Source organism: Methanosarcina sp. 1.H.T.1A.1 (assembly GCF_000979295.1).
Lineage (GTDB): Archaea > Halobacteriota > Methanosarcinia > Methanosarcinales > Methanosarcinaceae > Methanosarcina.
In genome coordinates this window covers 1-48997 of the sequence record NZ_JJQY01000029.1, presented here as the reverse complement: position 1 = coordinate 48997, position 48997 = coordinate 1, and the positions used below count along the sequence as shown (strand labels likewise).

Genomic DNA, 48997 nt, shown 5'->3' with positions numbered 1-48997 from the left:
TCCTTATCTGATCCGTTGTCTTTTTCCTTATCTGATCCGTTGTCCTTTTCCTTATCTGATCCGTTGTCCTTTTCCTTATCTGATCCGTTGTCCTTTTCTTTATCTGATCCGTTGTCCTTTTCCTTATCTGATCCGTTGTCCTTTTCTTTATCTGATCCGTTGTCTTTTTCCTTATCTGAGTCCCCTACTGAATCGTCTCCGCTCTCAACTTGCTTTTTATCTTTTTCTCCATTATCGCCGTAATTCTGTTGCTCAGCAGCAGCCATGCACACGGTGCATGATAGTAAGAGCATAAAAACAAGAAGCCCCGAAAATATTTTCCTCATTTATATCTCTCCCATTTCTTATTTGAGTTTAATTTTTCTTCACTATCTATTTCTTATGCAAACGTGGACAGTATCCACTATCGCGCTTCTTACTAAGCCCTTATACACACTTATTCACCCCACATGCTCTACTCCACATGCATGTGTTGATAGTGTTCGAATATGGTATCCACTCCGTATACTATGTTTATCTGTATACCCCGACGTGGATCGTATCCGTATGTCTGTAAGTGGCCTTTTTACAGGTATTCAAATTCAGTGTACCTTTTTAATGTCGGTAGTTCTTCTGTATACACACCGGCATCCTTATATTCAGGGTGGATAGGCCCTCTGGAACTTTTATTTTTTTATATTTTTTAAAGCAAGAGCTATCTACCAGAATATTTTAAAAATTTTTTAAGGTCACACCTATTGAACTATTGATTATTTAATGACCAAATAGTCCATTATTTACCTCACTCCGTAACATTCCACCCCACTTATGAAATGTTTACGCACATACGTCTTTTTTATTACTATTAATCCTTTTCTCTTTTTTGTGTTTTTTCCCTAACTTTATTCATCTATTTTGGGTGTATGGGGCCCTCGTAAATTCTATTTTTCAAATATATTTAATTTTCATTATTAAATTTCAAAATATACTACAGGGAGTTTTTTTCTTTCCTTTGGAAGTGGGTGGTCTTCCCACGCCATTTTCTTTGAAAGCTTCCCTCTTTATAACAATTATTATATTCTATGCCATATTCATATATATCTTAAAAAAAAAATAATATTAATTTTTAATAAAAATATAATTTGTGATATCCGCAAATTCATCGGAGTTTGGAGAATATGGAGAGAATTTGCCCTGACTTATCAGGTATTTTTTCGTTCTTCTCTTCTTCCCTTCAGGGGCTTTCTTCTGTTATTCAAAATAAATTCGGCTCTTCGTTGTTTTGTGTGGATATCCTCATAAAAACCAACGAGGTCTTGTAGTGAAAATAATCTTATCCATAGGGAATGACGAAGAGCCATAACATTCTTCCATGATACCCGCGTCGTTTCAGAGCAGGGCCATGAATTAAGGTTGATGGAAATATAGCAAATAAAAATTGATGGGTAAAGATTGACGCATTAAGGATAAAGATAAAAATGATCTATAAACAGAGTAAATTTCCATGGTTTTGGAGATTTTGGGGGGAATTACCACCATAGAACTTCGGATTTTTGGCTGAATGAAAATATAAAGTCCTGTTCTCTTTTTCACCAGTTATGAATATAAGCTTTCATATACAGTCAATTGTAGTAAATATACTGTGAGTTGCATGTATACTGAGAATTTGATGACACTCTCTTTCGTTCCTCTGGAAAATATACCCCACTTATGGGAACAAAACGATGTTCTTATCTTTCTTATTGATCTGGATAATTATGACACATTGAGTATGGAATGTCTCAACAGCACCGAAAGAGAATATCTTGAAAAACTTCATACAATATATTTCAAAAAAAGATATATTGTCTCCAGAATGGTTTTGAAACATGTTCTATTCCATCTCCTTAACAAAAGTTCTGTCCTGGATATCTCTACATATAAAGACGAGTGCGGAGAAGTCCATATACTCAACCATAAAGAGTTGCACATCTGCATATCCTACTCTGAAAATGTTTTAACTCTTGCAATATCAAAGGTTGAGGTTGGTATTGATATCGAAATTAAAAGATCACTAACACTAAAAAATACTTTAAAATACTTTCAAACAACATCTTCATGCACCGTAAAATCTGCAAGTGACGCCGACATTTTGAGGACATGGACTATGAAAGAGGCTTATTGTAAGTTTTCTAATAAAAATATATTTTCCATTCTCAGTAAAGAGCCGAACTTCAATAATATCTGTTATTTAAGCTATTTATTAGATAATAAATACATCTTTTCTGTCATTACTGATTCGGATCCACATACTATTAATATAAGTCGCCTTGAGAAAATTAACTATGGTTGAAGCAAGAATGTTTGATAAAATCAGGTAAAAAGGCATAATAGATCAAGGAATAACCCTTTTTAACTTCTTTGAATAATTTTATTATTTTTTTTAAAGCTGTATGAATCGAGTGCTATAACCTGATACATCTAAGCTCATTTGAATTTCTTTTTTTCCAATGATTTATTTAGCACTCTATTGTTTCAAATTATTTATATAGTTGTATTACATAATTACCTGTGGGGCTTTCAACTACTATAGACAAAGTGTGTATTACGTGCGATTAATGATCTTATTTGAGTACAGGGGTAAGATTGTATGGAACAGATAAAGAATGGCATACTTGATTATTTGAAGGATAATTCTTTCATGGAGCGGGGAACTGTTCTTAGAGACAGTGACTCTCTCACCCAGAACGGCATCATAGATTCTATCGGTTTACTCGAATTGATAGATTATATCTGTGAAACATATTCTATCGAAATTCCTGAAGATATGCTAACTCCGGAGAATTTCGATTCTCTACAGGGAATCACTGACCTGATAACCAGACTGGCGAAGTGAATGGTTATGAGAATTGATGCTTATATCACTGAACACGCCAGAAAAACTCCTCACCAGACTGCCCTTGAAGAGGGTAAATATTCTATTTCTTACAGCTGTCTTGATGAGGATATAAGCATAATTGCCTCATCTCTGAATGACTTTGAGCACTGCAGATTTGCAATACTGGCTGAGTCCGGCATTCACTACATAAAGGTACTTATGGCAGTATACCGGTCAGGCAACATAGCAATACCCCTGCCAATCGAATTGCCTGGGTTAAGCCTTGAACGAATTCTTGATGCTGCATGCATTAATAACATAATTGCAACGAAAAAACAGTACTTAAGATTTGGAGATGGATTTTTTGAGCGTTTTGGAACTGTGATCGTTGTTTCAGATGATACTGCAGTGGAGACCCTCAGCAAAAGAACGATCCTCGAGAGAAACAATCCCGAACTGAGGCTGGTACTCTATACATCAGGCACAACAGGCACTCCTAAAGGAGTTATGTTAAGCGATAAAAACCTGGTATCAAATTCCAGATCAATAATCGAGGTTCTTAACATAACCCCAAAAGATAAAGCAGCCCTGGTAATCTCTCCACACCACGCCTTTGGGAATTCAATAATCAATTCCCACCTGATGGCTGGAGGATCAATCCACACCGGAACAATGAATTTCATAGACCCGGTTTTTAACCTCATTGAATCCGGAGTATCCATATTCTATGGAGTGCCCAGTACCTATCGCATTCTTCTTAGATACCCGGAAAGGTTCAAAAAAGCCTTTGCGAATGTCAGGACCGCCGCATCTGCCGGCGGAGCCATGGACAGTGTTATAGTGCGGAGTATCAGGGAGTTAAGTCCGGGTACGCAGATTCTGCCGATGTACGGCCAGACCGAAGCCACAGCAAGGCTTGCCTACCTGCCATCAGAAGATGTGGACAAATTTATAGATACGATAGGAAAGGCAATTCCAGGAGTTACCCTGGATGTCTTCAACTCTGAAAACAGGCCAGTGGGACCTGATATCACAGGCGAGCTTGTTGTCAGGGGAGATAATATCCTGCTGGGTTATCTGAATGATGAGGCGGCAACTGAAAAGAAGATCATCAATGGATGGATGCATACAGGGGACCTGGCGCAGAAACTTCCGGGAGGATACCTCAGGCTGCTTGGTCGCAAGGATGACCTCATCAAAATAGGTGACCACCGGATTAACCCGAGAGAAATCGAGAAAGAGATAGAGATGAACAATGAGGTTTCCAGCGTTTTTGTTGTGCCTGTTTCCCATGAGCTTATGGGCAACGCAATCAGCCTCATGGTCATACCCAATCAGAAAACTAAAGTCGACGAAATTTTTGCTTTTTGCAGGAAGAACCTGCCGGGATACCTGTACCCCAGGGAGATCCTCTTCATTGACCATCTTCCGCTGAGCGAGAACGGGAAAATCTCCAACAGGTCCATTATAGAGGAGTACCAGCATGTCAAAGCTAGCATGTAAAAAGTGTGTTCTGAATTCGGATATTCCGGGCATAGAAATTAACGAAGAAAGCGGGCTCTGCCATTTTTGTGAGACTTATGTCCCTCTTTCTTCGCAGGAAAAGGAGCAGTACCTTAACAGGATTGAAGAACTCTTCAAAGAATACAGCGGCAGGGGCAATTATGATGTGATATTTGCACTTTCAGGTGGAAAAGACTCTTCATACACACTTTACAAACTCAAAAAAGACTATCCTTTCCTGAAAGTACTTGCTGTCCAGTTTGATAATGGGTTCACTTCAGATTATGCCGTAGTAAATGCAAAGAAAATGTGTGAGATTACAGGATGTGACTATTTTAAGCTGACAATGGAAACAGAGGTCCTGTACGAGCTCTTCCGAAAGGCAGCCGAATCCTATGATGCGTTCCCTAAGTTTGCCAAATACAGGGCAAGCGACATATGCAATATCTGCATCAGCGTCATCAAACAGAAATTGCTGGAACAGGCCATAGTTCAGAAAGCTCCTTTTATTGTATTTGCCTTTACAGCAGGACAGTCACCAAATCCTATAATAAATCTGTCAGCTAATTTTATACAATGGTCAAGGAATCTTTTTGAAAAGCAGCTTCAAAAAATAGGTGTTGATGACAGGGATGAGCAGTTCCTCATTAAAAATGAGGTCATTAAAAATATAGGTGAAGTTGCTCCATCCATTCTGCATCCGCTCTGTCTGTGGGAATATAGTGAGGACAAAGTGATTGAAACAGTAATGGGGCTCGGGTGGAAAGCTCCCGACCTTAATGACAGTAATTCAACTAACTGTACGCTGAATTCTTTTGCATGCCATAATCACCTCGAAAAGTACGGCTTCCATCCATATGCCTTTGACATAGCAGGGCTTGTCCGAAGTGGGGAAATGTCAAGGGAAGAAGGGCTGGAAAAACTTCACCAGGAACTATCGCAGCCGCTGATAGAGGAAGCTGCAGAGAAACTTGAAATAAAGATAAATCACTCATAAAAGAGCCGGCTGAAAGTTTAATCCGATATTCTTTCAGCAAAGAGTTATTCTTTATATGCCCAGTTATTTTAATAAATGATCCGGGGATTCAATATATTATTACATACAGTTTAAAAGTATAACTAACTACCATAACAAATAATCGATCAGGGGAGTAATACTATGCAGATAACCGGGAGTAGCGTAGCGCAGACTACAGAGGGTAATATCGCGCAGTTATCAAAAAATAATACCGGGCGGTTAACGGACAGCAGTAATACGCAGATTATGGATGAATTGAACAGAGATGCTGATAAGCTTGCTGAAATACTCAGGGGTTTTATTAGAGGTCAGATCACGGCTTTTAAGAAAAAAGGAGTGGTTTTGGGGGTTTCAGGGGGTATTGATTCAGCTGTAGCCCTTACGCTTTGCGTACAGGAGTTCGGCAAGGAAAACGTATACGGCCTTCTCCTCCCTGAAAAAGAATCTGCTCCTTCAAGCAAAACCCTGGGAGCAGAAATCTGTGAAAGCCTGGGAGTTTCATATGAGGAGGTCCCGATTTCTCCAATCATTGAGTCTCTTGGCATCTATAACAAAAAGGAACAGATTATAAAAAGGACCTGTCCGGAATACGACCCCGAAATACATAACACCTCACTTGTGCTGCCTGATTTCCTTAATCAGGGATTGTTGAATGTTCCTCATATCAGGCTGATAAAAGACGGGGAAACGGTTGCCAGGCACAGGTTGAAAGCAAACGATTATCTGGAATTGATAGGACTGCAGAATGTTAAGCAGCGGTCCAGAATGATAGTCCAGTATATGTATGCCGAAAAGATGAATTACGCTGTTTGCGGCACAACCAACAAGACCGAACTTGTCCTTGGCCAGTTTGTAAAATATGGAGATGGAGGTGTAGATCTCGAACCTTTTGCAGACTGCTATAAGACTCAGATCTATGCTCTGGCAAAACACCTCAGGGTAAATGAGGAAATTATAAAGCGCCCGCCAAGTGCCGACACATGGAGCCATTATACGACTGATGAGGAGTTCTACTGGCGTATGCCCATACACATCCTGGATCAGCTCCTGTATGCTCAGGAACATAAGCTGCCTTTAGAGTTCACTGAAAAGAACACTGGTCTGCCCAGAGATACTATAGAAAAAGCCTGGAGGCACGTTGACAGAGTAAGAGATAGCACAGAGTATACACGGGCTGCTCCTCCAATCTGTTATCCGGGCATATAAGTCACATGGAGCAAATGCTTCATTAAATGTGGTGCCTGCCAGAAAAGCCATTTGAGGATTTTTCCTCTTAATGGTCAACAAAATCAACATTCGAAGTCAACGTTAACTCAATCAGCAATTCTGAAGGATAAGCGTCAACTACCTCTGAGCTAAAGACTCAGGGGTTTCCTGCTGAGGTTTTATGAACACCAGAGTTTCCATTGTACGCTGTTCCGACTATTCGGGTGTAAAAGGTGCAATTAAGGAGGCACTCAACCTGATAGGCGGGCTTGAGAGCGTTATATCTCCGGGTAATCGCGTGCTTCTTAAACCCAATGTACTTGCGATCCGGCCTCCGGAGGATGCCGTCACCACTCATCCTGCAATAGTCTCTGCAATGTGTGAACTGGTCTTGGAAGCAGGAGGTATTCCTGTTATAGGGGACGGGTCAGGGATTGCGAAACCGGGTTCTACCACGACAACGGAGGCTTTTCGTGCATCGGGAATTGAAGGTGCCGCATCCGCTGTCGGCGCAGAGCTTATCAATTTTGAGACCTCAGGTTACACCGAGGTCTCTGTTCCCAACGCCAGGCATTTCCCACGCCTGTACGTCGCAAAAGCAGTCCTTGAGGCTGATGTGGTAATCTCACTTCCAAAACTCAAGACGCATGAACTGACACTCTATACGGGGGCTGTCAAAAACTTCTTTGGGGCAGTGCCTCAGAAAATAAGAAAGCAGGCACATGCCCTGGAAGATCGTGACCGTTTTGGACATGCTGTTGTCGATATCTACTCTATCGCCAAGCCTCATCTTGCAGTTATGGACGGCGTTTTCGGAATGGAAGGGAATGGACCTTCGAATGGCACACCTGTACTTGCAGGCGTGGTCATGGCAAGTTATGACTGTGTATCCCTGGATATCGTAGCCTCTGAGCTTATAGGAATCGATCCTTTAAAAGTTCCTACAAACAAAGCTGCGCTCTCAAGAGGGTTCGGCACCAGGCATCCGGAAGTTGCAGGAGTGCCTCTGCAGGAGGTAAGTCTCAGGTTTAAAAGGTCGGAAGGTGGAATTACTGCTTACATGCCGTCTTTTCTTATTGGAATTCTTCGAAAGCAATTAACTGTAAAGCCTTTTATCAACACGTCAAATTGTGCGCTTTGCAAAGCCTGCGTTATGAATTGTTCAGCGCATGCAATTGAGGAAGTGGGCAGAACACTAAAAATTAACCAGCAAAAATGTATCCAGTGCTACTGCTGTCGCGAACTGTGTCCGAATGATGCAGTAGAAATAAAAAAGTCTTTACTCCTTAAAATTGTAACCCGAAGTAAAACCTGATAAGATCATCATATGATAAGATCATCACATGATAAGGTCATCACATGATAAGGTCATCACATGATAAGGTCATCACATGATAAGATAATCATAATATAACTTCTTTCAAAATTGTATGCTCTAAAATTTCAATTAATATGGTTCAAACTTCAATTAATGTAGTTCAAGACTGACTATAGGAAATATATTTATCGGTGGAAGATTAATGGAAAGTAAGTGCCAGGTGTTTTTCACCGCAAAATGGGGGGCATCACCATGACTACCGTGATATCTAACAGAGATAAAGTAACTTTTAATGAAGTAGCTGATCATTACCATAGCAATAAACTCGTCTTTGGAATGAAGTACTTTAAGAACTGGGTTCTGGAACGTGTTGCTTCGTGGTTTCCGATTCCTTCATGGAGAGCGAAATTTCATAAAATGCGAGGCGTGAATCTCGGAAAAAACGTATATGTCGGCTATGATGTGGTCTTTGACAGGCTTCACCCTGAAATGATCACAGTGGGAGATTACTCTGAAATAGGAGACCGTTGCATCCTCTCAGCTCATTCCAGAGGTAGCCTGACCACAAGACAGGCATATCCGAGGACTATAGATCCCATAAAAATCGGAAGTGGAGTTTCTGTAAATCCTGGATGTATAATCACCCAGGGAGTCGAGATAGGAGATAACTCGATAATTGGTATTGGATCTGTGGTTACCCGTGATATCTCTCCAAACAGTCTTGCTCTGGGTTATCCGGCTCGAGTCGTTAAAAAGCTTGATGGCGTAGGGGATCTCAAAACCTGATTTACAGGGCCTTAATCCCTTTTACTTTTTTATCTTCATTACTTATTGTATTTCTGAGTATTGATCTCTGATTATTTTAATCCACTACTTTTTATTTTTTCCCAATGTATTTTGTTTAATCTTTCAACCCGATCTCGAATCATTTTTCCGCTCTGTAACTGAATTCAAACCCAAATCGACTCAAAGCAAACAGTGCCATTAATATTACAATGAATATAAAGAAAACAGATACAAAAGATGCTGTCAGATAATTAAATAAACCGGCCCCTGTGAATTCTGCATTCATTAGTAAGAATACACTGGTAGGTTTATTGTAAAGCGGATAGAGATAAGGACAGTATGCTTCAGCTATATCATCTAACAGCAGGTGCGTGAGGAAAGCAGATTCTGCAAAAATTGCCATGTATACCGCTTTATTGAGCTCCCTGTATGCAGCATATCCGACAATCCCTCCGAACAGAATTGCAGTAGAACTGAACAGCAATGAATGTGTCGGGATCGGGCCAACCCAGCAATGTTGTAAAGTGCCGTTTATGAGCAGATTATATACAACTATTAGATCCGGGAACATAGTGCATAAACCACCTACAAACATCAGCAATAGTAGCTTCCTTGAGTCTCTGAATGAGAGCTCTCCGCGAGAGAGCGCTTTTGTTATAGCATATATGGCTACCGCGCCGATGCAAAACAAAAAAAACAGAACATGTACGACCGGATATGGCATAAGGACCCCCCCCTTTTCCAAATTTATGGCTTATTTTTTCACACGAAACGGATCTGAGAGCATTTAGGATCTTCCATATCTAATCAAACCAGAGAGAAGATTAGTAGCTCTCTAAACTCTATTGGTCTATCTTCTATAAGGTCAATCTTCTATAAATTTTTATCTATGTGCCGATCCGCTGAAAAAATCTTGTCCTGCTTTCTTTAAAAGGAATTTGGATTAAAGTCCGGGCAGACGCCCTCATAGAGGAATAAGTTCTACAAGCAGCCCGTCTTCAAAAGGATGCCTTTCAATTATGAAAAGCTTTGTTCCAAGGGGTTCAAGTTCTTCTTTGAGTCCGTCCTTAAGGTCTTCAAGCACCCACCAGGCGATCTCAATTTTTCCTTCCTTTACTTCATATAGTTCGTCAGGAACTTCTATCTCCCTGAGGATCTCTTTTGCAAGTTCTTGGTCCCCTTCGTTGATAACCCCATAGATAAGAGTGCCTTCTTCCGTGACCTCGTCAAATTCTCTTGCTGTGTTTTTTGCAATCCTCTGAAACCTTTTGCGCAGCTGGACTGCATCCTTATAAGTCGAAGAACAGAAATGCACTCTTTTGCACGTACTAAAGGCAGTTTTAGCATAAGTATGGGACCCGGCAGCAGCACAGGAAATGTCTGTTTCCAGGGAAAACCCATTTTCATGAAGGGCATTTGAGTTATTATCAGAAAATTCCAGTTCGTTCAGGTTGAGGAAAATTCCCATTTCCTCTGCAAAAGCCGCAACTTTCTCTGCACCTTCAAGGGAAGGAATTTCTATTCCGGTTTCTATTCCCAGATCTTTTGCATTTCGCAGGGTATCTGCATAGGGGCTGTGCATGAGCTCTCCCCAGACAGCCTGTGGAGGATGGAAGCGGATTTCGTCAAGGCCTGCTTCTGCTAACTTTTCAAGGGTTTCCCTCTCAGGAGCAAGAGACGTATAAAGATGAATATGATGAGCTTTTCCAAAAGAGGACTTAAGCAGGCGGATGTAGTGCAGGACTCTCTCCACTTTAAGTAGAGGCTCTCCACCAGTAATCCCTGTCCCGAGGGCGTCCATAAGCTCAGCTTCCTTCAACAAATCCTCATCGCTTTTTACAAGCCTTTCGTTTGCAAAAACCAGGTCTTTTCCACGCCTTTCATCGGAAAGTGGGCAGTAAAAACAGCTTTTAGGGCAAAGGCCAGTTACAAAGAGCACCATTTTGGCGCCCTGCTGGCAGAGCCTGCAGCCTTCTGAAAGATAACTGCAAAAGGAGCCCGTCTCATCTTCTGTGAACTTTTCCATACCTGAGACTGCATATTCTTTTGTCCTATATAAGGCTTGTTTCCGGATGCCGGCCCTTGCCCCGAATGAGATCTCCCAAATGAAAAGGAATTTTTTCGGGCCCGGTTCAGAAATTAATGGATCAGAAACTAATATATCTGTAAGGTACCAAAGGTTCACTGATGTCAGAGATGGATGGATACGTCGTAGTTTTTGGCTGCAAAAGGTGTGGTAAGTGTAAGGACGTCTGTCCTTTGGGGGCCATTTATGAAGAAAACGAGCTTGCAAAAATCGATCCTGAAAAGTGTAACCTTTGCATGAAATGCATAGATGAATGTACTAACAGATCCATTATTTACATGGAATGACATGAGAATTATTTACATTGAATGTCATGAGAATTATTTACATGAAATTATATGAGAATTAAGTCGAAGTGAAGTCAGAACAAAGTCCAAAAAAGTCAGGACAAGGTAGGAAAGAGATGTTTGCCCCGGAAAAAATGCCAGTTAAGGGAAATATCATAGATGTTACAGTCCCTATTTCATCTCTCACTCCGATTTTTCCAGGAGACCCGGAGCCTTCAATTGAAAGGGTCTGTATTCTCGAAAAGGACGGGTGTGCAGTATCCAGATTGAGTTTCGGGAGCCATACCGGCACGCACGTTGACGCTCCGTCTCACATCCTGAAAGATGGACTTTCAGTTGATAAACTGGACCTTGAGAGCCTTATGGGTAAGGCGGTTGTTCTGGATTTATCCCGAAGAAATGGGGCATTGACAGACAATATTCTTGAGAAGGCTTATAATGACCAGAAAATTACTGAACGCGTTTCTATCCTCCTCCTGAAAACAAAGGCTTCTTTCCGGAATGAACAAAATCCCGAAATTCCTGGCTTTCAGGCAGGGAAACCCGATAGAAAAGAGGAATTTGAGGAATCTGCATACCTCGATGCAACTGCTGCAACCTGGATTGTCCGGAACGGGTTCAAAACAGTAGGAATTGATGAATTTTCCGTGGACAGCCTCTACTCAGAAAGCCTGCCTGCTCATCACATGCTTCTTTCAAATAACGTGAACATCGTGGAATGTCTTGACCTCAGCTCAGTCGATACAGGGATGTATTTTTTCCTGTGCCTGCCCCTTAAAGTTGAGGGTTGCGACGGAGCCCCGGCAAGGGCATTACTTATTTCTGACTCCTGATTTCTGACTCCTGATTTCAAAACCAGGCCATTGTTTCAGAATCTGGCCATTGTATATTTTATGCCGTCCAGGGTAACCATTTCAAACCGGAACTCGCCCGAAACCGGGGCTTCTATTACCACGCCCGTACTTTCGAGCACTGAAGCCTTCTGGCTGCTGTCCTGGCTTTCGGCAGGAATCCAGATGCCTTCCGAATTCTGTATGCCCTTTATAAAGTGGATGGGTTTTCCTTCAAGCAGCATTCTTTTTTTAACCCCGTTTTTGTACTGGTAGATTAGGGTGTTGTTTTCCGGAACCCACTCGGAATCGGTCAGGTTGCCATTACATTCCTGGTCGGGGTCCACTCCGAAACTGATGTACCTGACAGACGGCGGGAGAGAAAAGATCAGGGTGCACATGCTCCCCTCAGGGCTGTACCTGTCTGCAGGGTTTCGGGCATATCCTCCCTGGATCGAGAGAAGGGAAAGGGAAGCAGTTTCTGCCTGGGCTTTAATCTCCGCTTCCTGAAGGACGGGAGAGGCTATATTCCAGGCCTGGGCCAGAAGGAGGACTACTGCAGCCAGAAGCCCAAGATAGACTACGAGTTTAAGGGGGATCGTATCTGCGGCCACAGTGTCGGAAATAATTTTTTTCATGTAATTGTAAATGACTTTCACATAATAAAAAATTTTACTCGATAAGAAGAAGTTTTCTGGCAGCTAAAATCTAAAAGGAAAACTTGAAGATAAAGAGCAGGCTAAAAGATAACAGGAGACGACTGACAAAAGCAACCTTGAATAAAATAATGCTCAAAAGATAAACCTGATAAAAAGATAAACTGAAAATGAAAAGTACAATTCATCGGAACACACAGGAGGGTTTGGGATAACCGAAGAATGCGAGGAAAATCTGCTATGCATTCCTTTTTCTGAGGAGCAGCTTGAGGAAATCAAAAAGTATGCAGCCCTTAACGGCATGGAAGTTGAAGAATTTATAAAAAACGTTTGCCTGACTCACTGTCTCCAGCAAATGGAATACGTCCACGGGCAAAAGCCAGAAGGACCTGAAGCTGGAGAAGGGGCTGCAAAATCGGAAAACGGGTCAAAAACCGAGCCAAAGAAAATCGATATTAAAGGCAAAAAGCCTACCTCAAAAGATCTGCTTGACGGGCCGCTCGTCCTGGACCAGCAGTGCATAATGGATTTATTTGCAATCAAACGAGAGTTCGGCCATACTTCAAATAACAAGATCATTACTGTTGCCCTGAAACTGGGTTTAAATCAGCTCAGTGTGGCCCTTGATATGCTCAAGCACAAACTGGAAGAATAAAAGAAAGTGAAAAAAGAGAATAGAAGAATAAAATAAAATGAAAAAAGAGAATAGAAGAATAATATTAAGTGAAAAAAGAGATAAAGTTAAGAAAATGGCCTTTGCAGGCAATTTTTCTGAAAGTGCAGGGTTTTTAAGCCCTGCTGGTAAACCATTCCAGGAACTTATCGACAGCCCTGCGCCGGTGGGAAACCTTATTTTTCTCTTCGTCCCCGAGTTCCCCGAAGGTCATGCCCTGGTACTCGAAGATAGGGTCGTATCCAAAACCGCCCATGCCACGCTCTTCGTATGCGATTTTCCCTTCCACTATTCCAGGGAAAACCAGGGGCTCTTTTCCGGGTTCGCAATATCCGATTACGGTTTTAAAATATGCGGCCCTGTCCTCTTCTCCATCCATCATTTTGAGCACTTTAGGATTTCCCAGTTTGTCTTCCACAAAACGGGAGTATGGGCCCGGAAAGCCGTTTAAGGCATTTATGAAGATCCCGGAGTCGTCTACCATCACAGGCATGTTCAGTTTGTTTGCAACATACTGTGCCCCGTAAGCCGCGATCGGTTCAAGTTCATCTTCCTGGAGTTCCGGATAACCATTTTTGTTCTGGATTACCTCGATTCCGAAAGTTCCGAGGATATCCCTTACTTCGGCAAACTTGCCCTTATTTCCCGTAACAAAGACGATCTTATGCATAGCGAGCCCTCTTTTTTATCTCTTCAACTCGCCGGAGTACATCCTCTGAATCTATAAAAGTACTTCCATACCCTTTTTCGAAAGCTTTAACAAGGGTTTCGTGGTCGCGGTGAGTACTTTCAAAAGTCTGGAAAAGCACATGGACATCCACACCTCTGGCTTCCAGGCTTTTGTCAAAATAAGCAAGCCCGAAGTCAATGAGGTAAAGCCTCTCGCCCGCAAGCAGGAGGTTTGAGGTGGTAAGGTCTCCGTGCACTATACCTGAACTGTGCAACTTGCCCACAAGCTCTCCGACCTTTTCCGAAACCTCGGGAGTTATAAGATACTTTATGGGGACTCCTTCGATGAACTGCATTTTGAGCTTGAATTCCTCAACATCGTAGATGATTGGCGTAGGTACTCCCGTGCGCCTGGCTTCAGACATCAGGCGGGCTTCTGCCCGGTTCCTTTCTCTCCTTATCCTCTCATCTATCTCTCTGTGCCTGTAAACCTTAGGGACCCTTTCCTTGACAAGCACCTTCTTCCCTTCAGGTCCATCCTCAAGGTAAACAACAGCTTCAGCCCCACTGTCCAGCATTTCTCCGGGGGGAGTCCTGAAGAACGTCTCAGGAGAGATTTCAGGGACCCTTTTCATACCCTCTTCCTTTATCCAGGTCACTTTCACATCATCGGTCCTGAAACTCGGGTTCACGCGCGAGTCTTCAATGGAGAGGGTATTTCCGGACTTATACATCAGGAGCCCGGTATATGCGATCATTGTCCCGTTGTCGCCCATGAAGCGTTTTTCGGGCACATAGAACGTTGCATCCCTGGCTTCACACATCTTGTTTAACATCTCGCGAAGCCTGGTATTTGCACCCACCCCGCCTGCCAGCAGCACTTCCTTTTTTCCTGTGTGGGCAAGGGCTCGTTCTGCAACCTCCACAACCATTGCAAAAGCTGTTTCCTGATAGGAATAACAGACATCTTCAAGCGAGGCTTTTTTCAGGGCTTCGCTTGAAGCAGTTGAGAGTCCGGAAAATGAGAGGTCCATTCCTTTAATCACATACGGGAGATGGATATATTGCTTTGCGTCTTTTGCGCATGCCTCGATTTTAGGCCCTCCCGGGTGAGACAGGCCTGCTCCCCGCGCAAATTTATCAAGGGCGTTTCCAAGGCCAATATCAAGAGTCTCGCCAAAGACCCTGTACCGCCCTTCCATATATGAGATAACCTGGGAATTTGCCCCGCTTACATAAAGAACTACAGGGTCCTTTGCAGGGGTTTTCCAGATCCCTATTTCTATATGAGCAATGCAGTGGTTGACCCCTATAAGAGGAATACCCAGGGACAGGGAAAGCACCCTGGCTGCGGTTGCAACAGTCCTCAGGCAGGGTCCGAGTCCGGGGCCCTGAGAAAAAGCTATGCCGTCAATATCTGAAGGCTCTACCCCTTTTCCTTTTGCCTCTGCAAGGAGTTTTTTGATAACACTTGCTGCATATTTTGCATGGTGCTGGGCGGCTTCCCTGGGGTGGATTCCGCCTTTTTCGGGTTTATATGTCTCTGTGACCTCGGCAATGATCTCGGTCTCGGTCACGATTGCGGCACTCAGGTTCCAGGCAGTGCCTTCGATTCCAAGGATGAATGTGTTTTTCACGGCTTCCACTCTCCTTCCGGTGCGTCTCCTCTGCTTGCTATCACTGCCTTCGATAATATCGGAGAGGGTTATATACATTTGCTTTTCCGGTTTCTTTTCTCTGGCTTCAAAACTTCCCGAGCTTCAAAACTTCCCGAGTTTCTCAATGCTTTCTCTCATGGGTTCCGGAGAGAACAGGCTTTTTTCAAGCTTTTCCGTAAACCCTTCCAGAATGGATGCAGGGATGTCAAAGTCCGGAGGCGGTGGAGTAAGCGTTTCAAGTTCAAGTTCTTCTTGTTCCGGCCTGCCAAATCCGAATGCCGGAAGGAACAGGAGGGCGGACAAAATCAAAATCGAGCTTACATACTCTTTTTCATAAAGCGCCCATAAGACATTGTTTTCACCAGGCTGGTAAAAAATCTGGCTTACAATGGATGCCGGCCAGGATACAATGGGGAGGGTTGAGGCTGCGGGGTGAGACAGCAGCAAGCTGAAGATCAAAAGGAAAATTAACCCGAATCCTGCTTTTTTAATAAAACCGTATGTTCCCGGAGCAAGCCACCATTCCCACCAGGCATATCTACGATTTCTTGAGCGGATACTTTTAAGGAGCAGGGTTGCAGGCTGTTTTACCTTCCTGGAATTCTCAAGCTTCAGGCATTCTTCGAGCCTTTCCGAAGCTTTTCGGAAGTAACGGATCTTGCAGTAAAAAAGTCCCAGGAAGTACAGGGCATAAGCTTTCAGTTCGTTGTCTTCGGGTTCCTGGCAAATGGCTGCCTTTTCAAGTTTTCCGGCAGCTGCAAGGAGCATGTACCTGAAACGTGCACTATTTTCCTCAAAAGAAGCTTCTGCACACATATACCTGGCGTATGCATCCCAGAGCAGGAGCCTCTGGTCTTCCGTATCCAGGGCAAGAGCTCGCCTGAAGGACTCAAGAGCGTCTTCACATGCCTGTTCTTCAAGCTCTACTCTGCCTTTCAGGCTCCTTGAGAAGGCATTCTCCGGAGCTTCTGCTATTGAAGCTTCAAGCTCTTTTAAAGCACCCATGCTGTTCCCGAGCCTGAAGTAAATCTCTGCAAGCCCGTTTCTGGCATGAATGTTCTTCGGGTTTGCTTCAGTTGCTTTCCTGTAAGCCTGAAGGGCTTTTTCAAAACCTCCCTGCTTAGAAAAGGCAAAACCCAGCAGGCAGGAGGGAAGATCAGGGTCCGTCTTCTCTACTGTGGACCTCTCAAGGACCTCGGCAGCCTTCTCAAAATCCTGAAGCCTTATCAGGGCAAAGGCTTTCATTACCGAAGCCGTGGCATCTTTGGGATCGAAGATAAGGGCTGTATCAAACGCTTCCAGGGCTTTTTTCCATTCTCCGCAGTGTGAAAAAACAATACCTTTCCCGGAACAGGAGATTTTCCCGTTTCCGGAAAGCTTTCTGGCACTCTCAAAAGCTTTCAGGGCGTCTTCATATCTGCCAAGAGCGTCAAGGGCAAAACCTTTCGCGGTCCTGAGCATTTCCAGCACGGGCTTTTTCCCGGCAGGGTCCAGAATCCGGGACATCTCCACTTTTTGTTCTTCACCGGGCTTTCCGGCTTTTTCTGTGCCTATGGTTGTGTAAAAAATCTCTTCTGCCTGCTCAAAAGCCTCCAGAGCTTCTTCATATTTTTCAAGGCATATGAGGGCAATTCCTTTGTAGACAAGGGGAGATATGTCCTCTGATCTGTGTTTTGCTGCTCTGTCAAAAGCTTTAAGTGCTTCTTTATATTCTCCAAGTTCGACAAAAGCAAGCCCCCTGTATTTCCAGCCCTTAGCCCCGATTTTATTTTCAGGAAGCTCCTCGGACAGCTCAAGGTATTTTTTAAAAGCTGTCTGAAGCTGGTTTTCAAGAGGCTCTTCGGTATTATTTTGCCTGGTTTTAAGCCTGGAGAGGGCGACTCCGCGGTTGTAGCGGGCAGGCAGGCTGTCATAATCAAGTGTAAGGAGATTTTCATAAGCTTCGAGGGCTTCCCTGTACTTCCCGAGTTTGCAGAGTACATTTCCCTTTCCGTTCCAGGCAAAGGCATTCTCTATATCAAGCCTCAGAGCCTTCTCAAAAGCCTCAAGAGCTCTGGAACAATCTCCAAACTCATAATAGGCCTCCCCAATACCGCTCAGGATGCAGCTATTTTCTGGCCCGAAGGAGAGGGCTTTTTCGTAAGCTTGCATTGCTTCGTAATATTTTCCGAGGGCAAGGAAGCAGCTGCCCATCCCCTCCCAGCCTTCTGAATTCTCCGGGTCTTCTTTAAGGGTTTTACTGAATGAATCAAGTGCCTGTTGATAGTTTCCAAGAGCCAGCAGGGCTTTTCCCCTGTTAATTTTTGCTTCAGTAAGGGAGCTGTCCATCTGAAGTACACTTTCAAACGCCTGAAGCGCTTCCCCATACCTTCCCAGGCTTCCGAGCAGCTTGCCTTTTTCTATCCTGTTTTTTACGTTCATGGGCTCAAGAATAAGGCTTTTTTCAAAAGCTTCAAGCGCTTCTTCTTTTTTTCCAATGCCTTCCAGAATTTTCCCCTGAGTTTCCCAGGCTCCTGCAGAAGCAGGTTCAAGTTCCAGAGCCTTTTCACATGCTTTCAAAGCTTCCCTTCTTCTTCCCAGGGAAAGGTATGCTTTTGCCTTGCCTTCCCAGGCCCCTGCATGTAAGGGTTCCAGTGCCAGTGCTTCTTCAAAAGCTTCAAGAGCTTCCCCACTCTTTCCCAGAATGTAGAGGGATACTCCCCTGTAGTACCAGGCTCCAGGGTTTTCAGGATTTATTTCAAGGGCTTCTGAAAGGGCTGAAACTGCTTCGATATGCTTTCCAAGCCGGTTTAAGGCAAGCCCGGTGTAGTAAAGAGCTCCTGCATGGTTTGCGTCTCTTTCAAGCACCCCTTCGAAAGCCTCCAGAGCCTGCTCCGGAAGGTTCAGGTACCCGAGTGTAAGCCCCTTAAAGTAGCGGGCAGAAACATTGTCCGGATCAAAAGCAAGAGCCCTTTCAAAAGCCCCCAGAGCTTCCTCCGGTCGATCCAGGTACCGCAGTATATTTCCCCTGTATTGCCAGGCAACTGTGTCCTGAGGGTTTATCTCAATCAGGGCATCGAAAGCTTCAAGAGCCTTTTCAAAATTTTTCTCTGACCCGATCGGATTTTTCAGGTTCAAAAGAGCAAGTGCTTTACTGTACCAGGCTCTGGCATAAAGAGAGTGCATGGTGCCTCGGGAATTGTCTTCTAAAAATATTTGTGTGGAATTATATATGCGCCCGGCTATATATACGACTACAGAAAATAGTTACTGATTTGCTAAATTTGAGATCTCGATTGAGCTTCAGGTTTCATTAATGGGGATTTATTCCAAAAAGGGCTTATTCATAAAAGAGTTTGTCCAAAAAAAGATATTTATGTGAAGATAATGGTTGATGGTTCTCTGTTATCAATCGGTATATCTAATAAAAGGAGGTAGTAAAATTGTCGAGGAAGAGGGATTTTACAGCTACATTAATTTTTTTTTGATGCTTTTATTTATTTTGATTCGTTTTTTAAGCTCATTTCAGAATTAGGTTTCTCATTAAGGGATTTATAATAAAGTATTCTAATTTTTTAGATATCATCATTTATTTTAGGTTTTATTAATATCTATAAATATATATGATCTAAAATAAGCTGCTATTAAATTTTATTTTAAACATCTTATATTAAATACCATTTTATGCTTTATAAAGTAAATCTCCGGAAAATAAAAAAACAGCTTTTTTTAGATGCTAAACCAATAGTCATTCACTCTTTCTTTTCCGGCGGAAGCTTGAAGATCAGCCTGACGTTCTTTAAGGTCAGGTTTTTTATGATAAGGGGTTTTGGCCCTAAACCTTTTATTTTCAGATTTTTTATGTTCGAGTCTTTTATTGTGATAATTTTCGTTCTCGTGTTTTTCTCTGACATGTTATCCCTTTACTTTTCTGATGTCCTTTAAATTCAGGTTCTTTATAATAAGATGTTTTGGTCTCAGACCCTTTATTTTCAGGCTTTTTACGTGAATGTTCTTTACTCTGATTATTTTTGTTTTCGTACTTTCCTCAGGCATATTTTATTCCTCTCCTTGCTAAACAGTGTCTTTCAGCTTTCGGACTATATTTTGGATGAAGTATAATATTCTGAAAATAACTTGTTTTTTATCCATTGTTTTAAGTTTGAGACATCTTTCCGTAGGTGTCCTCAAAAAATGATATAACTTAAAGATATTACTTCCAAATAGAAATTAGCATACAAAATAGATAAATTATTGCATAAAAATATTCCTAAAATATAACTTAGCGATATTTAATTAGGTAAATAATTGGGGTCTAAAAAAATATAAATATTGAAAGGAGACCTGCGACAACTTAAGTGGAAAAAGTGAACCGAATTTGGCATAATCTGCAAAGAAAAGACTTGAGATATTTCTCAGAAAAGACTTGAGATATTTCTCAGGAAAGACTTGAGATATTTCTCAGAAAAGACTTGAGATATTTTAAAAAAGACTTAAGATATTTTCCTCCGGAAGAGGGCGTAAGTGAAAGGAGCCGCAGGAAAAACTCCTGCGGCTCGGGTTGAAAAATGAGTTATGATTTCCCAAGCGGGTTATTTCTTGAATTCGGTGTAGCCGCACTTTCCGCAGGCGAGGCGGTTTTTGTGTTCGGCAAGGAATACACCTGGTCCGCATCTGGGACAGAACTGTTTGAGTCTGGTTACGGAGTCGCCCTGGACTTTGTAGTAATCTTTTACTGCCATGTTTATACACCTCAGTAAGGCTTACGCCTCTTCTTCCTCAGTTTCTGCTCCGGGGGCAGGGTTTCTCTTCAGGACGTATTCCAGTTCTACTGCTTTCATGCGGCTTGCATCTTCGTAGAGCTTGGCATAACCCTTGCTTTCCTGCATTCCGTACTCTGTGTTGATCCTCTGGATGATCAGAAGTTCAAGGGGAGCATTCAACATTGCAGCAAGCTTGTTCCGTACATCACTTCTGGAAGGAGTAGAACCTTCATATTTCACAATGAAATCCAGTTCCCTTCTGTTTAAAAGTGCATTATTTTTATCTTTAAGGATCTTTATGTCCATCTAAAATTCTCCGTATCTTATCCAATTCATTATTCTGATTTTTGCTGATGAGCTTTTCAAAAAGAGCCCTTATTTCTTCCTTCTTTTCCTCGGTGACCTCTACAAAGACCACACCCTCATCGGGTTGCCCGTAAAGGACCACAGACCCCAGCGGAGCCATAAGGATTACCGGAAGGGTTGCCAGATCCTCTTCTCCTTTTACAAAAATGCGGAGAAGCTTTTCTGAGGCAAACGCTTCGCAAAGGGTTTTTATCAGCTCATCGGTGATAATCCCTGCGGGATTGTCAACCGAAACTTCTTCATAGACCTTATCCCTGTTCCGGGCCGACACATCTCTGGATACCGGTTTCCTTTTGGTACGGTCATCCACAATACAGATGTCCGGAATAATCCCGGCTTCGAGCAGGTGGAATGTAGTAACATCCCCTACGGATATAAGTTTTGTGGGGCTTGCAAGCTCCCCTACAAACTTTTCTATGGTATCCCTGCCCTTTCCCCTATATAATGTACCAAGGGGTCTTTTCATAAGTGGGCGAAGTTCTCTCGGAAGTTCGATATGAACACTCAACTCAGCGCACCTTCAAGGCAAATCTATCCGGGATGTCAACCCCGAGTTTTTTTGCGATTTCCGAGCGTTCTGTGTCAAGAATTATCACAAGTCCACTCCATTCTTCTGCAAGGTCTGAAGTTCCGCAAACAGGACAGGTTTGCCCTTCCAGGACCCTCAGGCAGTGTCGACAGACTTTTTCTGGCATTGCAATCCTCTCTTTTGCCTTCTTTATTCAGGCAGTCTTTCACCTGTGACTTCCTGAGGCTGCTTCTTCCTGCGGGCTTCTTCGAGCCACTGCAGTTTTCCAAGGGCAGTCTGGCGCATGGTAAGCCCGATCTTGCTTTCTTTCGGTTCCCTTTCATTGATGCTTACTGCAACAATTCTGGCTCTTACATGATCCCCTTCAGCAATTGACTTGCCTCCGGTTTTAGTGACAAGCCTTGCGTTTTTGGCATCATAGGAAATAAAGTCGTCAGTAATCTGGCTTACGTGGAGCAGCCCGTCCATTGGACCCATTCCTATGAAAACTCCAAAGCCGACGGCTTCCACGACCTCACCTTCGATAATCTCCTGGAGCTCTGGAATAAACATTACTGCTTCGAATGTCACATCATAGTATACGGCCCCGTCTCCGACGAGGATATGCCCTTCTCCTACCTCGTCGATATTGTAAACCGTGACAAGGGAGCCAAGCTTTTTGTCAACCTGCCCCTCAAGTTTTTCCCTTAACGCGTTTTTAATGGTAGGCATCACTTCTTCCCCAAGAAGGGTGGGAGGGATACGAACAGTATCAACGAGTTTCATTAATTTATACATCTGCTAATCACCCGTAAACCTAATCAATGGAACTGCTGCCCGGAAATGTCCGGTGGGGTTTTCAGACAACGTCAAGTCTGTTTTTCTGGCGCAGAGACACGGCCTGAACCCTGTGTTCTGCAAGCCTGCGCTTCAACCCTATATCATTTGTCAGAACAGCCGCTTTCATCTCTCCCGCGAGCCTGAGAATAACGTCATCCGCAGGCCCCGTACCGGCTATTCGCTCGCACCTGGTCATCATGGACCTGGCAACCTTTGCGGCTGTTCTGTCTGAACCTTTTTCCCGCTTTATTAGTTTTTCGATTTCAAATACAACAGCTTCAGGCACATAGAACTCATTAAAACCCAGCCTTTTCAGTTCTTCGAAAATATCCACTCCGAACTGGACAGGGATCATGAACCCGTTAGTATCGATTATGATTTTCAACTCTTTATTACCCCTACTCCAATGAGCCTCCAGCGGGAATCGATTCTCCTGCTGATAGCAACCATCGCCCCGACTGCTGCACTTATTGGGCGTTTGAGTGACACCTGTGCTTCATTTTTCCGGGCACTTGTGACCACACCTACAGTCGTTGCGGTTCCTATATTTAACATAAGGGGTTCACTGGTCTTGATTTCATTGATCTTTTCTTCCTTGGTGACTCCCACAACCCTCTCAAGCAGGTGCAGTTCCATGACAAACTGATGCCTGGTCTCAGGAAGAGTGCCTGGTATGCCTGCGATCTGTCCGGTTAAAGAGTCACCTTTTGTCAGGGTAGGGTCAAGGTAGGTTCCAACAGCCAGAAGACCTCCGGGAGTTGCTTCCTCGACCTTTGTTGCGCCTGCAAAAATGGATGAGACCGTGGTCAGGATAGGAACCCATTTAGTGCTGCCTTCGGTTGTGATTTTTATTCCGGGCCTTATCTCAAGTTCGTCGCCGGGATGAAGTAAGCCTTCTGTAAGGGTGCCTCCGATAACTCCTCCGCGGATTTCATCAATTGAGGCTCCGGGCCTGTTAATGTCAAAAGAACGGGCAATCAGCATGCTGGCAGGCTTGCCTGCTTTATGTACTGGAGTCGGGATCTGGGTTTCCAGGGCATCGATCAGGATATCGATGTTGATGTTTTGCTGGGCTGAGATCGGGATTACAGGTGCATTTTCTGCGACCGTGCCTTTGACAAATTCCTTTATCTGGTGGTAGTGCTCGACAAGGCGTTCCCTGGATACAAGGTCAATCTTGTTCTGCACGATAACAATGTTTTCAATCCCTATTATGTCCAGAGCCATAAGGTGTTCTTTCGTCTGGGGCTGCGGGCATTCTTCGTTTGCGGCAATTACGAGCACTGCTCCGTCCATGATTGCAGCTCCTGAAAGCATGGTTGCCATCAGGGTTTCGTGCCCAGGGGCGTCTACAAAGGACACTGTCCGGTATTCTTCTGTTTTTTCTCCGCAGTTGGGGCAGGTCTTTTCCACAGTATAACACTGAGGGGCAGGGCATTTCGGGCATTTCATGAATGGGGAGTCCGCATACCCCAATCTTATCGAAATCCCTCTTTTTACTTCTTCACTATGCGTATCCGTCCACACGCCGGATAAAGCTTTAACAAGTGTGGTTTTTCCATGGTCGACATGGCCTACCATGCCGATATTAACACAGGGCTGACTCAAGTTGTAGTTTCCTCCAGTAGAGTGAAGATAATCTGATATAAGGCAGGTATTCTGATATAAGGCAGGTATTTATCCGAAATCTGCACCTTCAGGGAGTTTAACTGCTTTTTTCCCTCAGGCCTGCAGACTTCAACTCTAAAACTAATCTAATCCCTAATTTTCACTATGTGATCCTTGGTTTTATTATAATCTGTAACTTGAAGCGGGATTTTACTGGGACGGGCTTTACATGAGCCCGAACCCGTTCCCCCGGGCAAATTCTGAATTTCCAAGCTGGAAACCCGGGCAAGTTCTGTCATTAAATTTTTAGTTAAGGCTTGAATCTAACAGATTCAGATGATACTTTTAAAGTTTACGGTATCCTGCACAACTCATATCTACTAATGCCGGAAAGCCTTAATAAATTTATGTGACGATCATATCAAGTTTCTCGAGCTCCAGAGCGCGCCTTATCTCAAAGGCAAGTCTTCTGCCCGTACTCATCGGTCTTCTCCAGAGTGAGTTGCCGTAGGAATGCCCGACTGACATATGCACATTCGTCCCGCCGCCTACTCTCGGGGCCACATCATAAATATAGAAATTCAGGTCCTTGTCCACGCAAGTCTGGAGGCAGAAAGGCCCTATAACTCCAGGTGCGTAGTGCTCCTGAGTGGCTTTTACATACTTTTCTCCCATTTCGAATACTTTTTCAAGGAGGGACTCGCGAAGAGTTGACGAGTTGTGTCCGCAGACCGTATATTCCGGGGTGAGCTGGTGCTTGGCAAGAGCCATCTGCTGAGGGGCAGGGAGCCTTACATGCCCGTCCAGGCTGGTCTCAAAGCGCCAGTCAACGCCAAGGAGCTCCAGCTTGCTCATTTTCGGCTCTATTGGGGAGTAGAACATATCAAGGTTGAACACAGGCCCTATAATATAACGCTCGATCCTGGCAGTCTCAAGAGCTTCACGCGTAATCACTCCCTGTTTTATAAGGGCTTCGGATTTTTCCAGGTATTCCCCGTAGCTTGAAGCCGTAAAAAATCCCCTTTCGAGTGTCTTTACTGCATGAGGAAGCTTTACCATTACGAGCTCGTCAATGTCCTCTGGAGACTCTATTTTTTCCGGGAACGGAAGCCCTGCTTTTTCGAGGATCCAGTAGTAGCTCTGCTGCTCGCTTCGTTCCTCGCTCCTGAGAAGGTTCCTGCTCCCTACCATAGGCACTCTGAAATTTTCTTCGATTTCATCTATGCTGCAGTAGGAAGTAAAAGAGCGGTTAGGGATAAAAAGCACATTCTCGTCAACCAGTTTCTGCTGATTCTGGGGCAGGAGAATTTCGTTATACTTCTTAAATACAACTGCCTCATCGACAATTCCTCTCTTTATTTTCCCATAAGGGTCCCTCTGAGCTCTGAAGTATTCGGTGTAGGTCTTCTCCCTTCCTGCCTGGCAGACTGCAAGGGTCCTGAAATCTTCTTCAACTGCTCCGTCGCAGATGTCGAGTCCTGAGTGAGAGGCAATGGTCCCTACTTTAATCTTATCAGCATGCGCGTAATAGCCTTCAACGATTTCCTTAATTTCTTTCCTGTCAATCATATATAATGTCCCTCAGCTTTTTCGAGGTGTTGATAATTCTGTGAGATGGTGATCAGGTCTGATACTGTGTGATTCTTAACCTGATATGTGATTCTTAACCTGATATTCGAGACGAGATGCCTGAAGTACAGATCCCGGCGGTAGCTTGCCAGGTTTTAGGAAACAAAAGCTCTGATTGGATTTTTCCCCATTAACGGCTTTACCTATTAAAACCCTTTCTAATAGAAGTAATCGTTTATATAATGAAGGGTAAGCTGGAGTGGCTGTTTTGTCCTCTCACAGTAATCTTCACGTTTACCCGATTTTTAAAGGAAACTCAGGATCAGAGGTGTAATAAAGGCCTCAACTACTGCTGCCAGAAAAAGAAGAGGCACGATCCAGTGGAAATAAAATCTGATCCCTTCTTTAAATTCTTTTTTGATCTCAGTAGGCCTGCCTATAAGGGCAGAGAAAACCTGGTGCCCGAGCCTGACCCCTATCCCAGCTGATATGAAGACCATGGGTAGTTCCACGATCCCGTGCGGGAGAAGGGCAAGGAAAATAAAAAGCAGGCCTTTTTCCTGGGCTACGAGGTTAGAGATAACTCCTACAATATATCCATTAAAGGCGATAAACATTACCGGAAGGACACCGAAGACAAGCCCGAGTACAAGAAAAAGCAGGCTTACAAAGGCATTGTTGAGAAAGATTCCAAGCATAATGACTATCGGAGGCTTATCCATGAGGGGTGCGAAACGGGAGCTGAAACCTTCCATGAGCGTATCAGCCATATCCGGAAAATTTGCCGATGAAGTATAGCCTGCAAATAGAGCCCCGAAGAACACAAAGGTAATGAATATTACATATGGCCAGATAAAACGCAGGTAGCTGGTAAACTCAGATACCTTTGAGGTACTTCTTCCTCCTGGCCGGAATTTTGTTTCTCCGTGGGCAGCTAAAAAGGCATTTTCCGCTGGAGCATATATTTTTTCCTCCCTCTCCCCTTCAGGAGTTTCTGCTCTTACTTCTCCTTTTCTCTCCCGTAAATAATAGTCTTCCTCTCTTTCCATGTTTATCCCCAATAAAGACTTAATTTATTGAATCCCGGTGTCCACTGCAGGTACCTGTTTACCCTTTATTTCAGATTCCCAGCATCATTCGGATTGTGTTCCGGGTTGCCGGAGAAAGCCCGAGGATCAAAATAACCATTTTAATAAGCATTTTCAGGTTGTTTGACTCCTCATCTTTCTCAAACTGGGTATCAAGTGCATAAAGAACCCCTACGAAGATAATTAGTTTTAATGGATACATAACCAATGCAGTATCAGTAAGTTTAATGAGATAAGAGGGAAGCACGTGTTTTTCAAAGTACCCCAGTTTATCTATCCCTATGTATGTCGAAGAAGCATCCAGCATATGGGCCAGAAGGATAGACAGGTTCAGAGGGTCGGTAAATATCGAGGATTTTAAGCGGCGCGCAACCATGTAAAAGGTAAAGGTCAACCCTATCCCTGCTCCAAGCACAAAGACCGGAACGTAAGCAACTACAATGTTCTCATAATATAGCAGTGTGCCGAGGTTTAATAAAAACCATGCCAGCCCGAAGCCTGCGAAAACGGAATGATACTCTTTCACAAGCCCTGCTTTCTGCAGCCGGATTGAGAGCCAGAGGCAGGCTACGGTTATCCCGAAAACCAGGAAATAAATATTCGGGGTTATAAGCAAATAGGAGAAAGGAGGGTGAAAGATGCCTGCGGGGGAATCTTCAAGCACGCGCAGAGAAGAGCCTGCAAGTACGAATGGCAGGATTGAGAGGATGAACCTGGGTGTTATCTTTACTTCCAGTTTTTCAAGGAGCCTGAAAACCCCGAAAATACAAATGCCCAGTACCACTGCCCAGGTAAAAGTGTTTACAAGGTTATACCCGTCATCGGTCCTTATGGGATCCAGATAGTAGGTATTGATAAATTGTGATATATTATCCGTTAAATAACTCATCTTATCACTCATTCAAAATGGCAATAGCCTAATACAATTAATACTTACTGTACATAGCTGAATTTGTGTACTGGCTCATATATATGAAACAAACTTATTTCCGAACTATAAATGTAGTAATCTCATGTAGTAATCTCAACTGGTGAACGGTGTTCGGTTTAATTACAGATATTTCTTTGCCTTCTCGAAGCTTTGTTTCCGGAAAAGCAAACATTTTATACGGGCGTATTATTCTACATATATTATATTACTATATTTATATAATTAACCTATGTAATTGTATCTGTTAAAAGGTAATAGTTAACAGACTTATCAATAGAGAGAAGAGAGAGAATTGATTTAAGTAAATTCCCCTGGCGAAATATCCATGTTTTATCATAGTCAGGTACCTAAATTCCTGACATAAGCCCGGACGAAAAGTTAAATAAGGTAAAAAGGGTGCGGAATGGACTGATCAGAAGCATTGCGTTCTTAATATCATCTGAGAATTAAGGTAATGAATTAAGTTAATGAATTAAGTTAATTAATTAAGTTAATTAATTAAGTTCTCCTATTAAACCAGGTATATAAACCAGGTATATTATATTCGATAAGTTGTTTATATTTGATAAGTTGTCGATGTTTTCTGCAGTTATTATCATCTGTCAATATCAGATACCTGTATAGTTATCTGCTGGTGTTAAATACCCGGATGATTAGAGATATCTGCAGTGATAGTTGAGATGTTAATCTTCAATAAGTAGTCTTCAAGTAGTCTTCAATAAGTAATCTTCAAGTAGTCTTCAATAAGTAATCTTCAAGTAGTCTTCAATAAGTAATCTTCAATAAGTAATCTTCAATACCGGCTGGCTTACACCTGCCGTTTTTACGAAATAAAGTATACACTATAATCTTTATCACAACTAAAAAATCATGCGGGTATGAAATTGACCATCAATAAAAACAGCGCAAAATGGATGCAGCTTCCAAGGGACGTGCTGATTGGGCATGGTGTACTTGAGGAAATTGGAGATGTCTGCAGGGACCTGAAACTGAAAGGAAATGCGCTGATAGTGACCGGGAACACTACCCTGGACGTTGCGGGTAAAAGAGTGAGCGACCTCCTGGAAAACGCAGGGTGCAGCGCAGAAACGGTTCTTACCTGTAGGGCAACCATGGAGGAAGTCGAGATAATAATGCAAAAAGCCCTCGAGACAGAGGCGACTTTTCTTCTTGGAGTAGGAAGCGGCAGGTCTATTGACCTTGCAAAACTTGCTTCCACACGGCTTGAACTTCCTTTTATCAGTGTGCCGACGGCAGCTTCTCATGACGGCATTGCATCTTCCAGAGCCTCGATAATTGACAATGGAAAAAGCTCTTCCGTACAGGCTCAGGCTCCTATGGCCGTAGTTGCGGACACAGAAATTATCTCGGCGGCTCCTTTCCGATTTCTTGCAGCTGGCTGTGGAGACATCATTTCCAATTATACGGCAGTGATGGACTGGGAGCTTGCAAGCAGACTCCGAAACGAGTACTTCGGGGAATACGCTGCAGCTCTCTCTCGCATGGCTGCACGGGTGGTAATAGAATCTGCCGATTCGATTAAACCAGAGCATGAGAAGTCTGCCAGGCTTGTGGTAAAAGCCCTTGTCTCGAATGGAGTTGCAATGAGCATTGCAGGTTCTTCAAGGCCGGCTTCGGGATCGGAACATATGTTTAGCCACGCCCTTGACAGGATTGCCCCAAGGCCTGCATTACACGGAGAACAGTGCGGGGTTGGTACAATCCTGATGATGTACCTGCACGGAGGAAACTGGCAGGAGATCAGGGATGCCTTAAAAAAGATCGGGGCTCCTACGACTGCAGAAGAACTGGGCATAGAAGATAAATATATAGTCGAAGCCCTGTTACATGCACACAGTATCCGCCCGGACCGCTACACAATTCTCGGAAACGGTCTTACTCCTTCGGCAGCCGAGAAAGTTGCAAAAATCACAAAGGTCATAAGTTGAAAAGTTGTTTTAACTCAGGCCAAAGCAGAATCTCAGCAACTGTTTGAAATATCATAAAAATAAACAATGATATATCAGAACCTTTTAAGCTGGGGTTCAGATTTTATAATAATTAACGGCTCACGCGAGTCTTAATTAATTTAATTTATTTATGATCTGGCTTAAATTCTTTACTTCAGGTCTAATCTCAATTTTCAATTCAAAATATTTCGGGATAAGCTCCAGGAATCCCGATAATTCAATAAATGCCAGAATAAATTTAAATGGAAGAACTATTATGACAGAAAGCGATACCAAAATAACACTCATCGGATCACGGCTGGCAAGGGAAGGGCTGGAATTCATATTCAAAGGTGAAATGCCAGAATGCAAGAAATGCCGGCTGAAGAACACCTGCCTTAACCTTGAACCCGGACGCAGGTATAGGGTCGAGAGAATAAAAAGTAAAGACATACATGAATGTTTCCTGCATGACAGCGGGGTACTTGCTGTGGACGTCAGCAGGGCTCCTATCCTGACAACTATGGAATCGAGAAAAGCTGTTGAAGGGGCAAAAATTATGTATGAGCCCACCAAATGTGGCAAGAGGGAGTGCGGTGTGTATGAGCTCTGTCACCCGGAAGGGCTTTTAAAAGGGGACAAATGCAAAATTGTAGATGTCCTTGAAAGCCTTGACTCAAAGTGTGAAGCTGGCAACTCTCTAAAAAAAGTGAAACTTGCCTGGTGAACATAAACAAACACCTTTTAGTAATAGTAAGATCGATTATTAATTAATAAAAAATGTATATAAGCGGTGTTATAAGTGCCTGAACATGATATGAACCAGGTCCCCCCCTATGAATTTTATACCCAAAAGCGCTGGGAAAACTGGCTCGGACGGGCAAGGGAAAGCGGTTTTCAAATAAAAGAGACCGAAGAAGAAGCCGGGAAGGAAAGCGCTGTATTCGTCAATATGGTTGATGATGTGATCCTTGCTTGCCTGAAAGTAACCGTTCGCTTTGAAAAAGATCTGCTCTCTAAAGAGAAAGCTTTAAAGATTCTTGAGGAGATCAGGGATATCGTGCTTTCCGAGGTCGAGCCAATTTCTGAAGATATCGACCTTATGGTCGATTCGGTACAGACCTCTCTTATGGGGGCACTTGTCGCCTTTGAATGCTATTTTATGGGTGACTATGAGGATGAATCAAATCTCGAAGAACTTATAAAAGAAGCTGTCGATGCTGAAGCCTCGGATAACCTTGAACTTGCTCTTGATTACACTGCACAGTGCGGTGCAATCGTGCTCAAAGGACAAAGCCTGCCTGAAGAGGTTATGGCTGAGCTTCCATACGGCATTGTTGCAGAATGGCTTGATGGGATTGACTCAATCTCGGCAGCAATGGTAGGAAGTGACAGTTATAAAGAATTTGATGAGGACGATGGGGAAGACAGTTAACATCTTCCTCTTCAATTTGTATGGAAAAAAGTAAGTTTCACATATTTGCTGAATATTTAAAAATTTAGCCAGGTCTGAAATATATACTTAAGAGGCACATTCAACTTCATAAATGTGTGATAAAATTATTGTATATTTTGCTGGTTGGAAAATCCTTCCTTGAATTTGAAGAGGGTACTATAATCTCTTCCTCTTCAAATTTTTTTAAGTACTCATGTTTTTAAGCATTCGGGTTTTTTAAGTACTCATATTTTTTAAGTACTCATATTTTTAAACATTCAGGTTTTTTCGATTACTTTTTCATATACTTCAAGGGTTTTTTCAGCTATCGTTTCCCAGTTGTATCTATTTTTCAGGAGTTCGTACCCCTTCTCTCCCATCCTGTTGCGGCCCAGCCCCTCAAGTACATAGTTGAGGCCCCAGGCAATTGAAGAGGGCTCTTTATGAGCAATGATTCCTGTTCTGAAGTTTTCAACAAGAGCGACTGCATCGCTTGCAACCACAGGCTTTTTTGCATCCCATGCCTCAAGCACAACTATCCCGAAGGGTTCGTTCCGGCTTGGGACACAGACAAGGTCACAGGCGTTGAACCAGTCTATGACAGTGTTATCCGAGGCGTACCCAAGGAAATTGCAGGAGTCCCCTATGCCAAGCCGCTGAGCCTGGTTTTCACATTGAGCCCGCATATCCCCTTCTCCTATGAGTACAAACTGGGCATCCCTCTTCCTCAGGACTTTTGCTGCAGCTTCGACGAGCAGATCAGGTCCTTTCTGGTAGGACATCCTTCCGGTGAAGAGCACTACAGGAAGGCATGGGTGGATTCCGTAGTTTCTCTTTATTTTTCCAGGATCAACTTCCCTTTTTATTTTTCCCACATTTATTCCATTGGGGATCTCCCAGAGCTTATAATCGGGAATTTTGTATAAGTGCCTGACTTCTTCTTTCAAAACAGTAGATGTCGTAATTATGTCGGAAGCTTCATACCCTCCAAGCCATTCCCTGTGCGAAATCTCTTTTGCTTCCCACCAGTCCCCGTGAAGGTTTCCGTTGCGCCCCCATTCCGTACTGTGGAAGGTCAGGACGAAAGGCAGTCCAAACTGGGCTTTAATCCGGCAGAGGACGTTTACAGGATGCCAGTCGTGCCCGTGGAGAATATCAAACTCTCCTGCCTCTTCACGCACGTCCAGAAACCGGCAATACATAGCGTCGCACATCCTGTTCATCTGCTCCACTATTCCCCCAGTCCGGTCACATGCAATTCTGTGGTAGTGGACTCCCCTGATTATTTCATCATTGTTTTCAAGGCCTCGGGTAAAAAGATGAACCTCATGACCCTTAGCTGCAAGAGCCTCAGAGAGTTCGGATACATGGGGAGAAATCCCTCCTACACGTATCGAATACAAACTTTCCCAACTAAACATTCCTATTCGAATCTTTTTCATAGACTCACTCATTCCTTTTTGTCAAAGTGAAGGACATCACGGTTACTAAAAGTTCCAGGCTTCCCCCAGCCTGTGCTGTTCAAACCCTTCAGCTTATCGGGTTAATATATATTTTTCCAGATTGATAAACTCAGGTTACTCTTTTCCTGCTGTAATTTCTCTGTACGTATTCCCCTTAAACCCTTCACGTACCTGTTCTGAACAGGAATTATCTAAATATGCCTGGTCTACAGGACAATTTTCGCATTACGGATGCATCTCTATACTTCCCTAACTTTATTCCTTTTTAATTGTACATAAACATATCTCCGGTTTATTCCACCTGTTTTTCACTGGAAACTTTCACTTCAGTTGTTTGTTTTTCTCTCCCTGATTTATCCTGAGACAACTCATTTAGCCCCCCTCAGGTATGAGGCTGCCTTTTCCGGAGAAACAGTATTGATATAAATTCCGGTATTCAGTTCGAACCCTGCAGTAGTGGAGATCCGGGGCAGCAGCCTGAGGTTCAGGTGGTACTCCGGAGTTTCAAAAAGCTGGTAGAACATATGGTTATAGGGCATGTTTCCGAGTACTTTTGCATAACTCCTGAGGACAGTTCTCAAAATCTCACCGAGGGCAAAAAGAAGCTCCGGACTAAAATCCCCAAGAAAACTTATATGCTCTTTTGGAAGGATCCAGACTTCAAAGGGCCCTATTGAATAGTAAGGGGCAAAAGCCACAAACTTGTTATTTTCATGGATAAGGCGTGATGAGGCTTTTTCTGTTTCAAGGAGAACGCAGTAAGGGCACTTTTCTCCTTCTCTAATAACCTCCAGTTCCTTTTCCAGAACCGGAGGGCAAACCGGCAGGGCGATGAGCTGGCTGTGTGGGTGGTCCTGGGAAGCGCCTGCGGCTTTTCCAGAGTTTTTGAACAGGGAGACATAAAGGATTTTTTCATGGGCTGCGTAATGACAAACCCTGTCCTTATAGACCCTCATAAGCCCGGATATTTCAGTGTCGGAGAAGTCCTTCAGGTTTTTCCCGTGCACAGGGGACTCTACTATCACCTCATGGAAACCGGACCCCGGGAAAACTTCAAGATCTTTTCCGTGAAATCGGGGGGACGGTGGCGCAGGAGAAGGCGCAGGGGAAAGTGCAGGAGAAGGTGCAGGAGAAGGTACAGGAGAAAGTGCAGGATAGAGGTTTGGAAAACAGCGAAAATCCCAGTCGCGTACTCTATTTTCCCCTGTATCGGCAAAGACCTCCCCATTCTTATATACCGCAGTTGCAGGAGGCGTTTTTTCTTCATTTCCCCCGCAGAACACGCAGCTTTCAGGAGCGCTTTTTTCGGAACCTCCGGCTGCCCCTGCAAAATCCGAAGGTCTTTTAGCCCTCTCTTCAGCAATTATGCAGTATTCGGGGAGAAAATAATGCTTTCTGATTTCTGACATTTTCGGAAAACCTCAACTCGTTCCGGATTTCATTTTTTCTCTTTCCCGGAGACTTCATTTTCCTGCATACAGAAGCGTGCCCCGCTTATCAGTTCATAATACTGTTCTGTAGGGTTTTCCCAGTCCATATCCTTTGCAAGGAGAAAAGCTTCCCTGCAGAGAAGTTTGTATTTCACCCGGTCGTCTACGAAATTTCTGGTAAAGTAACTGACTGCCAGGGCGTAGTCAAGGACTGTCTCATAGTAAGAAAGGTCTATGTTGTCTACCACTATTACTCCACCAAGACCTTCTACCAGGGACTCAATAGTTTTTATGGCATCACTGAAACCGCAGACCCGGCTTACCACGCTTGGGGTCCCCTCTCTTCCGGCTTCAAGCCCCGTGAGCAGGAACGGGTCGTAGCGGGAGGGAAAAACTCCGGCACAGCAGCCTGCCATAAAGTCCCTCACTCCCATTCCCAGCCCTCCGTCCTCTGTTGAGATAATCTGGGGGTAGAGAACCGCTGCAACTGAACGCTTTCCCCTTACCATCTTCGGGAAATCCAGCCCTCTCTCCTCTATCATCTGCTGAAGCTTCAGCTCGTTTCCTACAAGTACATCTTTTGGCAGGTTTACCGGAAACCCTTCCGGGAGGTTATTTTTTGGGCCTTCTGCAGCTACAAGGAAGCAGATTACCTTTATTCCCTCTTCCATATGCCCTTCCAGGATGCTGTTCCTTATTACATGCTCGAGAGCCACAAGGGAATCTAGAAGGTCAGGGTATCCTTTGTTTTCGACCTCTATGCGGGAGATTGTGAAAATGGGAATGATCTTTTCGGGTTCGATCTTTTCCCCTCCGTGATATCTGTACAGGTTTTCGGAAAGGAAATTCTGGATCTGTCCGAGGCAGCGTTCTTTCCGGTTCCAGTCTATTTTTTCGGACGCTATGGTTATCCCGTTTCTGATGACAATCCCGTTAATCCCGTAAAAAAGTCTGGCTTCCTGACGCGTAGATTCCCCTACTGCCGTAACCGTGTCTGCGTACAGGGCAAGGGCTTCGAGGGAGGAAAGGTTTTCAGGCACACCGGGAGGCCATGTACTGTCATTATTTCTTCTTTTTTGAATGGAGTTATATCCGGCAGCCCTGCCAGGAAGGGTAGCATGCAGGGTTGCGACAGTATTTATCGGGACTCCCAGTTTCTTAAGTCTCGCAGGCGCATAAAATACCCCGAACTCATGGCAGTGCAGGGAAACTCCGGGACAGGGAATTAAATTTTTACCCGAGTCTGCCTCTTCTGCCCAGGTGTCGGCAGTTTTGGGAGCCGAACTTACAAGGAGCCGGATAAGCTCGGAAATCGAATGTGAAAGAGAAAGGTAATGGGTATATTCCGCGCCATTTGGCATGCTTTCATATCTCAGGGAGTCAAGTCCAAGGAGTTCATAGGCTTCGGTTTTTACCCTGCTTTCGAGAGTCATCTCTTTTCCCATATATGCTGAGCGGATTTTTCCAAAATCAGAGGTCTGAAATTGCAGGTAACCTATCCGGGTTTTCCCTACCATTTCTTCTCCTGTGAAAACTTTAATGCCTTCGTTTTCAAGGGCTTTCAGATTTTTCTCTAGCTCTCCGTCAGAGCTGAGAGGATCAAGCCCGTTCATATCCGTAATCCTGCTCAAGCCCCGGTTCCAGTCCGCGCCCCTGTGCCCGAAATATGGCCCTGCAACAAGGATTTCCGTGTCTTCTTTTGCCTTGAGTTTTCCGGAGTCAAAGAGAGCCGCAAGGCTATGTGCCTCTTCATTAATGACGTTCCAGATCCCGCCCATTTTGTTTGATGCAGGACCTGCCTCTTCTCCGGCAATTATAATGAAATGGTTTCCCAATTCCTGAATTCCCCCTCAGGTCTTTTGCAGTTAAGATTTCGTGTCCTTTTTTTGCCTTTGAATATTAATACTTATAAATTGATAAAGGAAACTGGTTCGGATGGTAAGACGGAGAACATAAGGTGATAAGTGTAAGACCGAAAACTGTAAACTCAATATAAGTTCCAGAGCCGATCTAAAACTCTTTTCTAAGGATTTCGACCGGCTATTGGTTTTTGCTCAAAAGAAAGGCCGAACGAAAGAAATACTGAATAAAAGAGAGAACGAAAGAAATACTGAATAAAAGAGAGAACGAAAAAATAAATAAATAAATAAATAAATAAATAAATAAATAAATAAATAAATAATTTAATAATGAATAATTCAAGGACTTGTATGAGGCCGGAAAATAAGCTTTTCAGACCCCTTTTTAGGCATGGGTGTGAGGGCAGGCATCGAGCACTGAAGCTTTTGTTCTTGCGTAACAATTATCTACAAGCTGCAGAGTCCCTTCGAGGTCTGTAACCTCAAACTCAAAGAGGGTAGAGAATTCCTTTACACAGGCATCAAAGTCTTTTTCATAGGCAAGGCCTGTATTTAATCTTGCAACTTTTTTGTAACCCGCATAGTCAAAGACAAACTTTGACATCTTAATATCATCCGGGTTCTGGCTCAGGCCTGCAGTCCGGATCATTTCCCTCCAGTTCACAGCCCACATGGGGGTCATGAAAAAGGTCCCTACTCCTCTGCAGTTTTTCAGGGCTTTGAGGTACTGTCCCCTGCCTCCGAGTACAGCCCCGATGCAGTCATCCACGATTTCTCCGTTTTCTTCTTTGAGGATGCAGACCTTGCAGTCCAGGGCTTTGAAGTCTTCTTCAATGTTTCCGAGCACGTTTCCGCAAAGCCCGTAAAAGAGCAGGACTCCATCCGAGCGGGGAGCCATAAGTTCTACTTTCGAATAAACGGTTTTTTTAAGATTTTCAGGGATTGCGTGCAGGGCAAGCTCAAGCATGTATACAATCAGGGTTAAACCTCTATCTTCACCTGCCGATTTTTCGGGAATTTCTTCAAGGGGGAGAGCAGTGTGTGCAATTCCTGCTTCGGCCATCTTTCTCGTGATACCGCTGCAGTCTTCGTTTTCCACTACGAGCACTTTTCCAATCTCAGGGTCGTTTTCAAGAAGGTGCATTATCTCGTCTTCGAACATCCTGCACCCTATTATGGTCATTACTGGCATGTTTAATTCCTCTGGCATGTGCAACTCATTGTATTCTCATTTTGAAAGCTGGCAGGGCGGCCCCTGAGGGATTTCATGTAATATCCAGAATAATGTTCTTAAAAATTATATTCTTAAAAAAAATCATATAATCAGGGTTTCTACAAATCAGGTTTTCTACTAATCAGGTTTTCTACAAAGCTATATTTTTACTTTTAAAAATATCCAGTTATTATTTTCAGTGCATCCTTATATGCCTGAGCGTTACTAAAATGCACTAATTAAACATCTGGTATATTTCAATAACTTGACGTAATGCCTTCCAGATAATTTCAAATTTCAAAAAAGTTAATAGTTTTTGAGTCAATCCTCAGGTACTAAAACTCTTTAAGCTCTTTTTGAACAAAATATTTTCAGGCTTTAAGTGGGGCCTGAGCAGCATATTTTGCATTAGACTGTACGATTGTTGCGCTGTTTCAGTGCTACCTTCAAATTCTATGACTTCGAAACCGAAGTTAAGCGCAAATTCTTCTATTTTTTTCTCAAAATCGGGTTCATAGGAAATCCCTGTGTCGACCTTTGCAACTTTTCTATACCCGAGTTCTCTCAGGTTTTCAGGGGTGAATTCAAAACCCGAAAGCAATTCATCATCCACCCCGAAAGCGTTTTTCCAGTTTAAGGCCCACATGGGAGTTAAGAACAATGTATCACTGTGGCTTTTCAGAATTTCCCGGTAGCGAGAACTGCCTCCAAGGGCTGCTGCAATGCAGTCTTCAAGGGGTCTGGCCGGTTCGCCTGTGCTTCTGTCCTGCAGCAGCTGTAGAGAGCATCCGGTATGCGCAAAATCTGTCTGCATCCGGGAAAACGCATGCCCGCAGAGCCCGTAAAAAAGGAGGATCCCGTCTGCAAACCCGGACATCAGGCTCAGGTTTGTATATGTTTTACTTCTGAGCCTTGAAGGGTTCATATGGAGCCCGATCTCCTGAAGCTGAACAATGACGCTGAATTCCTCACTTTGCTCCAGGCAAGCCCTGATCTCGTAAACAGGCAGGACCACTGGCTCAAGCCCCTGAGCTTCAAGTTTGTTCAGGAGGCCGATGTTTTCTTCGTTTTTTACGAGGTAAATTCTTTCCACTTCAAGGTCATTTGAAAGCACATGAACAATTTCATCCTCGAAGATCCTGCAGCCTATTATGCCCATCACTGTCATGATATAGACTTTATCCGGGACTATTAAAGAATATCCTTATCGGGAGAGCTAATAACTCTTAGTGGAAAACGTGGGTTTTTAAATTTTGAATCCCTTTCCTCTGTCCCGGTAAGCTCTGGAAAGGGTGGATTTTCAGGGCTGGAACCGGAATATGCTTTTCTTCAGCTCCAGGTCTGGTAGTAACCTTCCTTTTCCAGGACTTTTACGGAGAGGGAAAAAAGTTCAGAGAGGTTTGCATCTGTCAGGACTTCCTCCTTTTTCCCATCCCTGAAGACTTTCCCTTCCTTTATGAGGACTACACGGCTGATTTCGGGAATGACATCCTGCAGGTTGTGAGTGACAAGAATCACACTTTTGCCTGAATGCGCAATTTTCCGGACACTTTCGCGGAAACTGTGAAGGGCTTTTAAGTCAAGGCTGTTTGCAGGCTCGTCCAGGAAGAGAGCCTGCGGGTCGTGCACAAGAGCCCTCCCTATCAGAACTTTTCTTGCTTCTCCTGTGGAAAGTTCGCACATCGACCTGTCTGCGAGGTGGGAAATCTCAAGGAACTCCAGAACTTCCTCTGCGCTGGCTTCCATTTCAGGGGTCACTTTGTGGTTGTAATATATGCCTATGCTGCTGAAAAACCCGGAGAGTACCACATCAAGGACCCGGATCTGGCGGCAGCAAGTCTGCTGGAGTTCCCCGGAGACTATCCCGAGTAGATTCCTTAGCTCAAAAACATTCCAGGTCTCCTTACCCATGATTTTCAGTACGAGCCCGTCGGCTCCTGCCAGTGGGTGGTACTCTTTTGTTAATGTCTTTATAAGGGAGGACTTGCCGGAGCCATTGGGCCCGATAATTGCAACGTGTTCTCCGGGCTTGATGGAAAGGGATACAGAGTCAAGGATCTTTTTCCCGCCTCTGACCACCGTAACATTTTTCATTTCCAGCAGGGAGGGAAAGTTCTCCATCCCCGGGTTTTGTAATTGTTCAGCCAATTGTTCAGCCATTAGTATCATCTTTTAGTTTGAAATCAGATTTTCAGCTCGTACTTTAGCCACTTTCAGCCCGTACTTTAGCCACTTTCAGCTCGTACTTTAACCGTTATTTCCAGCAGGGTGCTCACTTCTGGATTTTGCGGGATCACTTTTTACTGGAATTATCTTTTCGTCGGAGTTTTCCTTTTAGTCGAAATTCTCCTTTTTATACCTTTTCCATACTTGCAACATATTCCTTAACTTACCGACAAACCTGGCTAGAAAAATTCATCCACGTCATATATTGGAAACGTTGGGTATCGGTTAGAAACAACATATAAAATTTATTTACAAACAATATCAGGAGCCTTTATTTTTTCTTTTTTCGTTTCAGTTCTAATAAATCCTGTTAAATAAATATTTGCCTGTTTATTTGCTTATTTAAGTTTGTTTAGACTTTCGTTCCATATTCGGTAGCCTGTAAACTCATTAAATATTCTTAAAACCAGTTACGTCCCCCTTCCTAAAATTTGTAAACCTCTATCTTAGTTTCTTACGTTTATATAATCTTATAATCTAAAGTCGCTTTAACCGAAAAACAGAGAAGTACTTGAGGGGGGTTTTTGTTGAAAGTTAACTATATTCGGAGTTCGTTCAGGTCTTTTCTGTACGATATCCGGTTTATCATCCTTTTCTATGTGATCGGAGACTGGGCCTCTACCTTTTACGCGCTGCCGTTCGGCGCAGAATATAACCCTGTTCCTGCAATGATCCTGGAAAAGTACGGAATTTATCATCTCCTGCTTATCAAAATTGCATTTGTCGTTTTGCTCTTTTACGTAGCACCGATAATAAAAACGTCAAAGGGACGCTGGGCTCTCACAAAACACATAATAGAATCCGTAGGTATCCTGGTAACGATAAACAACCTTATGGTAGTCTGGTACGGAGTCAGCCTTATAGAAACTGTGGGGCTGGTCTGAGTTTTTACAGACCCTCCGAATTCAGGCCTTGTTTCCTCCTTTTTTATTTTTTTCCCACTGGTCGTTCCGAACTCTATTTTTACTGCTCACCTGTTGCTGCCCTGTTACTTGCCCGCTGCTTACCTGCTTCTCACCTGCTTCTCACCTGCTTCTCACCTGCTGCTCACCTGCTGCTCACCTGGTTTTGGCATATACGAAGCAGTCATAATACTCTTTCCTTATCCTGTGGATCTTTTTTGCGACCCCTTCTTTTTCGTATCCGCACTTCCGGGCAACCTGCTCACTTGCGAGGTTTCGAATATCCATCAGGATAACAATCCTCTGTAATTTCAGTTCGCCAAAACCAATTTTCTCAAGCTGCTTTACAGCTTCGGTTGCAACACCCTTCCCCTGGTAAGCGTTATCCACAAGATAACCGATTTCCCCCGTCCACGGCCTGTGCTGGTCTATCCTGATCCCGCAGATTCCTACAAGTTTTCCGTCAAAAAGAATTGAATAGTTGTGTTCAAAATTGGTTTTCCGTTTTACCTCGTTCAGATTCAGGAATCGCTTTTCATCCTCAAGGGTTTCGATCGGGATTTCTATAAACTCAAAGTCCGTGTGTGTGAGAATTTCAAAAAAACGCTCGGCATCGGAAAGTTCCTGAGGGCGAATCTTCACTTGAGGCATGATGGAAAATTGAGCTTTCCTCATGAAAAATGTTTTTAACGCCTTCCATTTTTCTTTCCGGATTTTTTTCCAGATCTTATTTCAACAGATCTCTTTTCAACAGATCTCTTTTCAACAGATCTCATCCGGATCAGTGTACCTTTTATCCGGATCAGCGTACCTTTTATCCGGATCAGCGTATCTTTCTCATATCTGACCATTTCTCGTGCCTGAAAAACAAGATATAAGTAAACCTTTGATTTAATACAAAACTGTGCAAACCGATGTCGTATCCAGGGTCAGGAAGGACTTAGCCGGAAGCGTTGACGAAAATACAAAAAATAGTTGTTCCCGCTTTTTTAAAGAGGAAGTGAAGTGCTATGGGGTTAAGTCTTCCGTTGTCGGAAAAATCGCAAAGGACTATTTTAAGGAATTGAAAAATGCAGGGCAGGCGGACAAAAAAAATATATTTTTCCTGTGTGAAGAACTCCTGCAGTCGGACTACTGCGAGGAAGCCTATATCGCCTTCGAATGGGCATACCTGGTAAGAGCCGAATACACCGAAGCCGACTTCTCTATTTTTGAGCACTGGGTCGAAAACTACGTTAACAACTGGGCGAAATGCGACACCCTCTGCAACCACGCGGTTGGCTCTTTTATCGAAAAATTCCCACCTTATATTGAAAACCTCAAGCTCTGGACCCAATCGGACAACCGCTGGCTCAGGCGTGCGTCCGCAGTAACGCTTGTCCTGCCTGCAAGAAAAGGCCTTTTCCTGCCGGAGATCTTCGAAATCTCAGACCTTCTCCTCACAGATAAAGATGACCTCGTCCGGAAAGGCTACGGCTGGATGCTGAAAGAAGCCAGCAAACCCCACCTGCAGGAAGTCTTCGATTATGTCATGAAAAACAAAAAAGAAATGCCCAGGACCTCCCTCAGGTACGCAATCGAAAAATTCCCTGAAGACCTCCGGGCTAAGGCTATGGAAAAATAAGCTGCGGAAAAATGAGTTGTGGAAAGTTAGGCTGTGGAAAAATCAAAAATGAAAACAGGAAAATTGCGATTGAATATTTTGTTAATGAACAGGCGATACAGAACAGAGCAGAAAGAGCAGACTGAGAGAAGAGTAGACTGAGAGAAGGGCAGACTGAGAGAAGAGCAGATTGAAGGCTAAGAAATTTTAAGGGAGTAGGGAGTTTTTCTGATACAGTACCCCCATACTGCATCTTTGAACTCCTTTCTCCCCCATATTTCTTAGTTTTCTTGTTCCCATATATTTTGCCGGCAGTCTGGTCTGCAGGCGGATCCATTTGTGCAATCTTTGTCTGTCTGCCAATTAATTGAATGTCTTCACAAGTATTTTTTTCTATTTGCTCAGTAATAAGAACAGTTTAACACTACCTAAGTTTTAATGAGAAAGTTTACCCTCTCTCTTCTCTTTCTATGCTTCCCCCGAGAATGTAATGTGTCAGAGATTCTTTATTTTTATTTTTGGAGATAAAATGTGAATATTTGAGAATTGAGGGGAAGGAGTAGATGGAAAATGCTTTGTTTTCTTAAACTTCCAGGCTTTTTGATTTAATTCTTGTATTTTATCCAGGCGGTTAAATCGAGGCAATTTTTCCTGCATCGGTTATTATGTACCCATTATCCCCGTCTGCAATATACCCCATAGATTTGAGTTCCCTGAGGTGGTTGTAAGTCATCCCTTTAGAAATTCCGGCAGTTACCGCAATCTGAGAGACTGCAGAAACCCCTTTCTGGATCTCTTCAAGTATCAGTTTCTTTGTTTCCGAGAGGTTGAAGCTCAGCACCGGAAAGTCAATCATTAAACTGTCTTCCTCGGTCACGTAAACGATTCTCTGTACCATATCATTTCTTGCATATGCCCCGAAAAGAGCCCCAAAAGCCTGCGGCTTCCGGCCTCCAGAAACATTGACAATGACCTGGTTGCCTCTATCGTGTTCTTTTTCAATCAGTTCGGCAACATCTTTTGCGACCCGCACAGTATCGTAAACTGCAGTATATTTCTTCTCAACTTCGAGCGCATTTTTAAAGGTCTTCTCAATCATTTCCTCGGATTGCAACTTCTTATCACCGGCTCCTTCCTCTGATAACAGTATAATCTTCGAAGGGGAAAGCCGGGTCACACAGATAATTACAGGTTCAAGAGCGTAGATTGTGGAGATGAGTGTGAGTTTTGGCATTAAATGATTGTATTGTTTGGTTCGGTTATATGTTTTACTATGTGAGGTATAGGTTAGTTAATACTATTCATTCATTAATATAATTAAAATTAAAAACGTATATATATGATGTTAATAATGAACGTTTAGGGTTTACTAGTTTAATTTTAATTTGAAATAATTCTGATGATAATATGGACAACTCATGCAATAATTCAATATTTTATAATTGGGGAAAATCAGGCTCTATTGAAGAAGATGAGCATAATTATCACTTACTTGTATATCACTGTCTGGATGTTGCAGCGGCTGGAAAAGTACTCTTAGAAAAAGATACTTTACTCACTGAAAAGTTTATTCGGATAACGGGGCTCAACAAAAAAAGTGTTCTTTCCTTGGTTTCTTTTTTCCTGGCGATACACGATCTTGGTAAATTTTCGGAGAGATTCCAGAATCTCAAGCCCGAGTTATTGAGAACCCTTCGTGGTCACGATAGTGACAAAAATTATACCCTTCGTCACGACAGTATGGGATTTCATCTATGGGACAGAATATGGAATAAAGTATGGGACAAAAATAATCTTCGTTTAGATAAGATCGAATATGATGTTTCTGATTGGGCACTTGTAATTTACCCATGGATTAAAGCAGTCACAGGCCACCACGGTAAACCTCCTGAATATAGTATTCATGGTGTTCCCGTAAATCCCAGGGAACTTTTTACAGAAGAAGATACTGAAGTTGGATATTTTTTTGTGGAGACCGTTTCTGAATTATTTTTAAGTTCAGATTTCGATTTTACTGTATATTCTGACGAAGAAGGAGATCCCTTTGATAATTTGATCTCCGGGTTTAAGAAATCTTCATGGTTGCTAGCGGGCCTAACAGTATTAAGTGACTGGATTGGATCAAACAGCTATCACTTTAATTATATTTCAGAGCCGATATCTCTCCATAAATACTGGGAACACGCCTTAATAAAAGCAGAGCAGGCACTTTACGATTCCTGGCTACTTCCTTCATGTGTTTCATTAGAAACTGGAATTGAATCTTTATTCACAAATATTCAAACTCCGAGTCCGCTTCAATCATATGTTTCAACGTGCGATATTGAGCAAAACCCTCAACTTTTCATTATTGAAGAAACAACTGGAAGCGGAAAGACAGAAGCAGCTTTAACTCTGGCTCATCGGATGATGTCAAGGGGGCTTGGAAATGGTGTATTTATAGCATTACCTACAATGGCGACATCCAATGCTATGTATGAAAGGCTTACAGGAGTATACAGGAAATTCTTTCTCCCAAATTCTTCGCCTTCCCTGGTTCTGGCTCACAGTAGCAGTTATCTTTCGGATAAATTCCGCAATTCCATTGGATTTTCTAACACGGGAGAGGATAGCGAATCATACTGCAATAATAAATCAATAAAAGATGAAACAATCTCTGCTCAATGCAGTCAGTGGATAGCTGACAATAGGAAAAAAGCCTTGTTAGCAGACGTAGGTGCCGGGACTGTAGACCAGGCAATAATGGCAGTTCTTCCTGCATATCACCAGTCATTGCGTATTTTGGGTTTGACCCGAAATGTTCTGGTAGTGGATGAAGTCCATGCTTACGACCCTTACATGCACGCTCTTTTATGTAATTTGTTGGAAATGCATTCTTCTCTTGGTGGAAGTGCCATTCTTCTTTCAGCAACCCTTCCCATGAGACAGCGGCAGGAGCTAGCCAATAGTTTTTGCAGAGGATTGGGGGTAGGATGTAAAGAACTCAAGAATACAGATTATCCTCTTCTAACTTTTGCAAGCAAAACCGATGCTATGGAAACTCCTGTAAACATACGTGAAGGAACAGATAGAACAATCGGAATTGAATTTTTCAATGAGCTAGAGGCAGTAGAAAATAAAATTGTTGATCTCTCTAGAAAAGGAAGCTGTGTTTGCTGGGTACGAAACACTGTTGATGATGCCATTGAAACTTATCAAAGGCTTGTGGCGATCCTGGGTGAAGAACAGGTTGATCTTTTTCATGCCCGTTTTGTTATGGGAAATCGTTTAAAAATCGAAAATCGTGTAATGAGTTACTTTGGGAAAAACTCCACTGAAGAAATACGCAGTGGTAGAGTTCTGATCTCAACGCAGGTAGTTGAGCAGTCATTAGATCTTGATTTTGATTATCTAATAAGTGACCTTGCTCCTATTGATCTGATTATCCAAAGGGCAGGTAGGCTTCAAAGGCATCCGGAACACGGTATAAATAGAGTGCCGATACTCGGAATTCTTGCTCCCGAATTGACTGAAAATCCTTCGAAAAACTGGTACTCAGATGTGTTTTCAAGAGCTGCTTTTGTGTATCCAAATCATGGGGAACTGTGGCTTACAGCTAGCTTACTAGCAGAAAAAGGAACAATTACTGTCCCAGATGATTTAAGATTATTAATTGAAGGAGTTTTCAGTGAAAAAGCCTCTGAGAATATTCCAGAGAACTTGAAATCTTCAGCTGAAGAATCAAAAGGGAATTCAATGGCCAGCAAATCACTGGCTAATTTAAATTCTCTTAACTTTGAAGCCGGATACCAAAAATCCCCTACGCAGTGGGTTGACGAGGTCATAACCCCAACACGCCTTGGGAGAGAAACAGTAACTCTTCGACTCGCAAAATGGGATGGAAAATCTCTAACTCCTTTTTTTGAAAACGGGCGATATTCGTGGGAGTTGAGTCAAGTCAGAATAAGCAAGAATAAATTCAAGACAGTCAATTATTGCAATATACCAGAACTGAATGTCGAGAAAGTAATTGACTCTATGCCTGACAAAGGAAAGTGGTCTATTTTTGTTCCGTTATCAGAGGTAAATGGTGAATGGATGGGTTATGCCACAGATGAAAAGGGGAATCACATTACACTGATCTATAATCAAAAAACAGGTTTAAGCATTCAGAAAGAATGACGGAGGGATTCACGGCGTTTAATCTTATTTATGAAAAATGGATACCTGTTCAAAGAAAGGACGAAACTAAAGTAACGATTGCCCCCTGGCAAATTACAGAAGGTCTCGGATCAGGAAATCCGATAAGCGAACTTGATGCACCCCGACCAGACTTCAATGGTGCATTGATACAGTTTCTCATAGGGCTGGTACAAACAACTATGTCACCAGCGAATGATAGGGCCTGGAAAAATGTGCTTAAAAATCCTCCATCTCCGGAAGATATGAAAAACACCTTTGAAAAAGTGGCTCATGCTTTTGAATTTGATGGAGATAATGCGCGGTTCATGCAGGATTATGACCTTTCTGAAGGCGCAGATAACCAGGTAGATAATTTGCTGGTAGAAATGCCAGGTGAAAACACGATTAAAAAGAACGCAGATCATTTCCTTAAAAGAGATTCTGTTAAAAAAATGTGTTTTCCTTGCTGCGCTACTGCTCTTTTCACACTTCAGACAAATGCTCCTGCCGGAGGTCAGGGAAACAGAACCTCTCTTCGGGGAGGCGGCCCTCTGACAACTATCGTAAAGGGAAATAATCTGTGGGAAACTATCTGGTTGAACATTTTGGAAGAAGAATCTTTCAAAAATTTGGGGGATACAGAGAAGAGTAATTTAGTGGACATATTCCCATGGCTTGGACCTGCACGTACAAGTGAGAAAAACCAAAAAGTAACTTCCTCAGATGTCAATCCTAAACAGATGTTCTGGGGAATGCCTCGCAGGATAAGAATAAATTTCGATACACTTGAAAGTGGAATCTGCGAGATCTGTGGAGGAGAATCTCATTATCTGGTAGCGGACTACATTTCTAAAAATTATGGAATTAACTATGAGGGAGGATGGCGACATGTCTTAACCCCACATACAGAGGATAAGAGGGGTATTCTACCAGTCCACCTAAATCCAGGGGGAATCAGTTATCGCCACTGGCTCGGCCTTATTCAAAATGATGGAGACGGAAATAAACAGCCGGCATTTATTGTTGACAAGTTTCGTGATAGACAGTATAATTTCAATTTATTAAGCGAAGTCTTCAATCACAGTCCCTCAATCTGGGCTTTTGGTTACGATTTTGATAACATGAAAGCTCGCTGCTGGTATGAAAGCCAGATGCCGCTGATAATAGTGAATGAAGATATCAGAGCAGAATACGAAAATGTAATTTCTCAGTTAATTAAGTCGGCAGAAATTATTGCAGGAAACACCAGAAGCTGCATAAAAGAGGCTCTTTTTAGATATTCCGGTAATGTGAAAGGTGATCTTTCATTCATAGATAGCAGATTCTGGAAAGATACTGAACCCGAATTTTATAAAACTCTGCATGAATTGCATGGTCTTCTGGATAAAGGAGAAAACACTGCCGAGTTAAAGCTCAACTGGTTGAAATCTCTGACAAAAACATCTTTCAAATTATTTGATGAGTATTCTCAGTTAGATTTTATAGGCACCGCAGATCCCAAACGTATTTCACTTGCTCGTCGAGATCTCGGGAAGTACAACTCTCCAAAAGGACAAAAACTGAAAACGATTCTGGGTTTGCCTATAGAAAAATCTACTAAAACGATGAAGTGAGGTTGGAGTGATAATAATATGGAAGGTAAGAGAAATTTACTATTTTCTTCAGATCCAAAAGCTCGCCAGGTATTGTATGAATGGTGGAGTGGGCTGGATATGAGCAGAGGGGATCGAGCAGCATTGAGGCACTGTCATGACGTAAATGAAGTTGTTTTTACTCCTTCTTTCCACCGGCTCAGAAAAGATCTGCTGGGTGAGTTTTATGTAAATCCGGAGTCTCTGGCAGCAGTAGCCGGTGTACTTTCGCATGTGAAAAATAATGATACCGGTTCAGATTTTGCAGTGCAAATGGCTACCCCTTCCTCGGGAAGTTCAAATGCGCGGGTAAGTGGTTTGAGATTCAGGAGATTGCTTATTATTGAAGACAGAAGAGAACTTTTTACATCAATGATACGTACTGTTCGGCTTCTTGATGGCACTGCAAATATCTTCGATCTTGCATACAGCATCTACTGGTGGAATGAATTTACAAAGAAACGATGGGCTTCTGATTATTACACCAAGTCACCTACTGAAAATTAATGATGGGTTCTTAAACAATAAATGGAGGAATAAATGATGACAAACTTTGTACAGCTACATATTCTCACCTCGTATCCCCCTTCGAATCTTAACAGGGACGACCTTGGAAGACCAAAAACAGCCGTAATGGGCGGAACCCAGAGATTGAGAATTTCATCTCAGAGCTTAAAGAGAGCCTGGAGAACTTCGGAACTCTTCCGGGAAGCTCTATCAGATCACATGGGAGTTAGAACAAAAGAAATGGGGAATTTTATTTATAAAGCTCTGATTACAGGATCAAAATTGACTGACATCCTTAACAATGGCTCTCAAGCTCCTGCAATATATCCAAAAATGGATGAAAAGAAAGCTGGAGAGGTCACAAAACAGATTGCAGGAGTTTTTGGTAAAATGAAAAAAGAAGGATTTGAGATCGAGCAGCTTGCTCATTTCAGTCCTGAAGAGACAACAATTATTGAAAATCTGATCGCGGACATATCCCAAAATGGCAGAGAATTGACAAAGGATGATCTGAACATTTTGAGGAAAGATCACGCGGCAGTTGACATCGCGATGTTTGGAAGAATGCTTGCAGCAAATACCCAGTATAATATGGAGGCTGCAGTTCAGGTTGCTCACGCAATAACTGTCCACAAAGTTTCAGTAGAAGATGATTTCTTTACGGCTGTTGATGACCTTAACAATGGAGAAGAGGATATGGGTTCCGGTCACCTTGGAGAAACGGAATTTGCAGCCGGGCTTTTTTACATTTATGTGTGTGTAAACCGTGATCTCCTGCAGAAGAACCTGAATGGGGATGCAGCCCTCACCCAAAAAGCGTTAAAAGCACTTACAGAATCAGCCTTGAAAGTTTCCCCTACAGGCAAGCAGAACAGCTTTGCTTCAAGAGCCTATGCTTCGTACGTACTAGCAGAAAAAGGAAGTCAACAGCCCCGTTCACTATCAGTTGCATTCTTGAAATCCATGGAAGATAAGGATCTTTTAAGAAAATCCATTGAAGAACTCGGGACTACAAGGGAGAAGATCGAAAACGTCTATGGAGAATGCTGTGAAGATAAGGTTGAGATGAACACATACACTGGTGAAGGGTCCATTAAAGATATCCTCAGCTTTGTAGAAAATTGAAGCTGTGTGGAAGGGGAACAATATGAGAAACTACCTTCTTTTCCAGCTTTATGGGCCTATGGCTTCCTGGGGTGATATTGCAGTGGGAGTCAATAGACCCTCATATGATCATCCTTCGAAGTCGGCAATAATGGGCTTGCTTGCAGCAGCACTTGGAATACGGAGAGATGAAGAAGAGAAACATCGAGAGCTTTCAGAGTCATATAATTTTGCTGTAGCTGTGCATTCCTCCGGGACTTTTTTGAGGGACTACCATACCTGTCTCTTATACACATCTGACGCTGCCGACGAATAGAGAGGTGTAGATCTCGGTGG

At 43.1% G+C, this 48997-nt stretch carries 46 protein-coding genes; 20 read left to right on the top strand and 26 right to left on the bottom strand.

The genetic code is table 11. From position 1 onward, the window contains the following. Nucleotides 1–326 (bottom strand): hypothetical protein (locus tag EO95_RS03585; RefSeq protein ID WP_048132230.1); only part of this gene is annotated, 326 nt, incomplete at its 3' end. A 1322-nt stretch (nt 327–1648) separates the two neighbouring features. On the opposite strand from EO95_RS03585, the gene EO95_RS03580 reads away from it, so the two are divergent. From EO95_RS03580 to EO95_RS03550, 7 genes are all read left to right on the top strand, one after another. Next, nucleotides 1649–2311 (top strand): 4'-phosphopantetheinyl transferase superfamily protein, encoded by a 663-nt coding sequence (locus EO95_RS03580; protein ID WP_235282845.1) that lies wholly within the window; start codon nt 1649–1651, stop codon nt 2309–2311. A gap of 297 nt (nt 2312–2608) precedes the next feature. After that, on the top strand, nt 2609–2854 hold the full coding sequence (locus EO95_RS03575) for an acyl carrier protein (protein WP_048132227.1): 246 nt from the start codon (nt 2609–2611) through the stop codon (nt 2852–2854). Nucleotides 2855–2860: 6 nt separating this feature from the next. Continuing rightward, nucleotides 2861–4339 (top strand): class I adenylate-forming enzyme family protein, encoded by a 1479-nt coding sequence (locus EO95_RS03570; RefSeq protein WP_048132242.1) that lies wholly within the window; start codon nt 2861–2863, stop codon nt 4337–4339. After that, complete coding sequence (locus tag EO95_RS03565; RefSeq protein ID WP_048132225.1) at nt 4320–5336, top strand: hypothetical protein; 1017 nt, start codon at nt 4320–4322, stop codon at nt 5334–5336. Before EO95_RS03570 ends, EO95_RS03565 begins: the two co-directional genes overlap by 20 nt. Nucleotides 5337–5498: 162 nt before the next feature. Beyond that, the gene (gene nadE / locus EO95_RS03560) at nt 5499–6563 is read left to right on the top strand and encodes an NAD(+) synthase (RefSeq protein WP_048132223.1); all 1065 of its coding nucleotides are present in this window, start codon (nt 5499–5501) and stop codon (nt 6561–6563) included. 181 nt (nt 6564–6744) lie between these two features. After that, complete coding sequence (locus EO95_RS03555) at nt 6745–7878, top strand: DUF362 domain-containing protein (protein WP_048132222.1); 1134 nt, start codon at nt 6745–6747, stop codon at nt 7876–7878. A gap of 240 nt (nt 7879–8118) precedes the next feature. Beyond that, a complete protein-coding gene (locus EO95_RS03550; RefSeq protein WP_048132220.1) occupies nt 8119–8667 on the top strand; it encodes an acyltransferase in 549 nt (182 codons plus the stop codon). Between the two features lie 139 nt (nt 8668–8806). Here EO95_RS03550 and EO95_RS03545 read toward each other — a convergent pair whose 3' ends face one another. Both EO95_RS03545 and EO95_RS03540 read right to left on the bottom strand, forming a co-directional pair. Then, nucleotides 8807–9391 carry a metal-dependent hydrolase gene (locus tag EO95_RS03545; RefSeq protein ID WP_048132218.1) on the bottom strand — a complete coding sequence of 195 codons (585 nt, stop codon included), beginning with the start codon at nt 9389–9391 and terminating at the stop codon, nt 8807–8809. A 240-nt stretch (nt 9392–9631) separates the two neighbouring features. After that, nucleotides 9632–10693 carry a radical SAM protein gene (locus EO95_RS03540; protein WP_048132241.1) on the bottom strand — a complete coding sequence of 354 codons (1062 nt, stop codon included), beginning with the start codon at nt 10691–10693 and terminating at the stop codon, nt 9632–9634. 161 nt (nt 10694–10854) lie between these two features. Here EO95_RS03540 and EO95_RS03535 point away from each other — a divergent pair, with 161 nt between their 5' ends. Together EO95_RS03535 and EO95_RS03530 are read left to right on the top strand one after the other, a co-directional pair. Next, a complete protein-coding gene (locus EO95_RS03535; RefSeq protein ID WP_048132215.1) occupies nt 10855–11040 on the top strand; it encodes a DUF362 domain-containing protein in 186 nt (61 codons plus the stop codon). Between the two features lie 134 nt (nt 11041–11174). Further along, a complete protein-coding gene (locus EO95_RS03530) occupies nt 11175–11873 on the top strand; it encodes a cyclase family protein (protein ID WP_235282843.1) in 699 nt (232 codons plus the stop codon). Between the two features lie 35 nt (nt 11874–11908). Here EO95_RS03530 and EO95_RS03525 read toward each other — a convergent pair whose 3' ends face one another. Continuing rightward, the gene (locus EO95_RS03525) at nt 11909–12508 is read right to left on the bottom strand and encodes a hypothetical protein (RefSeq protein WP_048132239.1); all 600 of its coding nucleotides are present in this window, start codon (nt 12506–12508) and stop codon (nt 11909–11911) included. 319 nt (nt 12509–12827) lie between these two features. Here EO95_RS03525 and EO95_RS03520 point away from each other — a divergent pair, with 319 nt between their 5' ends. Then, a complete protein-coding gene (locus EO95_RS03520; protein ID WP_048132212.1) occupies nt 12828–13181 on the top strand; it encodes a hypothetical protein in 354 nt (117 codons plus the stop codon). A 133-nt stretch (nt 13182–13314) separates the two neighbouring features. Here the strand turns inward: EO95_RS03520 and EO95_RS03515 are convergent, their stop codons facing one another. The 14 genes from EO95_RS03515 to EO95_RS03455 form a co-directional block, all read right to left on the bottom strand. After that, on the bottom strand, nt 13315–13869 hold the full coding sequence (locus EO95_RS03515; RefSeq protein WP_048132211.1) for an XTP/dITP diphosphatase: 555 nt from the start codon (nt 13867–13869) through the stop codon (nt 13315–13317). Beyond that, complete coding sequence (locus tag EO95_RS03510; RefSeq protein WP_048132207.1) at nt 13862–15583, bottom strand: bifunctional N(6)-L-threonylcarbamoyladenine synthase/serine/threonine protein kinase; 1722 nt, start codon at nt 15581–15583, stop codon at nt 13862–13864. Before EO95_RS03510 ends, EO95_RS03515 begins: the two co-directional genes overlap by 8 nt. Nucleotides 15584–15628: 45 nt before the next feature. Beyond that, nucleotides 15629–18691: a tetratricopeptide repeat protein gene (locus tag EO95_RS03505; RefSeq protein ID WP_048132205.1), complete on the bottom strand. Its 3063-nt coding sequence runs from the start codon at nt 18689–18691 to the stop codon at nt 15629–15631. A 566-nt stretch (nt 18692–19257) separates the two neighbouring features. Then, nucleotides 19258–19419 (bottom strand): hypothetical protein, encoded by a 162-nt coding sequence (locus EO95_RS17430; RefSeq protein WP_156161095.1) that lies wholly within the window; start codon nt 19417–19419, stop codon nt 19258–19260. A 678-nt stretch (nt 19420–20097) separates the two neighbouring features. Further along, nucleotides 20098–20247, bottom strand: a complete 150-nt coding sequence (locus tag EO95_RS16950) for a 30S ribosomal protein S27ae (protein WP_048137678.1) — start codon at nt 20245–20247, stop codon at nt 20098–20100. A gap of 21 nt (nt 20248–20268) precedes the next feature. Beyond that, nucleotides 20269–20574: a 30S ribosomal protein S24e gene (locus EO95_RS03495; RefSeq protein WP_048132201.1), complete on the bottom strand. Its 306-nt coding sequence runs from the start codon at nt 20572–20574 to the stop codon at nt 20269–20271. Beyond that, a complete protein-coding gene (locus EO95_RS03490) occupies nt 20555–21142 on the bottom strand; it encodes a GTP-dependent dephospho-CoA kinase family protein (protein WP_048132199.1) in 588 nt (195 codons plus the stop codon). The genes EO95_RS03495 and EO95_RS03490 overlap by 20 nt, the downstream gene beginning before the upstream one ends. A 1-nt stretch (nt 21143) precedes the next feature. Beyond that, nucleotides 21144–21329: a transcription elongation factor subunit Spt4 gene (gene spt4, locus EO95_RS03485; protein WP_048132197.1), complete on the bottom strand. Its 186-nt coding sequence runs from the start codon at nt 21327–21329 to the stop codon at nt 21144–21146. Nucleotides 21330–21352: 23 nt separating this feature from the next. Continuing rightward, nucleotides 21353–21940, bottom strand: coding sequence for a DNA-directed RNA polymerase (locus tag EO95_RS03480; RefSeq protein WP_048132194.1), 588 nt, complete (start codon nt 21938–21940; stop codon nt 21353–21355). Between the two features lie 61 nt (nt 21941–22001). After that, nucleotides 22002–22367, bottom strand: a complete 366-nt coding sequence (locus EO95_RS03475; protein ID WP_048132192.1) for a PIN domain-containing protein — start codon at nt 22365–22367, stop codon at nt 22002–22004. Then, nucleotides 22364–23590 (bottom strand): translation initiation factor IF-2 subunit gamma, encoded by a 1227-nt coding sequence (locus EO95_RS03470; RefSeq protein WP_048132190.1) that lies wholly within the window; start codon nt 23588–23590, stop codon nt 22364–22366. Before EO95_RS03470 ends, EO95_RS03475 begins: the two co-directional genes overlap by 4 nt. Before the next feature lie 405 nt (nt 23591–23995). After that, a complete protein-coding gene (locus EO95_RS03465) occupies nt 23996–25159 on the bottom strand; it encodes a formate--phosphoribosylaminoimidazolecarboxamide ligase family protein (protein ID WP_048132189.1) in 1164 nt (387 codons plus the stop codon). 305 nt (nt 25160–25464) lie between these two features. Further along, the gene (locus EO95_RS03460; RefSeq protein ID WP_048132187.1) at nt 25465–26208 is read right to left on the bottom strand and encodes a stage II sporulation protein M; all 744 of its coding nucleotides are present in this window, start codon (nt 26206–26208) and stop codon (nt 25465–25467) included. Between the two features lie 70 nt (nt 26209–26278). Further along, nucleotides 26279–27148, bottom strand: a complete 870-nt coding sequence (locus tag EO95_RS03455; RefSeq protein ID WP_394297345.1) for a DUF63 family protein — start codon at nt 27146–27148, stop codon at nt 26279–26281. A 908-nt stretch (nt 27149–28056) separates the two neighbouring features. Between EO95_RS03455 and EO95_RS03450 the strand changes: the two genes are divergently transcribed. From EO95_RS03450 to EO95_RS03440, 3 genes are all read left to right on the top strand, one after another. Next, nucleotides 28057–29127: an NAD(P)-dependent glycerol-1-phosphate dehydrogenase gene (locus EO95_RS03450; RefSeq protein WP_048132183.1), complete on the top strand. Its 1071-nt coding sequence runs from the start codon at nt 28057–28059 to the stop codon at nt 29125–29127. Nucleotides 29128–29404: 277 nt separating this feature from the next. Continuing rightward, complete coding sequence (locus tag EO95_RS03445) at nt 29405–29854, top strand: UPF0179 family protein (RefSeq protein WP_048132237.1); 450 nt, start codon at nt 29405–29407, stop codon at nt 29852–29854. A 75-nt stretch (nt 29855–29929) separates the two neighbouring features. Then, a complete protein-coding gene (locus EO95_RS03440) occupies nt 29930–30562 on the top strand; it encodes a DUF2150 family protein (protein WP_048132181.1) in 633 nt (210 codons plus the stop codon). A gap of 278 nt (nt 30563–30840) precedes the next feature. On the opposite strand, the gene EO95_RS03435 is transcribed toward EO95_RS03440, so the two are convergent. The 6 genes from EO95_RS03435 to EO95_RS03410 all read right to left on the bottom strand — a co-directional run bounded on the left by EO95_RS03435 (nt 30841) and on the right by EO95_RS03410 (nt 38687). After that, nucleotides 30841–32004, bottom strand: coding sequence for a glycosyltransferase family 4 protein (locus EO95_RS03435; protein ID WP_048132179.1), 1164 nt, complete (start codon nt 32002–32004; stop codon nt 30841–30843). 389 nt (nt 32005–32393) lie between these two features. Further along, entirely contained in the window at nt 32394–33434 is a 1041-nt protein-coding gene (locus EO95_RS03430) for a DUF4921 family protein (RefSeq protein ID WP_048132177.1), read from the bottom strand. 29 nt (nt 33435–33463) lie between these two features. Then, nucleotides 33464–35290 (bottom strand): glycosyltransferase family 4 protein, encoded by a 1827-nt coding sequence (locus EO95_RS03425; RefSeq protein WP_082105913.1) that lies wholly within the window; start codon nt 35288–35290, stop codon nt 33464–33466. Nucleotides 35291–35699: 409 nt separating this feature from the next. Beyond that, entirely contained in the window at nt 35700–36506 is an 807-nt protein-coding gene (locus EO95_RS03420) for a DUF1638 domain-containing protein (RefSeq protein ID WP_048132175.1), read from the bottom strand. Between the two features lie 349 nt (nt 36507–36855). Next, nucleotides 36856–37695 carry a DUF1638 domain-containing protein gene (locus tag EO95_RS03415; RefSeq protein WP_048132173.1) on the bottom strand — a complete coding sequence of 280 codons (840 nt, stop codon included), beginning with the start codon at nt 37693–37695 and terminating at the stop codon, nt 36856–36858. Between the two features lie 161 nt (nt 37696–37856). Next, nucleotides 37857–38687 (bottom strand): ABC transporter ATP-binding protein, encoded by an 831-nt coding sequence (locus EO95_RS03410; RefSeq protein WP_048132171.1) that lies wholly within the window; start codon nt 38685–38687, stop codon nt 37857–37859. A 593-nt stretch (nt 38688–39280) separates the two neighbouring features. On the opposite strand from EO95_RS03410, the gene EO95_RS03405 reads away from it, so the two are divergent. Further along, a complete protein-coding gene (locus EO95_RS03405) occupies nt 39281–39637 on the top strand; it encodes a hypothetical protein (protein ID WP_048132168.1) in 357 nt (118 codons plus the stop codon). Nucleotides 39638–39811: 174 nt separating this feature from the next. On the opposite strand, the gene EO95_RS03400 is transcribed toward EO95_RS03405, so the two are convergent. Next, the gene (locus EO95_RS03400; RefSeq protein WP_048132233.1) at nt 39812–40306 is read right to left on the bottom strand and encodes a GNAT family N-acetyltransferase; all 495 of its coding nucleotides are present in this window, start codon (nt 40304–40306) and stop codon (nt 39812–39814) included. Between the two features lie 253 nt (nt 40307–40559). Between EO95_RS03400 and EO95_RS03395 the strand changes: the two genes are divergently transcribed. After that, nucleotides 40560–41279 carry a DNA alkylation repair protein gene (locus tag EO95_RS03395; protein ID WP_048132166.1) on the top strand — a complete coding sequence of 240 codons (720 nt, stop codon included), beginning with the start codon at nt 40560–40562 and terminating at the stop codon, nt 41277–41279. Between the two features lie 610 nt (nt 41280–41889). On the opposite strand, the gene csa3 is transcribed toward EO95_RS03395, so the two are convergent. Then, the gene (gene csa3 / locus EO95_RS03385; protein ID WP_048132162.1) at nt 41890–42492 is read right to left on the bottom strand and encodes a CRISPR-associated CARF protein Csa3; all 603 of its coding nucleotides are present in this window, start codon (nt 42490–42492) and stop codon (nt 41890–41892) included. Nucleotides 42493–42665: 173 nt separating this feature from the next. Between csa3 and EO95_RS03380 the strand changes: the two genes are divergently transcribed. From EO95_RS03380 to cas5e, 5 genes are read left to right on the top strand one after another with little or no spacing between them, the layout of a single operon-like run. Next, nucleotides 42666–45419: a CRISPR-associated helicase/endonuclease Cas3 gene (locus EO95_RS03380; RefSeq protein WP_048132160.1), complete on the top strand. Its 2754-nt coding sequence runs from the start codon at nt 42666–42668 to the stop codon at nt 45417–45419. Further along, entirely contained in the window at nt 45416–47032 is a 1617-nt protein-coding gene (gene casA, locus EO95_RS03375; protein ID WP_048132158.1) for a type I-E CRISPR-associated protein Cse1/CasA, read from the top strand. Before EO95_RS03380 ends, casA begins: the two co-directional genes overlap by 4 nt. An 18-nt stretch (nt 47033–47050) precedes the next feature. Beyond that, the gene (gene casB, locus EO95_RS03370) at nt 47051–47557 is read left to right on the top strand and encodes a type I-E CRISPR-associated protein Cse2/CasB (protein WP_048132156.1); all 507 of its coding nucleotides are present in this window, start codon (nt 47051–47053) and stop codon (nt 47555–47557) included. A 33-nt stretch (nt 47558–47590) separates the two neighbouring features. Further along, nucleotides 47591–48682 carry a type I-E CRISPR-associated protein Cas7/Cse4/CasC gene (gene cas7e / locus EO95_RS03365; protein ID WP_235282842.1) on the top strand — a complete coding sequence of 364 codons (1092 nt, stop codon included), beginning with the start codon at nt 47591–47593 and terminating at the stop codon, nt 48680–48682. 22 nt (nt 48683–48704) lie between these two features. Further along, complete coding sequence (cas5e, locus tag EO95_RS03360) at nt 48705–48977, top strand: type I-E CRISPR-associated protein Cas5/CasD (protein ID WP_048132155.1); 273 nt, start codon at nt 48705–48707, stop codon at nt 48975–48977. Nucleotides 48978–48997: the final 20 nt, after the last annotated feature.

Excerpts from the sequence above, each read along its gene's own strand:
- csa3 (WP_048132162.1), bottom strand. The coding sequence starts at position 42,492 with ATGCCAAAACTCACACTCATCTCCACAATCTACGCTCTTGAACCTGTA.
- EO95_RS03400 (WP_048132233.1), bottom strand. The coding sequence starts at position 40,306 with ATGCCTCAAGTGAAGATTCGCCCTCAGGAACTTTCCGATGCCGAGCGT.
- EO95_RS03530 (WP_235282843.1), top strand. The coding sequence starts at position 11,175 with ATGCCAGTTAAGGGAAATATCATAGATGTTACAGTCCCTATTTCATCT.
- EO95_RS03495 (WP_048132201.1), bottom strand. The coding sequence starts at position 20,574 with ATGGACATAAAGATCCTTAAAGATAAAAATAATGCACTTTTAAACAGA.
- EO95_RS03505 (WP_048132205.1), bottom strand. The coding sequence starts at position 18,691 with ATGCACTCTCTTTATGCCAGAGCCTGGTACAGTAAAGCACTTGCTCTT.
- casB (WP_048132156.1), top strand. The coding sequence starts at position 47,051 with ATGGAAGGTAAGAGAAATTTACTATTTTCTTCAGATCCAAAAGCTCGC.
- EO95_RS03575 (WP_048132227.1), top strand. The coding sequence starts at position 2,609 with ATGGAACAGATAAAGAATGGCATACTTGATTATTTGAAGGATAATTCT.
- EO95_RS03515 (WP_048132211.1), bottom strand. The coding sequence starts at position 13,869 with ATGCATAAGATCGTCTTTGTTACGGGAAATAAGGGCAAGTTTGCCGAA.
- EO95_RS03520 (WP_048132212.1), top strand. The coding sequence starts at position 12,828 with ATGGAAGTTGAAGAATTTATAAAAAACGTTTGCCTGACTCACTGTCTC.
- EO95_RS03480 (WP_048132194.1), bottom strand. The coding sequence starts at position 21,940 with ATGTATAAATTAATGAAACTCGTTGATACTGTTCGTATCCCTCCCACC.
- EO95_RS03535 (WP_048132215.1), top strand. The coding sequence starts at position 10,855 with ATGTCAGAGATGGATGGATACGTCGTAGTTTTTGGCTGCAAAAGGTGT.
- EO95_RS03510 (WP_048132207.1), bottom strand. The coding sequence starts at position 15,583 with ATGTATATAACCCTCTCCGATATTATCGAAGGCAGTGATAGCAAGCAG.
- EO95_RS03545 (WP_048132218.1), bottom strand. The coding sequence starts at position 9,391 with ATGCCATATCCGGTCGTACATGTTCTGTTTTTTTTGTTTTGCATCGGC.
- EO95_RS03415 (WP_048132173.1), bottom strand. The coding sequence starts at position 37,695 with ATGACAGTGATGGGCATAATAGGCTGCAGGATCTTCGAGGATGAAATT.
- EO95_RS17430 (WP_156161095.1), bottom strand. The coding sequence starts at position 19,419 with ATGTCAGAGAAAAACACGAGAACGAAAATTATCACAATAAAAGACTCG.
- EO95_RS16950 (WP_048137678.1), bottom strand. The coding sequence starts at position 20,247 with ATGGCAGTAAAAGATTACTACAAAGTCCAGGGCGACTCCGTAACCAGA.
- cas5e (WP_048132155.1), top strand. The coding sequence starts at position 48,705 with ATGAGAAACTACCTTCTTTTCCAGCTTTATGGGCCTATGGCTTCCTGG.
- EO95_RS03570 (WP_048132242.1), top strand. The coding sequence starts at position 2,861 with ATGAGAATTGATGCTTATATCACTGAACACGCCAGAAAAACTCCTCAC.
- EO95_RS03555 (WP_048132222.1), top strand. The coding sequence starts at position 6,745 with ATGAACACCAGAGTTTCCATTGTACGCTGTTCCGACTATTCGGGTGTA.
- spt4 (WP_048132197.1), bottom strand. The coding sequence starts at position 21,329 with ATGCCAGAAAAAGTCTGTCGACACTGCCTGAGGGTCCTGGAAGGGCAA.
- EO95_RS03435 (WP_048132179.1), bottom strand. The coding sequence starts at position 32,004 with ATGAAAAAGATTCGAATAGGAATGTTTAGTTGGGAAAGTTTGTATTCG.
- casA (WP_048132158.1), top strand. The coding sequence starts at position 45,416 with ATGACGGAGGGATTCACGGCGTTTAATCTTATTTATGAAAAATGGATA.
- EO95_RS03445 (WP_048132237.1), top strand. The coding sequence starts at position 29,405 with ATGACAGAAAGCGATACCAAAATAACACTCATCGGATCACGGCTGGCA.
- EO95_RS03450 (WP_048132183.1), top strand. The coding sequence starts at position 28,057 with ATGAAATTGACCATCAATAAAAACAGCGCAAAATGGATGCAGCTTCCA.
- EO95_RS03580 (WP_235282845.1), top strand. The coding sequence starts at position 1,649 with ATGACACTCTCTTTCGTTCCTCTGGAAAATATACCCCACTTATGGGAA.
- EO95_RS03540 (WP_048132241.1), bottom strand. The coding sequence starts at position 10,693 with ATGGAAAAGTTCACAGAAGATGAGACGGGCTCCTTTTGCAGTTATCTT.
- EO95_RS03410 (WP_048132171.1), bottom strand. The coding sequence starts at position 38,687 with ATGGCTGAACAATTGGCTGAACAATTACAAAACCCGGGGATGGAGAAC.
- EO95_RS03460 (WP_048132187.1), bottom strand. The coding sequence starts at position 26,208 with ATGGAAAGAGAGGAAGACTATTATTTACGGGAGAGAAAAGGAGAAGTA.
- EO95_RS03525 (WP_048132239.1), bottom strand. The coding sequence starts at position 12,508 with ATGAAAAAAATTATTTCCGACACTGTGGCCGCAGATACGATCCCCCTT.
- EO95_RS03465 (WP_048132189.1), bottom strand. The coding sequence starts at position 25,159 with ATGATTGACAGGAAAGAAATTAAGGAAATCGTTGAAGGCTATTACGCG.
- EO95_RS03550 (WP_048132220.1), top strand. The coding sequence starts at position 8,119 with ATGGGGGGCATCACCATGACTACCGTGATATCTAACAGAGATAAAGTA.
- EO95_RS03380 (WP_048132160.1), top strand. The coding sequence starts at position 42,666 with ATGGACAACTCATGCAATAATTCAATATTTTATAATTGGGGAAAATCA.
- cas7e (WP_235282842.1), top strand. The coding sequence starts at position 47,591 with ATGATGACAAACTTTGTACAGCTACATATTCTCACCTCGTATCCCCCT.
- EO95_RS03565 (WP_048132225.1), top strand. The coding sequence starts at position 4,320 with ATGTCAAAGCTAGCATGTAAAAAGTGTGTTCTGAATTCGGATATTCCG.
- EO95_RS03430 (WP_048132177.1), bottom strand. The coding sequence starts at position 33,434 with ATGTCAGAAATCAGAAAGCATTATTTTCTCCCCGAATACTGCATAATT.
- EO95_RS03455 (WP_394297345.1), bottom strand. The coding sequence starts at position 27,148 with ATGAGTGATAAGATGAGTTATTTAACGGATAATATATCACAATTTATC.
- EO95_RS03420 (WP_048132175.1), bottom strand. The coding sequence starts at position 36,506 with ATGCCAGTAATGACCATAATAGGGTGCAGGATGTTCGAAGACGAGATA.
- nadE (WP_048132223.1), top strand. The coding sequence starts at position 5,499 with ATGCAGATAACCGGGAGTAGCGTAGCGCAGACTACAGAGGGTAATATC.